The sequence below is a fragment of the Actinoplanes xinjiangensis genome, from assembly GCF_003148685.1.
Lineage (GTDB): Bacteria > Actinomycetota > Actinomycetes > Mycobacteriales > Micromonosporaceae > Actinoplanes > Actinoplanes xinjiangensis.
The window spans coordinates 113,483-170,989 of the sequence record NZ_QGGR01000019.1 but is presented as its reverse complement, the minus strand read 5'-3'; the positions used below and the strand labels follow the sequence as shown (position 1 = coordinate 170,989).

The window sequence follows — 57,507 nt, the reverse complement described above, 5'->3', positions numbered from 1 at the left end:
TCGAGCACGCTGGACAGGTGCTTGTTGATCTGATCGCGGCTGGTCAGGGCACGTTCCAGATCGAGGGAGCCGATCACGTTGCGCAGCGTGGTGACCGTGAGCTGCTCTATCGCCTGGAGGAAGTTGGAGATCTCGTAGGTGGCCAGCATCGGATCGATCGCGCGGAAGTACAGCACCGTGTCGATCGAGACGACCAGGTTGTCCGAGGTGATCACCGGCTGCGGCGGGAACGACACCACCTGCTCGCGCATGTCGACCTTGGCGCGGACCGCGTCGACGAACGGCACCAGCAGATTGAGACCGGGTGACAGGGTCCGCTTGTACTTGCCGAGCCGTTCGACCACGTCCATCCGTTGCTGAGGAACGATGCGGACGGCTTTCAATAGGGTGACTACGGTGAAAAGCAGGACAGCGGCGATGACGATGCCCAGAAAGGCGTCCATGTGAGTGATCCACCTCTGAATTATCGATTGACGGATGTCATGTGTTGGTATCGGTTATGCCGGGTAGGTCGTCGCGCCAGATCACCACGGTGCCGTCGGTGACCTCGAGAATGGTGACCCGTTCGCCGGGAGCATAGGTGCCGAAGCCTTCAAGGGAGCGCGCCTGCCACAGTTCGCCGTCGACCCGCACCATGCCGTGCTCGGTGTCCACCTGCTCCACCACGAGGGCGGAGGCTCCCTGCATCGTGGCCATCCCCATCCCGACGGGTTCGCTCCTACGCAGGTGGCGAAGCAGGACAGGGCGAAGCGCCACCAGGGTCAGTGCCGATGCGACCACGAAGACACCGCCCTGGGCCGGCACCGACGCGCCGAGCCCGGCCGCGGCGGCCGCCGCCAGTGCTCCCGCCGAGAACATGAGCAGGAAAAGGGTGGTCGTGAAGATTTCCGCCACGGCGAGTGTCACGGCGGCGATAATCCACAACAACACATCCATAGTCCGATAATGGCACGGCGCCGCGGAATCAACCACCGGAGCTTTCCCGCGCCCGGGCGGATGTGCATCCGCATTGTCACGTGATTGTCATTGTTCTGATGGAAATTCCACATGCCAGCCGCGGCCACGTCGCTTTCGCCGGCAAGATCACCAGGCAATCCGCGCCTCCCAGGACTTCCACGCCGTACGGGCCATCGGGTTCACCGATCTCCACCGGCGAGCCGCTCCAACATGTCCACGGCCGTCGCCACCCCGTTCTCGCATCGAACCTGCTCGCCCAGCCGACGAGCGGCGGTGATCATCGCCGGGTCGTCGACGGCTCGGCGGATCGCGGCCGCCAGCCTCGGCGCCGTCAGGTGCCGCTGACCGATCGGCTCCGCCGCGACACCCAACCGCTGCATCCTGGCGGCCCAGAACGGCTGGTCCCCGACGAACGGGCACACCACCTGCGGCCGGCCGGAGCGGACCGCCGCCGCGGTTGTCCCCGCTCCACCGTGGTGCACGATCACCGCCGACCGCGGGAACACCGTCTCGTGCGGCACGTCCCCGGGCAGGAACACGTCCGGCGCCGGGATCTCCTGCAGCCCACCCCAGCCGCCGGCGAGCATGCCACGTACGCCGGCCATCCGCAGCGCCCGCACCACCACCTCGGTCGCGGCCTCCGGATCCGGCCCGATCATGCTGCCGAACCCGACGAAGACCACCGGCGGGCCGTCACCGCCCGCCGGATACCGGTCCGTAACGGGAACGACGCCGCCGGCCGCCGCGGTGTCGACGAACCAGTAGCCCGTGACCTGTGCCGTAGCCGGCCAGTCAGCCGGACGGGGGATGACCGCCGGGCTCACCGCATGCAGCACCGGCGCGAGCGTCCCGTCCGGACGCCGCAACGGATCGTGCCGACCGCGTCGGCGCGGCAGACCGAGCCCGGACCGCCACCGGTCCACCGTCCGGCCGAACATCAGCGCCGGACCCTTCATCCCCGCATACGTCAGGCGATTCACCGAGGCGGGCAGCCACGACGGCAACTGCTGACCCGGCCACGCGAACTCCCGGGTGGGAACGTACATCGGCATGGGCAACGCGAGAACCGCCGGGACACCCAGCCTCTCCGCGACATGCTGACCGGCCAGGACCTGACCGTTGTGCACGATCAGGTCGGCGCCCGCGCCGGCACCGGTCGAGGCCACCTGCCAGCAGTCCTCGAGCACCCGAGTGAACATCGCCGGCATCCGCCGCATCAGTGTCAGCCTCGCACCGATGCCACCGGTCGCGACATCGCCGACCACAGTGGCGTCGTCGAACAGGCGCAGCGGACCGTCATCGAGCCCGGCGAACATCACACCGTGGCCGGCGACCAACTCGGTGAAACGGTGGGGAGCAGCCACCACCACCTCATGACCACGGCGCCGCAGATGCTGAGCCAGGGCCACGAACGGCTGTACGTCACCGCGAGTGCCCAAGGTCAGCACCAGAACCTTCATCGGGAACCTCCCGCCGGCTCCCCGAGGCGGCAGCACTGCGTGCCCGGCCGTCGGCTCATCGCACGAGAAGCACGATGCCGACGATGACGACCACGATCAGTGCGGCGACCGCGACGATCGCGTAGTACGGCACGGGCACCGCCAGGATCGAAGCGGCGAGCGCCGAACAGAGACAACCGACGGCGATGGCGACCCGGCGGCGTCGCAGAAGGAGACGAGCGGTCTGGCTCTGCTCGCTCATGACCGCAGATCCCGCCGCTGGTACCCGGCCAGGCCGGCGACCACCAGCACCGCGGCTATACCGAGCATCACCGTCGACGCCGTCCCGTCGGCGTCGACGAGCGGCACGGGCGCCAGGTGCGCGAACGGCGACAGGTCGCGAACCCACCCCGGCGCGGCGATGCTCTCGGCGATGACCAGCAGCAGGAACCCGCCGGTGGTGGGAAGCCCACCCACGACGCCCACCCAGCGGGGCGCCCAGCCGGTGACGAAGACAGCGGCGCCGAGGCTGAGCCCCACGATCGGCAGAACATTCCACACCCCGGTAAGCGCCTCGACCAGGCTGAAGTCCCCGCCCGTCACGGCGACACCGGCCCAGGTCGCCGATCCGGCTGCCGTCACCAGGACGGCGACGGCGCCGGCGGTCGCAGCGATCTCCGCGCCGATCAGCCGGACCCGGCTGATCGGGCCGGCCGCCGACATCATCAGCCGCCGGTCGGTCTCGGCGGCGACGAAGGCTCCCATCCGGACCGCGACGAATCCGCCGGCAGGCATGGCGAGGATGGCGAACAGCGTCGCGGTGACTCCGGCGATGCTGCCCATGTCGGCGAACCCGGCCTTCGCCGCCTCGTTGGCCAATGCCGGATTGTCGGCGAGGAAACCGGTCACCGACACGGCGGTCAGGCCGATGAGCAGGTAGTAGCCGCCGATCCCGATCGTCCAGCCGGCCAGTGGCCGCAGCACCCGGCGCACCGCGAACCCCTCGACGCTGCCGAGGAGCGCGAGCCGCGGGCGCCGGGCAGGCCGGGACGCGACCAGACCCGCACGAACCTCACGCCGGCCGGCAGCCGCCAGAGCACCCACCGCGGTGACGGCCGCCGCGACGAGCAGAAGCACGAGCGGAACGACACGGTCCTGGACGTACGGGCCACTGAGGCCGAGCAGGCCGAACGGTGACAGCCAGTGCAGCCAGCCGAGTTCGGTGACGCCGTCGCCGACCATGCGGGCCAGCAGGCCGACGCCGATGACCGTCACCGCGGCACCGGTCGCCGGGGTGCGCGTGGGGAAGATCTGCGCGGTCAGGGCGGCGACCGCGACGAAGAACACGCCGAGCAGAGCTGTTCCGGCACCATGGACGAGGGAACCCGACGTGGCGGTCCCGAATGCCAGCAGTACGGCGGTGACCGCTGATCCGGCGGCGACCGGCACGGCGGCGACGGCCGCCAGGTGGCGGATCAACACCGTGCGCAGGGGGACCCGTCCCGCCAGCAGCAGGTCCCACCGGCCGGAGTCCTCCTCTCCGCGGGTGATCCGGGTCGTGGCCAGAACCGACCACGCCGCCAGCATCACCGCCAGGAAGGTACCGACCCGCCACACGGTGAATCCGCCTGCGGTGTCCAATCCGACCGGCGGGCCGAACAGCATGCGGATGGCGGGATTCCCGGCGAGTGCCTGCAGACCTCCGGCCGCGGCGGGGTCGGCCATCACCTCGGCGTAGGTACCCGCGACCAGCGCCGTGATGCCACCGGTCAGCGCCACGACGATGAGCCCGCCGCGACGTACCTGCCGGACCGCCAGCCGGGTCACCGCGCGGCCAGGGGTGGACGTGGCCTGCCGGGCGGTAACGGTGGGGGAGACGGCTGCGATACTCATCGGACCGCCCCCGTCCCGTAGAAGTCCAGGAAGATCTCCTCGAGGCTCGGCTCGCGGACCGTGAGGGCGGTGACGTCCGCGGCGGCGAGCGCTCGCAGGGCGGGCGCGGGGGAGCCGGTCAGCGTGAATCGCAGTCGGCTTTCGCCGGTCGCCTCGACCGTCTCGACGCCGGGGACCGCGGACAGCCCTGGGGCGGCGCCGCGGTAGACGACCGTCACTTCGGAACGGTGCAGGCCCCGGAGCCGGTCGATGGTGGCCACCTCGACGAGCCGGCCCGTCCGCAGGATGCCGACCCGGTCGCAGACCGCCTCGACCTCGGCGAGCTGGTGCGAGCTGAGGAACACGGTCTGCCCATGGTCACGAGCCTGGCCGACGGCGGCCCGGAACTCGCGTTCCATCAGCGGGTCCAGGCCGCTGGTCGGTTCGTCGAGCACCAGCAGCGGCGCCCGTGTGGCGAACGCCGCGATCAGCGCCACCTTCTGCCGGTTGCCCGTCGAATACGTCCGGGCCGGTTTCGAGGGGTCCAGCGCGAAGCGTTCGACCAGTTCGTCCCGGTACGCCAGATCGGTGCCGGGACCGGTCTGGGCCTGTAGGTGCAGAATCTCCGCACCGGTCAGCTGCGGCCACAGCGCCACGTCGGCGGGCACGTACGCCAGCATGCGGTGTGCCCGGACGACGTCGGCCGCCTCGGTGCCGAAGATCCACGCCTGTCCCGCGGTGGGGCGGGCGAGGCCGAGCAGTAGCCGGATGGTGGTGGATTTACCGGCACCGTTCGGGCCGAGGAACCCGAACACCTCCCCGGCCGGCACGTCGAGGGTCAGGTCGTCGAGGGCGGTCAGGCGCCCATACCGTTTGGTGAGACCGGCAGCGCGCAGCGCGTATTGGCTCATCGCGGAAGTCCTTCCGGGCCGTGCGGATATGACCGCCGACCAGACTTCCCGGCACACCTACGATCGACCGTACGCCATCGCCGCACCGTTGCACAGCGTGAGTCCGCGCTCGCGGTCCGCCCCGGCGCCGGGGTCGGTGGAATTCGCTGTCAGCTCGGCATTCGACAGCGCTCACCGGAGCCCGGGGTTGGTCGGTCCGGCGTCATGGCGAGGGCGCCGGGTGGCGTAACTGCGCTGCGATGCCGTCGACGCGGTCGGCCAGGTCGGGCCGGACCGCGCGCAGGAGGCCGGTCTGCGGCCTCATCCGCAGGTGGCGCGACCAGAGCACGGCCCGCCCGTCCTCGAGCAGCCGGACGGCCTGTCCTGCTGTGTCACCGGCGGTGGCGGAGGCTGCGGCGTCCACGGCGATCGTCGGCCAGGCGGTCAGCCGGTGTTCGGCGTCGCCGCGGCTCAGACCGGTCCACGCCAGGCGTGTCATCACATCGACCGCGACGGTGTACGGATGTGTCGCCTGCTCGTGTTCACCGGCCGCGGCGAGGGCGGCGGCCCAGTCGTGGTGGATACGCAGGCGCAGGCCGTCGGACAGCCCGTCGAGCCGTGCGGCTTGCGACCACAACGCGACCGGGGTGGCCGGCTCGGTGCCGCCCTGCATCTACAACGCCCGGGCCAGCACGGCCAGGGCCGACGCCGTGTCCGTACCGGTGCGGGCCTCTTGAACGGCGGCGTGTGCCGCGGTGACGGCCATGTCGAGATGCCCGGCCGGCTCTGGTGACGCCTGGAGCAGCATGTCGGCGTACTGGGCCAGGTAGGCGGCGCGGTCCCGGTGACCGGCGGGCAGATCAGTCGCATCCCGGGCCGCGGTCACCGCCTCCGCCAGCAGCTTCGGCCGGTCGCCGGGATCGACGGCGGCCTGATCGATCAGGGCGGACGCCAGTGCCGAGGAGGTAGCGCAGAACTGGGGGTCGCGCGGCGACATCAGATCACGGCCGTGGCGGATCAGACCGGCCGCCCGGATCGCGAACCCCGGGTCGGCGGTGCGCTCGTAGGCGGCGCTGAGCGCGTTCGCGGCGTTGACGAGTACCCCGCCGGACCCGGATGCGAGGGGCAACGCGTCGAGCCGGTCGGCTACCGCGGTGGCTTCGTGGATGTCGTCACTGGCGCCGAGCACATCGAATCTGGCGACCAGCGCGCGGATGAGCATCGACAGGATTTCGGCGGATCGGCTGTCGGCCGGCGACACCTGTGCGGCAGCCCTCCGATAGAGGGTGATGGCCTCGTTGAGGCCGGCGGGGTCCCGGCGGAGCCGATGCCGGGCGAACAGGCCACCGGCGATGATCCACTCTGCCGTCCATCGATCGTCACCCGCGGGGACGAGGGCCCGCAGGCGCCGTGCGCGGGCGATGAGCTCCTCGGCGTCGGTGATCTCACCGGTCGCGTCGGGGCGGGCCTGTAGCACCACGCACAGAGTGCGCAGACCCGTCACGGACGACGGGTCGCGGTCGGTCAGTTCCACCAACGCCGCGATGGACAGATCCCGGCTGTGGACGTCGCCGGTGTCCATGAAGTGCAGGCCACCCACCTCGCCGAGTTTCTCCAGCAGCAGGTCCACCAGTTCGGTGCCGTCCGGCGCGTGGCGGCGGGCGAGCCGCGGCCCGGTCTCGTGTCGCCGTCACGGCCCGATGTGGATGAAGGGTGTCCAGACACTCGGCCGGTCGAGGTTGCGCCGCCGTAGTCTCACCACGGCGTGATGCAGCGCCGTCGCCGACCGCTGCGGCTGGACCCTGCCGTCCTGGACGATCTGCTCGTAGACCGACTCGGTCACGTCGGCCGCGCCCCGGTCCCACACCGACCACAGGGTGGCGACCACGTGGTTGTAGCCGGTGTAGTGCAGTGCGGCCGCCAAGGTGATGGCCTCGTCCGGTAGGTCGACGCCGCCGGTGGCGGTCTTACACGCCGACAGGAACGCGAAGTCGCCGTGGTACTGGCGTGCGGTGATGTCGGTGATGCTGAGCAGTCCGTCGTACAGCAGCAGGCCGCCCTGCGACGGCATGGCCAGGTTCTGGTCGCCGTGGCAGCTGAAGTGCGCCCAGCGCCGGGCCGTCATCGTCTCCAGTACGGCGGCGACGGTCGCGTCCTCGCCGGACAGCAGTTCGAGCCGGTCGGGCAGCAGCCGCTGGAGCAGCTCCACCTCACGGGTCACGTTCGGCAGGGCCGGCTGCCCCGGGGTCTCGCTGAGTGCGACCACGGCCATCGAATCGCGTACCTCGCCGGCCGGTGCCGACGTCGACCGCGATCGTGCTTCCAGCAGGGCCCGCAGCGTCGGGGTGTAGGAGGACACCACCCGGTCGATCACCGATACCCCGGGCCTGTCGTGGTGGCCGGCGGCGTGCAGCGGCAGCAGTGTCAGCGCCCCGGTCGGGCACCACCACAGCCGTGGCGGATCCTGACCGTCGGGGGTCGGTTCGTCGAGTCCGAGCGCCGTGAGGACCGGCTCGGTGATCACGTCCCACATCCAGGCGAGCAGGCCGGTGAGGTGGGCCTCGGTGGCCGCGTTCACCCGGAGGTAGGCCTGGGTCGCGGCGAGCAGCTCGGCGCGGGACAGGCGCCCGGCCAGCTCCTCGTCGGCGGCGTCCACCATCGCCACGTGTGCCGACTGGTCGTCGTCCAGGGCGGTGAGATAGGCGTTGACCCGTTCGGTGACCGCGTCCAGCGTGAGTTCGCTCAGCTCGACGCTGGTGACCTCCGTGCCGGCCCGGACGATCAGCGCGTCGCAACGCCACCGGCTGACGTTGACGATCACCACGGGACCGCCGACGGCCGCGTCCCGCAACCGCTCGATGCGCGGTGGGCGCAGGAAGTCCTCGAAACCGTCCAGGGCGCGGACCTGCTCGACGAGTTCGTCCCATTCCCGCGCCAGTCTCATCCGGCGGTCGATCTGGCGGGACAGGTCGGGTTCGGTCACGACGATCCTCTCTCCGCAGGTGGCACGGGCATCAATGCATACCGCAGATACGAGAGGGTCCGCGAGCCGCCCGGGTCCGCTTCGCCGGAACGGAGGTGAGGAAGGACCGAACGGACTCCCCATCGCGGGCGACGCCCGCGTGCTGTCGCTCGGCTAGGGTGAGCACTGTGGAACACGATCGGTACCGCGAGCGTGTCGAGTCGGTCATGACGCTGCGGTTGAGCCAGGCCGAGTGGGACCGTGTCCACCGGGAGCTCACCGCCGCCGTGACGGCGCTCGCCGCCGGCGACGAGACCGCCTTGAAAGAGCCGATGACCCTGCTGCTGACCTACGACGGTCTGCGGACACGACGCCGGGTCAACCCCGACATGGGTACGGCGCGGCTGTCCCCGATGCCGGATGCCGTTCGTGCGGTCGCCAACGACCTGGTGCACCGCCTCACGCCGGAACAGCCGGTCGAGCAGTCCCCACCGCGGACCGCCGACACCCCCGATGACGATGCCGGCACCGCCGACCGTCACTGAGCCGGCGCTGCTGGCGCACGTGTTCTTCGCCGCCGACGGCCGGGGGCCCGCGAACGGTGGCGAGGCCGGCCTGGCCGCGTTGTGGAACGCGATGGCCGCGAGCGGCCTGGACCAGGAGATCCCCGGAGTTCCCGAGGACCTCGAGCCCGTGGCGACGGGCGGTTTCACCGAACGGCTGACGGTTCTCGGCGGCCGGCAGACGGCCGACGGCGACGGTCAGCTCATCGTGTATCAGGACCACGACGTCCTCGGCGCCGGTCTGCTGCTGGCACCCGACGGGGCCGGCACCACCTGGATCGACCTGCAACGCCGATGGGAGACCGTGCTCGATGGCGCGCCCGCGGTCACCGGCAGCCTCGGATCAGCGGTCGTCTACCTGGCTCAGATCAGCGGCGACGTACCCGCACACGTGTCGATCAAGCCGCTGCTGCCGCTGCTGCCCGCCGCGGACCGGACGAATCCCGCCAAAGTCATGTTCGAGCGCGGCATCAACCTGTGGGAGCTACCGCCGACCGCGGGCGGCGCGGTCGCCCACCACCGGCGCTTCGCCGCGGTCGCCCCACTGACCGAACGGGACACCCTCGACCGCTGGCTCTGGAGCGACGACCGCCCCGGCCTGGTGCCGTTCACCCGCTACCTGCTGCACGCCGCGAAACTGCGCTACCAGCAGCTCGTCCTGGTGCGGGACCTCCCCGCCGTCCGGGACGCTGTCGCCGACGCCAGGGCACAGTGCGACGCGCTGGCTGCCCACATGCAGCGGCCCCTGCCGCCCGACCGGCTACGCGCCGTCAGCGCCCGGCTGACCGCCGCCCAATCGCGGGAACGCGGCCTGGTCGACTCGCTGAGCCGCATCCGCTCGATGACCGGAACCGTGCGCACCGCCGACCGCAACATGCGGGCGGCGCTCGGCAGGCCCGCCATCGACGAGCCGGGCGGCCCGCTCGACAACGACCGGCACATCGCCGCCTGGCTCACCGACCAACTCGGCACCGAGGAGACCTACCTCCAGGCCACGAACGAACGCGTCAGCCAGGTCACCGGCCTCGCCGCCGCCGCGGTCGAGACGGCACAGCGCACCCGGCAGGAGTCGCTCACCCTCCTGCAGACCTCGCTGCTCGGCGGCCTGGTCACCGCGCTCGCCGCGATCCAGAGCCTGGAGTACGAACTGCCGATCCGGTCGTCGCTGCACGCCCCGCTCATCGCGGCACTCACCGCGATCGCCGTGTGGCTGCCCACCGCGATCCTGCACTGGCCGCCGGGATCACGGCCCGGCCGGTGGAGGCCGTTCGACGCCGCGTTGTACGGCTTCGTCGGCGCCGGGCTCGCCTGGCTGGCGACCGGGATCGGTGGCGTGCTCATCGCCGGCACCACGCCGCACTGGCACTGGACTCTGCCGATCACCGCGGCGGCCGGGCTGTGTACCGCCGCGGTGCCCTTGCTCAGCCGGTCACGACGGCGCGAGGTGACCGCGGCCGAACAGGATCGGTGATCCCGGGGCCGGTGCCGCTGTCCAGCAGCCGGCGTACGGTCAGCAGCCGCTCGGCCAGGACCGGGTGCGCGGCTTCGATCCGGGCCAGCGGAGTGCGTGCGCGGACCAGATGCGACCAGATCACCGTGCGGCCCTGCTCCAGCAGCTCCACCGCCAGTCCGGGGCGGCCGGCGTCGACGGCGTGTCCGGCCGCCTGTCCGACCAGCAACGGCCGGTCGCGTAGACGCTGCTCCTGAACGGCGCGGTCCAAGCCGTGCCAGGCGAGTTCCGGGAGCAACCCGATCACGGTGGTCAAGGCCTCCAGCCTCTCGTCGCTGCCGGCCATGTCCGCCCAGCCGATCGCCGCTCGCATGCGATGGTCGGCGGGCCCGGTGGACCGCAACGCCGCCTCGCGAAGCAGCACCACGGCATCCGCCCGGCGCCCGGCGTCGGCGAGGACGGCGCTCAATGCCAGCATCCGGTTGCACCGTTCGACATCGCCCGGCGCCGTGGCGGCCAGTGCCGCGCGGGCGTACTCCATCGCCTGCTCCGCCGATTCCCGGAGGCGCACGCTGGTGGCCAGGTTGGTCAGGTAGATCGCCCGTTCGGGCGAGTGCGGCGACTCGCTCTCGACGGCGTCGCGTAGCACGACGATTGCCCGGTCCAGGTCGGCTTCCGTGTTGTCCCGGTCATGGCGTTCGAGCAAGGCGATACCGAGGTTGTTCAGGTGGCGAGGCCGATTGGCGTCGCCGAGGGCGGTCAGTCGCACGGCTTCCGCCGCCACCGCGACCGCCTCGTCCAGAGCGGGGGCCGCGTCAGCACGGGTGAAGTGGCGCAGGAGCATCACGGCGAGGCCCGACAGGTAGCTCGCCCGCCGGGGGTCCCGTTCGCTGAGACCCGTGACGGCGGTGCGGCAGGCACTGATCGCATCGGTCAGATCTTCCGGCCGGCCGCGAAGCTCGAAACGCTGGAACAGCGCGACCGACAACACGTTGGCGGCGATCGGATGCTCCGGCGAGGCAGCCGGTACCCGGGACGACGCGGCCCGTACCACCTTGATCGCGGTGTCCAGGTCCGCCGGCGTACCCCGCCATGCGAAGGCCCGCAGCAGTCCATGCCCGTAATTGATCAGATGGGTGGGTAGCCGCGAACCGGCGGCGACCGGATCGGCGATCGACATCCGCTGAAGGTCGAGCCCTTCGTCGAGGTCGTCGGCCACGCCGAGCCGGGTGAAGCGGTCGATCAGCGTCCCGCCGACCCGGTCGGCGATCGCCGACCACGCCGGTCCGGTCCGGTCCGCGACACTCAAGGCCCGTCGGCCGGCCTCCACCGCGCCATGTAGATCCCCGGGGTCGTTGCTGTACCGGAAACGCCGGCTCAGGCACTCGGCCATGCAGGCCAGAAGAGCGGCATTGTCCGGGTGCCCGGCCGGCGCCACCTCGAGGGCCTGCTGGTAGAGGTCGATCGCACGGTCGAGGTCGGTGACCTCCGAGTCGATCTCGAACCGGATGCGTACGGCGTCGGCGAGGTCGCCACCGTAGCGGGCCAGGTCGTGATCGCCGGTCGCCGCCACGACGAGGGCCCGCTCCAGGACGGCGATCTGATCGTCGAGGTCGCGACGGTCGTAACGGGCGGCATGGCGGGCGCCGAGCAGCAGTGCCGCGTTCGCCAGCGCCCCCGGCCGCTGGGCCGTGGTGAGGTCCCGCGCGGCGGCGGCGCCCTCGTCGAGGTCCGCGAGGTCGCCGGTGCGCTCGAAGCGGATCCAGAGCGCGACACAGAAGTTGCTGAGCACGTCGAAGCGGATCGGTGCGTCTTCTGACGCACACTTCGCGAGCTGCCGGAGGCCGTCGATGGCCGTGTCGAGCAGGTCGGCGTCGAGACGATCGACCGACGCGGTCAAGGCCTGCGCGTGGGCCGCGTTGCGCTTACTCAGGAACGCGGTGAGCGCCTCCGGATCCGGTTCCACCAGCCAGCACAGCGGCCGCGGCACCGAACCCGCGGCAACCAGCGATTCCAGGGCAAGCCGCAGGTCGTCGGCACCGCGACCGTACGGCGACAACACGTACCGGAGGTAGTGGAAGAGGCCGAGGACTCGATGATCGGCACCGGCGAGCGGCCCTCCGGCCCGGACCTGCCGTGCCTCGGCCAGCGCTTGATCGTCCAGGATCGCGGCGCGATCCCGCCGTTGCTGGAAGGCCACGATGCGCTCACGCAGATCCATCCCAGAACGCTAACCAGTCACCGGGTGCAGGGCCTACCGTGGAATGCGGCTCCAGTTCGACACACCCGTGCCCGGGCAGGCGAACAGGGCGATCTCGACGCGGTTGGAGATACCGGCGTGGACCCAGCCGGGTGGGAGCACGAGTGCCTGTCCCGGTTCAGCTCGATCCATGTCGGAGCCGACGCGGAAGGCGTATGGCTACTGTGCGTTGATGAGCTCTGAGCATTCTGTACACCGAAGTCCAGCGTGGGCACGTCGGCTTTCAGCGAGAACATCCGGCTGAGCCGGTCACGGCGCAGCCGAACGGTGGAGGACCCGGTGAGCCCGGTTCTGCTATATGTCAGGGGAGCCCGTCTCGACCGTACGGAGCCGCGGATGTCCAAGGCCGACCGTCTGATCGCCGCCATCACCCGACGGATCCACGCGTACGAGGCCGGTGACCGCGGAGCGATTCTGGCTCCGGAGATGATGGCCGACGCATGGGAGCTGCTGCAGTGCAGCGCCACCGCGCCGGGCCGCTACCCGCCGCAGGTGCTGCTCGTGCTGGCGTGGTTCCGCTGGCATCGCGCGGCCCAGTCGCCGCCGGACGAGCGGGAGGTCGATCTCCAGGAGGCGATCACTCTGTTCGCCCTGCTACCGGATGACGACCCCCGCGCCTTCCCCGAACCCGTCCGCCGCTTTCTGCACGAACGGCGGAACCCCGCGCCCGGCGACGGAGCCGAGTGGCTCGATCGCGCGGTACGCACGGCCGACCCGGCCGTGCTGGAGCAGGCGATCAGCCGCCTCACCGCCGAGGTCGCCGAATTGCCGCAGGGACCGGCCCGGGCGATGCCGCTGGCCAACCTGGGTACGGCGCTGCGGCTGCGTTTCGACCGCACGGGTGACGCCCCCCACCTGGAGGCGGCGGTGCAGGCCGGGCGCGACGCCGTACGACTGATCCCGCACGACCACGCCGGACGGCCGTTCGCGCTCGCCATGCTCGGTGAGTCACTCGGGCTGAGGTTCAAGCACCTCGGCCGCCGTCCGGATATCGACGAGGCGATCGAGTTCGCGCGGGACGCGGTGGCGGCGGCCGGCGCGGGCCGGGACCGAGACATGTCGATGAACGTGCTCGCCAAGCAGTTGCGGGCCCGGTCCGAACGCGACGGCCTGGATGCCGATCTGGACGAGGCCCTGGCTCTCCTACGGACCATGGCGGAGTCCGTGACGGCGGACCCGCACCACCAGGCCGTCGCGCTGTCCAACCTCGGCGGTGTCCTCTACTCGCGTTACGGATTACGCGGCGATCGCGCCGATCTGGACGAGGCCATCGCCGTGGGCCGCCGGACGGTCGAGATCATCACCGACGACGAGCCGCAGCGTGCGCGCCACCTGTCCAACCTGGCCAACGGGCTGAGCCGCCGCTTCGAGGCGTTCGGCGAACCTGCCGACATCGACGAGGCCATCGTCCTGTCCCGGGAGGCCGTCGCGGCCACCGATCCGGCACAGCCCGACCGGGCGACGCGGCTGTCCGACCTGGCGGCCATGCTGAGTGTCCGGTTCGACCATCGCAAGAGCCGTGCGGACCTCGACGAATCGATCGCCCTCAGTCGTGCGGCTCTGCACACGGGTGGGCTCGAACGCCCGGACCGGGGTCGGCAGCTCATGCACCTGAGCATCGCCCTGAGTAAGCGCTATCACTTCGGAGATTCCCGCGGTGATCTGGACGAGGCCATCGGGATCGGCCGGGAGGCGGCGCAGACCCTGTCGCTCGACGGCCCCCAGTTGTCGCATCTCCGCGCGAACCTCGGCACGTCGCTCATCAGCCGGTTCACTGCCACCGGGAACAGTGCCGACATCGACGAGGCGATCGCCGTCGCCCGCGCCGCCGTCGACGGCACCCCGGCCGGCCATCCGAGCCGGGCGACCTGGATGTCCAGCCTGGCACGCCTCTGGCAGCACCGATTCGATCGTTACGGGGAGGCCGCGGACCTGGAAGCCGCCGTCGAGGCGGCCCGCGCGGCGGTCGCCGGTACCGCCGCCGACGCCCCGTGGCGGCCGATCTACCTGTCGGCCCTCGCTGGTGTGCTGTCGGCGCGGTTCGAGCTGGCCGGCGACGCCGGCGACCTGGATGAAGCCGAGCGTGCGGCCCGGGAGTCGATCGCCGGGCCGCGGGTCAATCCGAAGCCCCAGGCGGGAGTGTTGCTCGGCTCCGCCGCCGTGGTGCTCGGCATCCGGTTCCGGCACGACGGCGACCCCGTCTGTCTCGATGAGGCGATCATGCTGGGCCGGCGTGCGGTGCGTGCCGGGGACCCCGCGGACGCCGGGCGCGTCGAGCATCTGAACAACCTGGGCATTCTCCTGAAGCAACGGTGGACGGCCCTGCAGCGCGACACCGATCGGGACGAGGCGCTCGACAGTTGGCGCGAAGCGGCCGGGCTCGGGTCCGCGCGAAGCGACATCCGGCTCGTGGCGGCACTCAGCCGGGCCCACCTCACGGCGGCCACCTCGGGTCCCGCAGACGCCGCCGGGGCCTACGCCGACGCCGTCGCCCTTCTTCCGCTCGCCGCCTGGCGCGGGATGGCCCGCGGTGACCGGGAGTACGCGCTGGGGTCGCAACGGAGTCTGCGGGCCGCCGACGCCGCGGCCTGTAGCACCGCGGCGGGCCACCTCGGGCCCGCGGTCGAACTGGTGGACCAGGCGCGCAACATCGGGTGGGGACAGCTGCTCGACATCCGGACCGATCTCAGCGCGTTCCAGCACGCCGCACCGGAACTGGCGGCCCGGCTCGACGCCTGTCGCATCGCCCTCGACGAACCGGCCGCCGCGATGACACCCGTTCCGGACGGCGCCACGATGGGAACGGCCGGGCTCGACGGTGCCGGCTGACCAGTGGCGCCCCGCGGCTGCGAGCCGGTCAGCCGCCCTTCGGCACGGGTTTGGCGCTGCGGAGGCGTTCGTCGGAGACCGGTGCGCCGGGGCTCACCCGGTGCTGTGCCGGGTCGGCCGGGGACGGTGCACCGCCGGGGTCCGGGCTGGTCCCCGGCCGGACGGCGAGGACGACGGCGACCGTGAGGGCGGCGACGACCGCGGCGGCGGCCAGCCAACTGAGGCGACTCATCGACGAAAACCCTCCGGAGTAGGGGCGGGACACACTCGAGTGTGCCCCGCCGCGGGGTGCGTCAGGTGGTGTAGGAGGCGACCAGGTTGTAGAGGTTCTGCACATCGGTGTCGAAATACGGGCTGTAACTCGTCTCCGGGGGCCCGTTGCTGACCACCCCGTTGACATACCCGAGAAGGCTCGAATTGTCGTAGTCGTAGAGGAACGGGCCCCCGCTGGCGCCGGCCGTCAGCAGGCAGTCGAAGCCGACCTGGTCGCTGAACCAGCGCGGGTAGATGTTGCCCTGGCAGTAGTACTGCCATTCACCGTCGAACGGGTCCTCGGCGGGGTACCCGATGACGGTCACGTAGACGTCATCGGCGAGGTTGAAGGCGAGACCGTTGCCGCCGACCCGGTCGACGAGGCGGGTGCCCGCGGTGCGCCACACGTTGACGAACGCGACGTCCCAGTCGTGGTCACCGTCGTCGAACCAGCCGTTGAACGTGGTGAGCTGAGCGGCGTACCAGGTGTCGTACGGCCGGGAGCCGTGGTCGTAGTAGGGCACGAAGACCCAGTTGTCCATCCAGTTGTCGTTGTCCGGGTCGTAGACGCAGTGCCCGGCGGTGGAGACGACGTTCTTGGAGGCGCTGTTGACGGCGGATCCCGAGCAGACGTAGTCGCTGCCGTCGCCGGGGTTGTGGTAGAAGACCTTGCCGACGGTCGGGGACGCGTTGATGGCCGCGGCACTGGCGTCCGGCCGGGCGTTGCGCCCGGCGTTCACGCCCGGCTTCTTGCTGGGCTGGGCCGGAGCGACGGTGCTCACGGGGCCGGTCGGGACGGGTGCCGGCTTCTCGGACTTGACGGGTACGTCGGGCGCGTCGACCGGAATGGCGCGGGCCATCCGTTCGGCGGTCCAGTAGGCGCCGACCGTCTTCTGGATGGTCGCGGCGTCGGTGCCGCTGGTTCCGGCGGCCCGTGCCACCGAGGACGCCCGGCTCGCGGGGTCGGTTCCGGCCAGGGCGGGTGCCGGCGCGGTGAGGACGGTGACGGCGGTCAGTGCCGCGGTGATCCCGGCGAACAATGTTCTGGTTCGCACACGTTCTCCTTCGGACAGGGCACACGAAGGAGAGCGGTCCTCCCCCATGTGGGGTGAGGTCACGCCTCACCCAGGACTCAGCCGCCCGACCATATCGATCGAAGAAGATCGATATGGTGCGGTCGGAATCTTTTGCGTCATACGGAAAGAGGGGGCGGCACCCGGCCGGATCTTCGGGTGATCGATCGCCTACCGCCTGTAGCGCGTGACCTATTTAATAGGATGAATGGAACGCTTGCGCAGGCAGCTCAGGTCGCGTGCCGCCCGGAGCCGCGGACCCGAGTGGAGGGAGGCGCCGCCGGACTACCGGCAGCGCGGCACCGCGATCGCCGGGATCCTCTCCGTCCTGTTCGTCGGGATCGGTCTGATCCTGACCAACGACTTCAACCGCGATCAGCTGGCCCAGCAGCAGAAGGCCTCGCAGGAGCAGCAGGATCTCGCGCTCAAGGGCCAGCGGGCCGACCGATTCGTACGGGCGGTGGACCAGCTCGGCCAGGAGGGCGAGGACAAACTCGGTGTCCGGCTCGGCGGGATCTACGCCCTCGAGGCGCTGATGAGGGAGTTCCAGGCCGACGAGAACATGGTGATCGAGGTGCTGTGTGCGTTCGTACGCTCGCACGCACCCTGGAACGAGGAACCGTCCATCACGCCGGCGACTCCTGACGTACGTGCCGCGATGACCGTCCTGGGCCGGCGGCCGGATCCGGACGCGCACATCGCTCTCGACTTCACCAACACCACACTGGGGTTGAAGCGCTTCAACCTTCCCGGCGCCAGCTTCCGCGGGGTGGATCTGTCGGTCGCGACCTTCTCCGACGGGGTGCTGCCCCGTGCCGACCTGCGTGCCACCGATTTCACGAACACGTACTTCATCCGGGCTGATCTCCACGGCGCCAATCTGGAGGGAGCCGTGCTGGACGGCACGAGGATGCGCGGGACGAACCTGTCGGGCGCGAACCTGCGGGACGTGGACTTCCTCGGCGCCGACTTCACCGGTGCGGATCTCACCGGCGCCGATCTCACCGGTCCCCGGGCGAGGAACCTGACCACCGCTCAGCTCGCCTGCGCCAGGGTGGACGCCGCCACCCGGCTGCCCGCCGGCGTGGCCCCACCGGCACCGGACGCCTGGCAGCGCAAGGAGTGCGCCGTGGTCGTCGACTGAGCGGGGTCTACGGCGGCGGCGGACGGCTCGATCCCGGGCCGGCGGCGAGCGGCAGGCGAACGGTGAACGTGGCGCCCCGGCCCGGGTGGCCGTCCGCGACGATCGTGCCGCCGTGGCCGGTCACCACCTCCCGCAGCAGCGCCAGGCCCAGCCCGAAGCCGCGCGCACCGCCCGGCCCGCGGTGGAACCGGTCGAAGATGCGCTCGGCGTCGGCCGGGTCGAAGCCGTCGCCGGTGTCCGCGACCACCAGTTCCGCCGTTCCCGGGGAGGTTCGTACGGTGACCGCGATTCGGCCGCCCGGGGTGTGGAGGAGCGCGTTGGCCAGTAGTTCGCTGACCACCCGGCGCAGCGCCGACTCGACCCCGACGATCGGCACCGGCCGTGGCGGCGTCGTCAGGGTGACCGAGGTCGTGCCGTTGAGTGCCCGTTCGGTCTCCTCGGCGGTGAGCCGGGCCAGGTCGACCGGCGCGTCCGGCCGGGGACCGTCCGGGTCGGCGGCGAGGCGTGCGGAGAGCAGCAGTTCGTCCACGATCTCACCGAGCCGCCGGGTGGTGTCGACGAGCCGGTCGAGGTCGCGGTGGTCCGCGCCGTGGTGTGCGGCGCGGCGGGCCAGCACCTGGGCGCGGGTGTGCACCTGGGCGATCGGGGTGCGCAGCTCGTGGCTGGCATCGGCGACGAACCGGCGTTGCCGGGTGAGTGCCTCGGCCAGCGGGGCGACCGCCCGGTGGCCGACCAGCATCGCCGCCAGCATCGCGGCGAGCAGGCCGGCCGCCGCGGCGAGCAGGAACGCGGTCAGCAGGTGCCGCCGGTCGGCGATCTGGAAGCGGGAGTCGAACACGGCCTGGACGATCACGTCGCCCCGGGTCTGGGTGCGGGTCCAGTAGGTGGTGCCGTCCCGGTCGACCTGCCGGTTCTGGGTGATCCCGGTGGCGGCCACCGTGTCGACGTCGTCGTGCAGCGGCAGGTCCGTGGGGGCGGCGCGGTCGCCTTGGGTCAGTCGGCCGTCCGGGGCGTAGAAGAAGATCCAGCTGCAGGCGGGTGGGCCGGCGATGATCCCGTTCCGGATGCCGTAGTCCAGCTCCCGGCCGATCTGTTGTTCCTGGCTGTGGCGCATCACCTCGTACGCGATCGCGCCGGCCATCGCCAGCAGCACCCCGATCGCGAGCCCGACCAGCAGCCCGATCTGCCAGCGGGCGCGGCGGACGGCCTGGAGTTCGACATTGCGGATCACAGTGCGCCCAGCCGGTAGCCGAGTCCGTGCACGGTCTGCACCACCTTGCGGCCGAGTTTGCGGCGCAGGTAGTAGACGTAGGTGTCCACGATCGACGCGGCGGCCGCCTCGTCGAAGACCCGGCTGCGCAGCAGTGCCCGCGGATGCACCGCGCTCGGGCGGGCGGCGAGGGCGCGGAGCAACTCGAATTCGCGGGCCGAGAGCGACACCCGGGTCCCGTCGGGCAGGACGGCGTCGCGGACGCCCAGATCGAGCATCCCGTCGCCGATGCGCAGCACGTCGGTGGCGTCGGACGTGCGGCGGCACAGCGCCCGGATCCGCGCGCTCAGCTCGTCCAGGTCGAACGGTTTGACCAGGTAGTCGTCGGCGCCCGCGTCCAGCCCGGCGATCCGGTCGTCGACCGTGCCGAGCGCGGTCAGCATCAGCGCGCGGGCGGCGACGGCCCGCGCGCGCAACCGGGTGATCAGGTCGAGGCCGTCGAGTGCCGGTAACCGCCGATCGATCACCAGCACGTCGTAGGGCCTGGTCAGGCTCAGGTGCAGTCCGCGTTGGCCATCCGGGGCCTGGTCGACGTGATAGCCCTCGTCGACCAGCGCCCCGGCGACCAGTTCACGGAGATCGGCGTCGTCCTCGATGACCAGTAGCCGGCGCATGACATCGAAGATCTCATATGTCTTGGCGGCACTGGTGAAGGAGTTTGATTTCTCAATCAAATTCTTAAGATACGACGAAACCCTCTTACGGTACGGCCAGCGCCGGCTCCTCGGCCGGTGCCGTCACCCGCTTCTCGCGCCGTTCCAGCCAGGTCAGCACCGGTGTCGTCATGATGGTCGTGACCAGTGCGACCAGCACCAGCACGGTGAACAGCGACGCGTTCACGATCCCCGCCTCCAGGCCCACGTTCAGCGCGATCAGCTGCATCAGCCCGCGCGCGTTCATCAGCGCACCGACCTTCAGCGCGACACCGTTCGGCTCGCCGCGCAACCGGGCGGCGGCCCAGCACGCCCCGAACTTGCCGACGATCGCCAGCGTCACGCAGGCCGCCGCGAACAACAGCACCCGCGGCTCGCCGAGCAGCCCGAACTCGGTCCGCAACCCGGAGAACGTGAAGAACAGCGGCAGGAACACCGCCGACGCGACCGGGTTGGTCACCGAGATCACGCGGTCGGTCCGCTCGTGCTGCGGCATCACCACTCCCAGCGCGAACGCCCCGAACACCGCGTACAGGCCGATCTCGTCGGTGTAGAAGGCGACCAGGAACAGCAGCGCCACCACGCCGAGCATCCGTCCCCGGTCGTCGAGCCGGTCACTTCTGATCAGCAGTCCGGTCACCCGGGGCCCGCCGAACCAGAGCGCCAGCCCGAACAGGACCGCGCCGCCGGCGGTGACGAACGCCGGCCCGGCCTCACCGGAGGCGAACGCCAGCACCACGGCCAGCATGATCCAGGCGACCAGGTCGTCGATCGCGCCGCTGGCCAGGGCGAGCGAGCCGTGCCGGGTGCCGGCGTGCCCGCGTTCGGTGATGATCCGGGCCAGCATCGGGAACGCGGTGATGGCCAGGGCCACGCCGACGAACGCCGCCGACACCCCGAGCGACACGCCGTCCGGGCGCAGCGGTACCGCGTCCGAGGTGACGACCACCAGCAGCACGCCGAGCAGCAGCGGCGCGGTGACCCCGGCGAGCGAGACCGCACCCGCGGTGCCGGCCAGCCGGGTGACCCGGTGCGACTTGAACGCGTACCCGGCCTGGAACATGAAGAACACCAGGCCGACCTGCCCGACCACGTACAGCACCGGCAGCAGCGGCGCCGGGAACAGCGCGGCCTGGACCTGCGGGAAGAACAGGCCGAGCAGCGATGGGCCGAGCAGCACCCCGGCCAGCATCTCGCTGACCACGGGTGGCTGCCCGGCCTTGCCGAGAATCCAGGACACCACTCGGCAGAAGAGCAGGATCACGGCGACCGCGATGAAGAACCGCGGCGCCAGCTCGGTCGGGGTCACGGGCGGGCCTCCTCGAAATAGGTGGCGCAGAGCTTCTGGCGGCGGGCGTCGAGCACCATCCAGGTGCCGAGCACCAGCTGTTTCACCGAGCGGCCGGCGTCGGCGACGGCATCGGCACGGCGCAACGCGAACAGACGGCCGGGCGTCGGCCCCGGCGCTCCGATCGGGGTCAGGTAGGCGGGCCCCCGGCTGGGCAGGGAACGGGTGTGCCGGACCGAGGACGCCGGCGTGAACCGGCGCAGCACCTCCCGGGTCGCGGCGCGCAGCATCACCGGCGCGGCGCCACGTGCCGGGCACGCACGGTTCGCCGTCACGCCGTACGGAATGAAATGGGCCTCCCGGGGTTTGAGGGTCCGCCAGCGCTCCGGGTCGAACGTGTCGTCGGCGGCCGGCCCGGTGCGCTGGAACGCCAGGTAGTTGAAGAGCAGCACGGATCCGGCGGGCAGCGTGACGTCGTCGACGACGATCGGCGCCGAGGTGATCCGATGGGCGATGCCGAACAGCGGATGCACCCGCAGCGTCTCGTCGATGAGCCGGTCGAGGGAGTCGTCGGACAGATCCGTCCGGTAGTCCGCGGCGCAGAGCAGGATGTGCGCCATCGCCTCGGACATCTGCACCACCGCGGTGTTGAAGAACGCGCCCTGGAGATACCAGGCCGTCTCCTGGTCGGTGAACGGCGACGGCAGCACGACCGGGCAGGTCCCCGCCCTGATCCGGTCGAGCAGGTACCGCGTCAGCCGGTCGCGGCGGCGCATGTGCCGCAGGCTCAGCCCCTTCAGCGCGGTGACCACGTCGTCGGCGTTGGCGACGATGAGTCTTCGCACCTCGGGCGGGCACCTCTCCGCGAAGACCAGTTCGTGGAAGACCTCGGCCCAGACCGGCATCATCAGGTCCCGCAGCCGGGTGAACGACGTCCGGTCCCGGGGGAGCGGATCCAGGATCCGCCGCGTCGCCGCGGTCGCCAACGCATCCGAACGTGCGTGCGGGACCGCCAGAACCCGCCGCGTGGTCCGTGCGACCGTCTGATATCGATCACCGGGCTCCAGATGTTCCTGGTGCATCTGCGGTCCGGGTGCCAGCCAGTACCAGAACAGGTCGGACAGACCCGCGCCGCGGCTGCGGCCGTCCGCGGCCGGATCGCTGTAGACCCGCTCGAAATGCTGCGCGCCGACCAGCGGCCCGGGCACCGGGATCCCCTCCGTCCCGTTGACCCGCTGGAAGATCCACTCGCGCAGTCGGACCACCGCGTTCATCCGGCCACCGCCACCAGGTCCGGGGTCAGCTCGGCCGGTCGCTTCGCTCCGGCCAGCGCCATCACGTGGTCCAGGTCCGCCGTCAGTGTCCGCAGATGATCCCGTACGCCGTCCGCGCCACCACGGGCGAGAGCGTCGAGCACCGGCCGTCCGACAAGAACCGCCGCCGCGCCGCGGGCGAGCGCGATGAGCACGTCCGTACCCCGCCGGATCCCGCCGTCGACCAGCACCGGGATCCGCCCGCCGACCGCCTCGACGACCGCCGGCAACGCGTCGATCGTGGCGATCGCCCCGTCCAGCTGCCGCCCGCCGTGGTTGGAGACGATCACCCCGTCCACGCCGTGCCCGACCGCGAGCCGGGCGTCCTGCGGATGCAGGATCCCCTTGACGAGGACCGGCAGCCCGGTGATCCCGCGCAGCCACCCGATCCGGTCCCAGCCCAGCGCCGGGTCCATCTCGATGTTCCGCACCCGCCCGGTGTCGTCCCGCATGTTCTCGCAGGCCAGCCCGTCCGGCAGGTCGGTGAAGCCGTTGCGCAGATCCCGTTCGCGGCGGCCGAACACCGGCGAGTCCACGGTGACCACCAGCGCCCGGCAGCCGGCCGCCTCGGCCCGCTTCACCAGCGCCGCGGTGAACGCCAGATCCGGCTGCGGGTAGAGCTGGAACCACAACGGGCCACCGGCCCCGGCGATCCGCTCGACCGGCTGGGTCGCCGCCATGCTCACCACCATGGCGGTTCCGGCGGCGGCCGCCCCCCGCGCGGTGGCCACCTCACCGCCCGGATGGGCCAGCAGATGGAACGCGGTCGGCGCGACCAGGACCGGGGTGGCCAGATCCGTGCCGAACAGGGTGGTCCGCAGGTCGCGGTCGCCGGTGGCGCGCAGCACCCGGGGAACGATCCGCAGCCGGTCGTACGCCGCGAGATTGCCCCGCAGCGTCCGCTCCTCACCGGCCCCACCGGCGAAGAAATCGTCGTACACCGGGTTCATGTCAGGACCCGGCGAGCCGGCGGGCCACGAACGCGGCCAGGGGTGCGACGTGCACCTCCGGCCGGTCCCACCGGTTCTCCAGGTTCTCGGCCAGGTGGTGGGTGGCCGCCAGCACGCCGTCACGGTAGTGCCGGACGATCGGATGCAGGTACGCGGCGTCGTGCGCCTGGCCGGGCGTGTCCTGCGCGATCCGGGCCACGCTGATGTCGAACGGATCGACCTTGTCGTGATCCGGGCCGTACTCCAGGGTGACCACGAACGCGTCCCGGTAGTCGTGGTCGGCGGTGGCCGGCCCGTGCCGCAGGAACCAGTCCACCGGCACTTCGTCGTGATAGCGGGCGCCCGATCCGCCGACCGTCACCACGTCGGCGAGGAACCCGAACTGCTGCCAGAGCGCCGACGTCCGGTTCACCCGGGCGATGACGGCGTCGGTGATCGCCTCCGCGGTGCCGTCCAGCTTCTCGGCCGGCCAGGGCGTGCCCTCGTACGTACGCTCCAGGATCTTGTGCAGCGCGCGCACCGCGTACCGGAAGCCGTGGATGAATCCGCTTGTGGACTTCTTGAAGTCCCGGACCTGGCTGATCGTGCCGGCGAAGAACAGGCCGGGCACGTTCACCGACTCCCACGCCTCGGTCTGTGCCGGGAAACGGTCGTCGATGGCCAGCTCGGGCCGGCACGACTCGTCGAACACGGACGCGTCGAAACGGAATCCGGTGCACGCCAGAACCCGGTCGTAGTGCAGCTCCTTGACGACCTCGTTCACCCGGGAGAAGCTGAACGTCACCTTGAATCCGTCGCCGTCGCGCTCGATGCCCCGCACCGTGCCGTCGAGGATCGCGTTCGCCGATTTCAGCTGATAGGTGTCGAGGAAGTTGTTGTTGACCGCGCGCAGGTGGCCGACGAAATGCGTGCGCCAGGCCAGCCGCACCGAGCGGGGACCGGCCACGTGGATCACCGTGGTCGTCTCCATCAGGTTGTCCGCGGTCTCGAACGCGGAATTGCCCTTCCCGATGATGAGCACCCGCTGATCAAGATAGTCCTGCGGGTCGACCGACATCGTGTCGTACCCCTCGGCCAGCTCCAACCCCGGAATGTCGGGCCGATAGGTCTGCGAGACCCCCGTCGCCACGACGACTCTCTTCGCGGTGTACGACGTGTCGCCGGCGACGACGGTGAACAGATCCCCGTCCCTGCTCACCCGCGTGACCCGCGAGTGGTAACGGACCTGGAGTTTCATCCGCTCGGCGAAGTCGCCCAGATAGCGCACCATCGTGTCGGCGTTCGGGAAGTAGCGTCCGGTGTAGCGCGTGAACAGCAGGTCCCGATCGTCGCTGAGCAGCGAGTTCCAATCCAGTCGCAGGTTCAGCTCCGGATCGTCGGTGCCGGTGTGCGGCTTGTTGATGGAGATCAGCGTCCGGTGGCGCGGATACCGCTCGAAGAAGGCGCCGGGTTTGTCCGCGGCCTCCAGCAGCAGGTAGTCACGCTTGCCGTCGGCCTCCAGCAGAGCCGCCAGCTGAAGCCCGGCCGGCCCGGCCCCGATGATCACGTAGTCAAGCGCCATGCCGCCGACCGTACGAATCAGAAATCAGAGATTTTTCAGCCGGGAGATGCCGGCCTCCCCGCCAGGCGATGGTGGCGGCGTCGCGTTCGCCGCCAGCGGGGTGAGGACGCGCTGGCGGAGCAGGCCGTGTTTGGCGCGGCCGTACATGGGGACGTTTTAGTGCTTCGATCCGGTTGACCTGCCTTCGGCGGCGCCGGAGCTGTAGGCCGGACCGTCACAACGATGATCGATGTGCGCGGACACGGCTCCGCGGGTCTCTGCGCGCATCGAGTTTCTCAATTACCCCCTGACAATACCGTTTTCGCGTCGAATTGGCATGTTCGATGGCTTTCCTTTCGCGTCCCCCCGCTGCGCGCCCGGCTTTCCCGGAGAGGGAGTTCGTCAAAACGGACGCCGAGTTCAGGCCTGCAGTCACGGCGTTGAAGGAATCATATTTCAGCCAGGCTCAACCACCTGATCGTGCACAACATCGCGGATCTCCTGCGCAGCCGGCGAGCAGCCTGTTACTCATCTTCCTGACGGCCTTTACGGGCTGACGGCGACTGGCCACGATGGCTTCGTGGGGCGTCGAATTCGGGCGACAGCGGGGTTGCCGCTGCCATCTAAATTGCACGTGACCGCCGTTTTCGAGGCGAACGTAAAGTGTCCGACAATATTGCAATCTCCATGCGTCGAAGGTAGAGAGAGGATCCTCATGTTCAGGTTGAGGCGGATGATGGCCGCAGCCGTCGGAGCGGCACTGATGCTGCCGCTGATCCCATCGGCGGCGCAGGCGCAGGACCGGTTGACGGACCCCTTCGTCACCCTCAAGGTCCTGACCTTAAAAGGCAGCGGTTGCCCGTCCGGTTCGAGCGTCGTCACCGACGTGCCGGACGAGACTGCGTTCTCCGTGAGTTTCAGCCAGTTCAAGGTGACCGGCGGCAGCTACAAGAATTGCAATCTCCAGATCAAGGTCGGCATACCTGCGGGCTGGACGTATTCGGTGTACGAGGTCGTCAATCGCGGCTACGGTGTTCTTGACAAGGGCGCGTCGGGCCGAATTCTGATGACATCGTGGTTCACCGGTTTCCGGTGGACCCTGCGCGCGGACCAAACCTTCAACGGCCCGTACGACGACTTCTGGCAGACGGACAGCACCGCAAGTGCACAGATATTCGCCCCCTGCGGCGCGTCGACGAATTTGATTCTCAACAACACGCTGCGGGTCGCCGGACCCGCGACGAGCTCGATGGAGCTGTTCGCTCAAGACGCCCGCGTGTCGACCACCTTTTTCCTGAAATGGAAGCAGTGCTAATTCCGGCACCACTACTGAGAAAAGGAGTTCCCATGTTCGGTACGAAGAAAGCGGCGGCAATCCTCGCGGGCGCACTGATCGGCCCGCTTCTCCCGACAGCGGCCCAGGCGGCGCCGGCGCCGACGATCACCCTCAAAGTCATGGGTGCCTTCGGCAGCGGCTGCCCCAAGGACACCACCGACGCGCAGCCCAACGAGGACGGCACCGCGTTCAGCCTGACCTACAGCGCGTTCCGGGTGTACGGCAACGACTACAAGAACTGCAAGATGACGATCCGGGTGGCCGCACCCCAGGGCTGGACCTACGCGGTCACCTCGGTGATCAACCGGGTGACGCCCGACCTGCAGGACAAGTCGTCAGCCAAGCTGCAGATGAACGCATGGTTCACCGGCAGCCCGTGGACCGCGTCGGCCGACAACTCGATCAGCGGCCCGAACACCAGCCTCTGGACCACGATGAGCTCCGCCGACACGTTGATCTACGCGCCGTGCAGCCAGTCGTTCAACCTGAACATCAACAACACGCTGCGGGTCAACGGCAACGCCTCGAGCTCCGCCGAGCTGCTCGACACCGATACGCAGGCGTCAACGATTTTCAACCTGTCCTGGAAGCAGTGCTGACATCCGAACGCCCACCGGCCGACGACAGGGCTCCCTGTGGCCGGCCGGTGACTTTCCGTGTTGTGGATAGTGAGCCGTCAGGCAAGCGCCAAGAACAACCAAGGGGTCCCCATGTATGGCCTGAACGCAATCGTGGCGACGCTCGTCGGCACGTCCCTGTTCGTGTCCCCGTCCACCTCGACAGATCCCCCACCGCCGCAGAAACAACCGAAGCTCACCGTGGCGATCCTGGGTGCCTTCGGCAGCGGCTGCCCCCACGACACCACCGACGCACAGCCCAACGAGGACGGCACCGCGTTCAGCCTGGCCTACAGCGCCTTCCGGGTGTCCGGCAACGACTACAAAAACTGTAGCCTCACCTTGAGAGTGAAGACCCCGGCCGGATGGACCTACCAGGTTCCCTCGGTGTCCAATCAGGCCACCGTCACCCTCAACACGGGCGCAACCGCGACCCTTTCCACCGCCATGTGGTTCACCGGCTCCGAAAGGACCGTAAGCGTCAGCAGGAAAGCGACGGGCCCGCGAACCGGCGGCTGGAAGACCAGCGCCGTACCACGCCCGGCGGTGTGGGCCCCGTGCGGCACGTCGACGAACCTGAAAATCGCCCAAACCATGCGTGTCGCTGGAAACCCCGCGAGCACCGCCAGCCTGACAGCGACGACCTTGGGCGTCCCCAAGTTGCGGCGATGCTGACCCGAAAACCAGGTTGACGCCGGAACCGGCATGTCGTCCCGGCGGGCCCGCAGCACTGACACCGGTTCATCCGGGCCCGGCCAGCGATTCGGCGATCTCGGCGGCCAGGCGGACCTCTGCTTCCAGCGGGCGGTCCGGGTCGATCGGCGCGATCGCGTCGGCCAGCGCGTCCAGAATCCGTGCGCAGGCGGGGGCGGTAGGTGTGCGTGCTCCGACGTGCGTGGCCTGGCGCAGCCCGAGCGCCAGCGAGCCGGTGATCAGGCTGAGCAGGCGGGACTGATCGAGAGCGCGCAGTGCGGACTGCGTACCCAAGGGGATTATGTCTTGGTTGTGGAGGTTCGTCGGCAGGGACTGGATGCTCGCCGGCATCGCGTCGCGGCGGATCTCGGCGATCAGGGCGGTCGAGGCCAGCTGGACGCCCTGGAGGCCGTGCTGCCGGCCGGGACCGGCGGCGAGCATCGGTGGGAGGCCGCCGTTGCGGACCGGGTCGACGAGCAGGTCCAATTGGCGTTCGGCCAGGTTGCCGAGCTGCGCGAGGACCATGGTGAGGACGTCCGCGGCGAAGGCGGCGGGCTGGCCGAAGAAGTTTCCCCCGTGGACGACCTGGTCGGTGCCCGGGAAGAACAGCGGGTTGTCGCTGACACCGGCCAGGTCGGCCGTGACGACGCCGTCGACGTAGCGCAGCGCGTCCTCGGCCGCGCCGAGCAGCTGGGGTGTGCACCGGATCGAGTACGGCTCCTGCAACGGCCGCGTTCCGGACGGCGTCACTCCGTCGAGGGCCGCGCGCATCCGGGCCGCCACCGTGATCGCGCCCGCGTGCCCGTACGCGTCGAGCAGCCCCGCGTCGAGGAACTGCGGGTCGCAGCCGAGCAGGTCGGCGAGCACGCACGTGAGCAGCTGGATCACCCGGTGCGAGGCGCGGATCCGCATCAGCGCGAGCGCGGTCGCGGCGGTGGTCAGCGACGTGCCGTTGACCAGGGCCAGCGCGTCCCGGCCGTCGAGCGGCAGCGGCTCCAGGCCGGCCAGGTGGAGGGCCTGCCCGGCGGTGAGCCTCTCGCCGTGCAGGTAGGCGTGTCCGCGCCCTCGCAGAGCCTGCGCCGCGGCGCCGAGCGGGATGAGATCGCCGCTCGCGCCGACCGAGCCCAGGCGCGGCATCGCCGGCGCGAAGGTCGTGCCCAGCGCGGCCGCGAGGGCGTCGACGACGTGCGGCGACACACCCGAGGCGCCCCGGGCCAGCGAGTGCGCGCGGACCAGCATGGTGGCGCGGGCCAGGTCCGGGTCGAGGTCGGGGCCCTGACCGGCTCCCAGGTGGGCGAGGGTGTTGTCGGCCTGGTCGCGCTGGTCGGCGCGGCCCGCGTAGCCGACGAGTGCCCCGAAACCGGTGGTGGCGCCGTAGACCGCCCGGTCGTCGCCGAGCACCTTGGCCAGGAAGACACGCCCGGCCGTCACCCGCTCGCGGACCGCCGGCCCGACCAGCACGGTGATCGGCTCGCGGGCGGCGTGCAGGTCCGCGATGCGCAGCGGGGCCGCCAGATCCACCTCGATCGTCATGGCCGCCGACGCTAGTGAGGACTTCTCAGAACCCTCTGAAATCGGATCAGTACGTTCCGGCTCATGACGCACGACTATCTCGTCATCGGGGCCGGGCCCGCCGGCTTGCAGCTCGCCTCCCTGATGGAACGCGACGGCCACGACTACGTCGTCCTGGAGGCCGGCGACGCGCCGGGCACGTTCTTCACCCGCTATCCGCGACATCGGACGCTGATCTCCATCAACAAGGTGTTCACCGGCTCCGACGACCCGGAGTTCAATCTGCGCTCGGACTGGAACTCGCTGCTCACCGACGACCCGGCTCTGCTGTTCAAGAACTACAGCCGCAGATACTTCCCGGGCGCCGACGACCTGGTGCGCTATCTGGCCGATTTCGCCCAGGGATTGAACATCGCCTTCGGTACGCGCGTGGACCGCGTGTCCCATGCGGACGGGGTGTTCACCGTCGTGGCCGGTGATCGATCGTGGCAGGCCCGCCGCGTCGTCGTCGCCACCGGCGTCTCGAAGCTCTACGTGCCGCCGATCGAGGGCGCCGAACTGTGCGAACGCTACGACACGGTCAGCGTCGACCCGGCCCACTTCGAGAACCAGCGGGTCCTGATCGTCGGCAAGGGGAACTCCGCCTTCGAGACCGCGGACGCCCTGATCGAAACGGCCTCGACCATTCACGTGGCCGGGCCGCATTCGATCCGGCTGGCCTGGCAGACCCACTACGTCGGGCACCTGCGGGCGGTCAACAACAACTTCCTCGACACGTACCAGCTGAAGTCGCAGAACGCGGTGCTGGACGGCACCGTGGAGCAGATCACCCGGCGCGACGACGGCGGCTTCCGGATCGTCTTCCGGTACGCCCGGACCAGCGAACGCCTGCGCGAGATCGACTACGACCGGATCATCCTGGCCACCGGCTTCCAGTTCGACGCGTCCCTCTTCGACGAGTCGGCCCGGCCCGAACTGGTGATCGACGACCGGTTCCCGGCGCAGACCCCGGCATTCGAGTCGGTCAACGTCCCCGGTCTCTATTTCGCCGGCACGCTGTCACAGCAGCGTGATTTCAAGAAGTCCACCAACGGCTTCATCCACGGTTTCCGGTACGCCGTCCGCGCCCTGTACCGGATTCTGCGCAGCCGCCACCACGACATCCCGTGGCCGTCCACGCCGGTCGACGCCACCCCGGAGGCGATCACCGACGCGATCATCGCCCGGATCAACGTCACGTCCGCGCTGTGGCAGCAGTTCGCCGTGCTGGCCGACGTGGTCACCGTGGCCGACGGGCGGGCCGCCTACCACGAGGAGATCCCGGTCGCCTACCTGCGGCCCGAGCCGTTGGCGTTCGTGGTCACCCTCGAATACGGGCCCGGCCACGACCTGGTCGACCCGTTCGACATCACCGTCCCGCGGATCGCCGAGAACGACGCCGCCACCGCCCACCGGGCCAGTTATCTGCACCCGGTGGTGCGGGCGCGCCGCGACGGCGAGGTGGTGGCCGAGCACCATCTGGCCGAGAACCTGGAGAACCACTGGAACATCCCCTCCGTGCATCAGGAGCCGCTGGCCCGGTTCATCAAGGGCATCCTCTGATCATGTGGCCCGGTCCGGTACTGGATCTGCTCGCCACCGGCGGTGACCGCCCGGTCTTCGAGGACGGCGACCGGGTGGTGACGGCGGCGCAGATGTACACGCTGATCCGGCGGATCGCGACCGGCCTGCGGCGCCGGGATCTCGGGCCGGGCCGGGGTGTCGCGCTGCGGCTCGGGATCAACGCCGAGGCCTTCGCGGCGACGATCGCCGCGTTCGCGGTCGGCGCGCGGGTCTGCGGTATCCCGTCGGGTCTCGCTCCGGGCCGGCTGGAGTATCTGCTGGAGCGCGACGACGCCGTCCTGATCGAGGATGCGACCGTTGCCGGCCTGCTGAACTCCCCGCCGTCTCCCGTCACCGCGGCCGGCCGGGCTTCGGACGTCGCGCGGATCATCTACACGAGCGGGAGCACCGGTCACCCCAAGGGCTGTGCCCAGACGTACGCGGCGATGTCCGCCGCCTGGGCGCCCCACCCGGACCGCTGGCCGCCGGCGATCGCGGAGCTGGCCACCCGACTGGACCGGTACCTGGTCTTCGGGTCGCTGAACAGCCAGGTCATGCTGGAATACGGCATTCTCGCGCTCACCGCGGGCGGCACCCTGGTGGCCGCCCACCCGCCGGCGTTCCCGGACGCGTTCGTCCGGCACCGGGCCACCGCCAGTGTCATCACGGTCGGGAAGTTGCACCAGCTGGTCCGCTCCCAGCGCGCCGACCCGGTCGACCTGAGCAACCTGAAAGCCCTGATGGTCTCCGGCTCTCCTCTGGAGCCGGGCCGCCTGCGGGAGGCGCTCGACGTCCTCGGCCCGGTCGTCTTCCACGGATACGGCCAGACCGAGACCGGCATGATCTCGATGGCGTCGCCGGGGGAGAGACCCGACACGGTCGGCCGGCCCCCATCGGTCATCGACCTCAAATTCTGCGACGGCGAGCTGTACGTGCGAACGCCCGCGCAAGCCGGCTCCTACTGGCGGGACCCCTCGGAGAGTGCCCGGGTCTTCGTCGACGGCTGGATCCGTACCCGCGACCTGGCCGCACTCGACGACGACGGCTACCTGCACCTGCTCGGCCGGGCCCGAGACGTGATCATCGTCCAGGCCACCCTGGTCTACGCGGGCCCGATCGAACGCCTGCTCGCCACCGACCCGGCAGTGGCCGAGGCGTATGTCATCGGCCGCCCCGACGACGAGACGGGCGAGGCCGTCCACGCCTTCGTGGTTCCCGCCACCGGCGCGACCCCGAACCCGGCCCAGCTGCGTGAGCTGGTCGAGGCGAACCTCGGCCGGTCCCACATGCCCCGGACGGTGACGGTGATCGACCAGGTCCCCCTGTCGCCGGCCGGCAAACCCGACAAAGCCGCACTGGCATCCACGTCCCCCCATCCGCGCCTTTAGCGTCGCCTTAGCCGGGCGTTGACCCGGCCCGGCACGACGCCTACATCATCGACAACCAGCGCCAATCCGCCACCATCACCATCAGATAGGCATCACCTCCCGGAGCGGGCGATCCTCTGATCGCCCGCTCCGGGATCGCGGCTCGGCATCGGTCTGCGCCGGCGATCGGGCGCCCGCGGCCACCTCAGGAACAGATCGGTACGCCATCAGGCACGGCGCCCGAAGGCAGACAGGCGGGAATGGGGACGTCCGTTCGGATGATCGGTTCCGCGTCCAGCGACTTCCCGTTCCAGGTGTAGGTCTGGGAGATCCTGGTGAGGTCCCCATCGACGTTGAAGGCGAAGGTCCACCCTTGCACCGTGATGGTGCTGTCGGTGACGGTCACGGTCACCGGCGGTCCCATCTCGGTGTCCGCCGTGGTGCCGAGCAGTTTGCGCAACGACGTCGGCTTCTTCGGATCACCTGCCCCGTCGAAGGCCTGTGTCTCCTGTGAGGTCCGGCCGGCGTCCTGTTCGCAGCTGGCGACGACGACGGCGTCGGCGACCTCATCGCCGGTGAAGTCGGCTCGTACGACGTCGTCGATCGAGCGGCCGAAACCCTGATCCTCGAAGGGGCACGCCTGCGGGTAGGCCTTCTTCCAGTTCGTGTCCTTCAGCGGGTCGGCGATCCGGTGCCGGACGGTCACGTCGACCCGGCCACCCCACGACCGCAGACCGGCCAGGCCCGCGTCGAAGACCGTGCGCAGGACGCCGACCACGGAGCCGACGGTGTCCAGTACGTCCAGGTATCCGGAGACGGCGGTGTTCTGCAGCGTGGACGTGCAGTCACGCAGGAAATCGAAGACGGTGACCATGAATGCGGGCAGGCTGCGCTCCTCGCTCGAGGTCACCTCGGTCACGGCAGTGGTCACGCACTCCGCAAGGGCCAGGAAACTCTCCGCCTGCTTGACGGCTGACGGCTTGTCGACCGTCTCGACCGACGACTCCCGTACGACGGTCTCGATCCGGTCGTAGGCGACGGACAGGCTGCCGGCGGAGTCCTTCACCACCCGCAGTTGTTCGAGCACGGTGGTGTCTTCCAGGACGACCAGCCATGACTTGGCGCCGGGCAGCAGTTCCAGCAGCGAGAGCACCGTGGTGAGGGCGAGCCCGAGTTTGTCCGGCTCCATCCGTAGCGCGGTGGTGTCGTCGAGTGGGGTGGTTCCCTTCGGCAGCATCACCTGGCCGCGGCCGAGTGCGTCGACGTAGCCGTGCCCGGTGGACCGGTCGAGGAACGACACCAGGCGTCCCACCGGATCCAGGTCGTCCCAATAGGGATTCTCGGCGACCGATGCACCAGCCGGCACGGTGACGACCTGAGGGAAGTTGAGGGTGGAGCGGAGTTGGACCGCCTCCCGCCCGTCATCGGGAAGCTCGACGCAGCCGGTGTTCTCGTCGACGGTGGCCGTCACCGTCCATGACAGTCTGCTGTTCGGGCATGCGATGTCCTGTTGCTCGCCGGTCAGTCTCTCGCGGAGGTTCTTGGCGACCTCGCTGAACAGGCCGGTGGCGAATTTCTGCAGCGAGCTCAGGCCCTTCTTCGCCGCGTTCGAAACCTTGTCGAGCAGCTCAGTGGGCAGCTTGATGTTCGGCAGGCCGGGCCGGAAGCGCGAGAAGTGCGGTGCGGGCGCCACCACCTGACCCGCCGCGGTGTCGAACGTGGTGGGCAGCGGCACCCAGGCGTCGATTCCGGGCTCGTAGACGAAGATCAGAACGTCGTTCGCCGTGGAGCCGTGGGCGGTGATGGTCGCCAGATCGTCCTCGGTCAGCGGTATCCGAACGCTGGCACCAGGCAGCGGGGCAGCCGGTGTGATGTCGGCGCCGGTACCGAGCGGTATCGCGGTGGCATCCCGGGTCCACGCCGGATCCGGCGTGTCCGCGGCGATCGTCACCTCGGTGGATTCCTCGACCGCGCCGACGGGGACTTCGAGTTGCGCGGGGCCGTCGGCCGGTCCGATGCGCCCACCGGAGGAGCCGACGGAAACCGCGGAGGATCCGAACCACTGTCGGTACGCGACGACGCTGACGCCGATACCGGCCACGAGCAGCAGGACCATGACCACGGCCGTCCGCCGTCGAATCCTCATGGGAGCCAATCTTTCGTGCCGCTGACACTCGCGCTACCAGCCACGCTGGCACAGGAAACCACCGTCTGTCGTGCTTGTCGCACATTCGGATGATGCCCGGGTGCTTTCAGTCGTAGAAGGACAACCGCCGGCCCGATGCATACCGGAAGCGCTGATCGCCGCGCGAGCCGGGCGGGAGACCGTACATCATCGCTGGTGAAGAGGGCGAAGTCCTCGCAGGAGCAGGCGGCCGGGCGGACGAGTGAGAAGGCCGCTGCCGGGTGTGGCGGCGAGCACGCCGAGCAGTCCCAGTCCGGCGACCGGCCCGAGTACCGCCAGCGGAGCTCGTTCCAGGTAGGTGACGGCGGCGGCGAGTTGGGCGCCCCACTCGGGGGAGTCGTGGCCGGCGCCGAGGCCGAGGAAACCGAGGCCGGCGATGGTGAGTGCGGTGGCCGGGACCCGGGCGAGGGCGTGCAGCACGACCGGCCCGGCGACGGCGGGCAGCAGGTGCCGGCGCAGGAGGCGCCCGGGTCCGGCGCCGCAGAGTTCGGCGGCGCGGTAGTAGCCGCTGGCGCGGACCTCCTCGGCGAGGCTGCGGGTGTGCACGGCCAGGGGCACCCAGGCGACCAGGGCGGCGGCGAGGGCTGCGGCGGTCAGTCCGGGACCGGCCAGCGCGGCGATGACCAGGCCGACGAACACGGGCGGCAAGGCGTTGAGCACGTCGGCGGTCCCGGTGCGGGCGGTGCCGCCTCGCAGCCCGGCGGCGAGCCCGACGAGCAGGGACAGGACGGTGACGACAGCGGCGGTGCCCACGGTGAGAATCGCGCCGTGCGCGAGTTGGGCCAGTACGTCGCGGCCGACCGGGTCGGTGCCGAGCGGGTGATCCCACGACGGTGAGCCCAGCCGCTGGTCGAGTCGTACGCGTTCGGCGTCGCGTAGCAGCCCGACGCCGACGACCGTGGTGAGCAGCAGCGCCGCGGTCAGGGGCACCGCGTAGGGGCTGTGCCGGTGTTCCGGCACAGCCGGGATGAGGCCGGCGGCCTGCCCGGCGGGCCCGATCAGCAGCCGGTGTGCGGTGATGCCCAGGCCGCCGACCAGCACGCCCGTGACGACCAGGAACAGCACGCAGCCCTGAACCAGAGGCAGGTCCTGGGCCAGGCTGGCGTGCAGGGCGATACGGCCGAGCCCGGGGATGGCGAACAGCTGCTCGACGGCGACCGCGCCGCCGAGCACCCCTACGAACAGCACCGCCACCTGGGGGACGACGGCGGTGATCGCGCGGCGCAGCAGGGCGGTGGCGAGTTCACGGCGGCCGCTGCCGGCGGCGCGCCAGGTGTGTACCCACGGTTCGGCGGCGGTGGCCTCGACGGCGGTGGTGAGCAGCCGGGCGAGCAGTCCTCCGGTGGGGATGCCGAGCGACAGGGCCGGCAGTACGAGGTGGGTGGGGCCGAACCAGCCGGCGGTCGGGGCGAGCCGCCAGTTGACCGCGACGACGGTGATCAGTACGGCGGCGAGCACGAACTCGGGCAGGGCGGCGAGGGCGGCCGCGGCGTATCCCGCGCGTGGCCGGCGGCGGCCTGCCGCGGCCCAGGCGGCGGGTACGGCCAGGAGCACGCCGACGATCGCCGCGATCGTGGCGGCGGTGCCGGAGAGCAGTGCGGACACTCCGGCCGCGTTCGTGAGGGTGTCGGCCACGGAGGCGCCGTCGACCCAGGACCGGCCGAGGTCGCCGGTGACCGCGCGCGACAGCCACTGTCCGGCGCCCTGTAGCGGGTCGGCGGGCAGGTCGAGGTCGGAGCGGACGGCGGCCAGCGCGGCCGGGTCGGGTTCGCGTTCGCCGAGACGGGCGCGCAGTACGGAGCGGGCCGGGTCGTCGCCGCGCAGCCAGGGCAGCGCGGCGACGAGCACCGCCAGCCCGCTGGCGGTTGCGGTGAGGGCGGCCCACCGGCGGGTGGCGGTGAGGGCTCTCATCGCAGTGTGGTGCCCGCGGTGACGAGGGTTCGCTCGTAGGGGTCCTCGGTGATGCCGGTGACGTTGTCGGCGGTGCCGATGCGGGCTCGTTCGTGGCCGATCGGCACGGTGATCGCGTGGCCGGTCAGGTCAGCTTCGATCTGCAGGGCGGCGGTCTGCCGGGCGGTGATGTCGGTGAGGGCGTCGGCGGTGTCCAGTCGGGTGTCGACGGCCGGGTCGCAGAAGCGGGCCAGGTTGTAGCTGCCGTCGCAGGAGAAGTCGGAGCGCAGGTAGCCGATCGGGTCGGCGGAGTCCAGCAGGTAGGAGCGGGTGCCGAGGACGGCGTCGAACGTTCCGGTGAGCAGGTCGGGTTCCAGGACGGTGTACTCGCGGACCACGGTCTCCACCTCGAAGCCGCGGGCCTTCCACGCGGCGGCGATCGCGGTGGCGACTTCGGGCAGCTCCGGCCGGTCGGTGTAGGTGGCCAGGGTGATCTTGCGGCCGGCCGGGTCGGCGGCGGCGGCCGGGGTCACGGCCGGTACGGCGGCGCGACCGGCGGTGGCCCAGGCCGAGGCGGGACCGAACAGGCCGGCCGGGGCGTCGGCGCGATTCTCGTAGACGGTTGCGGTGATGGCGGCCGGGTCGATGGCGGTTTTCGCGGCGGCGCGCAGCCCGGCGTCGGCGAAGGTCTTGCCCTCGGTGCTGACCAGATGCAGTCCGATGGTGCGCGGTAGCGGGATCTCGATGACCCGCCGGCCGGTGATGTTGGGCAGCTGGGCCACCGGGAGGGCGTTGACGACGTCGACTTCGCCGGCGCGCAGTGCTCCGGCGCGGGCGGCGCCGTCGGGCAGGAACCGTACGTCCAGGCCGGTCAGTTGTGGGCGGCCACCCCAGTACGTGTCGAAGCGTTCCAGGGTGGCGGCGGAGGAGCCCTGGACCGTGGTGAACCGGAACGGGCCGGTGCCGTGGCCGACGGGGTCGGGGCTGCCGGCGTTCTTCTGGTAGGCCTTCGGCGCGAGGATCACCAGTTGTGGGCTGGCCAGCCGGTTGAGCAGCACCGGGTCCGGCTGTGCGGCGCGTACCTCGACGGTCGTGTCGTCGACGGCGGTGGCGGTGAGCTTGACGGCGGCGATGGCGCGGGGCACCGGCTTGGCGGCGGTCGCGTTCGTCAGCGCGTCCGCGGCGGCCTGAGCGGTCAAGGCCGTGCCGTCGTGGAAGGTGACGCCGTCGCGCAGCGTGAGCCGTACCGTCCTGGCGTCGGGCCGGGTCCAGCTCGCGGCGAGTGCCGGTTCGGCCTGGCCGTCGGCTTTGAGCCGGACCAGCGGTTCGGCGGCGCCGAGCTGGGTGATCAGGGTGGCGTCGTCGGTGTAGGGCGACAGTTGCCCGTCGGGGGCGAAGGCCATGCCGACACGTAGCCGTGTCCGGTCTGCGCCCGTGGCGGGGGCGGCCTGTTCGGCGAAGCAGCCGGCGGTGCCGGCCAGGGTGGCCGCGGCCGTGGCGGCCAGCAGGATCCGTCGTTTCACGGTCTACCTTTCATGCCGACGGCGCGGGCTCGCGCACGGCCGTCGTGGGGGTGATCAGCCAGAGCGCGGCGGCGCTCAGCAGAGGTACGGCGGCGAGTGCCGCCCAGGGCAGTGGCGACGACGGCGGCGCCACATCCATGAGGGCTCCGGTGGCGGTGCTGCCCGCGAGGACGGCCAGCCCGCCGGCGGCGGAGACGACGCCGAAGTGGGCGCCCAGGCGCCGTTCTCCGGCGAGCCGTGCGGTGACATCGCCGGCCATCGGGTTCACCAGCATCTGCCCGGCGGTGAGCAGGACGACCAGGGTCACCGCCGGCAGCACGGAGGAGGTCAGCGGGACCAGGACGGCGACCGTCGTGAACGCGCCGGCGATGATCAGGAACCCGAGGACGAGGGCCCGGCGCGGGCCGAGCACGTCCCGGGCGTACCGGGCGATCGGCATCTGCCCGGCGACCACCATGATGGACGCGAGGGCGAACAGCCACCCGAGGGCGCCGTCGCCGTCGATGCGCCTCAGTTCCAGGGGCAGGGCCAGGTAGAGCTGGTTGTAGGCGAACAGGTTGGCGCTGTTCGCCGCGGCGAAGGCCAGGAAGCGGCGATTGCCGAACACCTCGCGCAGCGCGGGGCCGGCCGGCTCGCCGGCGTGGGCGCCGGGGCCGGCGGGTAGCCACCGCCAGTGCATGGCGAGGATCGCCACGAACACGACCGCGGCCGCGATGCCGGTGACCTGGAATCCGACGGAGAGCAGCAGGACGCCGAGCAGCGGGCCGGTGACCGCGCCGGCCTCACCGGCGACGGCGAACATCGCGAACAGTTCGGTACGCGGGAGCTGTCCCGACTGCTCGAGCCGGGCCCCTTCGCGGGCCAGGGCGGATTCGACGGCGGGGGAGAACAGTGCGGCGGCGACACCGGTGAGCATGGCGCCGGCCAGCACACCCGGCAGGCTGCCGGCGAAGGCGAGCACCAGGAATCCGGCGACCCGGATCGCGCAGCCGGTGAGCACCACGGGCCGGACCCCGAACTTGTCGGCCAGCACGCCGCCGAGCAGGAACAGCCCCTGCTGGCTGAAGGTGCGCAGGCCGAGCACCAGACCCACGGTGGCGGCGGCCAGGCCGAGGTCGTCGGCCAGATGGCCGGCCAGGAACGGCAGCACCAGGTAGAAGCCGATGTTGAAGGCGAGCTGGGTCAGAACCAGCAGTCGCGGTACGGCGGGCAGGTGCACGATCTCAGCGAGCACCAGCCACCGGCGCGGACTCCGCATCATGCCGGCACCGAGGGCAGCCGGGGCACGGCGGCCAACAGGTCCCGGGTCGCCTGGCTGCCGGGCCGTCCGAGAACGTCCTCGACGCCGCCGGACTCGGCGATCCGCCCCTGGTGCAGGACCGCGACGCTGGTGCAGATCCGGCGTACCGCGGCGACGTCGTGCGACACCATGACCAGCGCGGCCCCGGCCCGCTCGGACGCTTCGCGCAGCAGGTCCAGGACGGTGACCCGGACGGTCGCGTCCAGCGCGCTGACCGGCTCGTCGGCGATCAGGAGTTGCGGTTCGGGGGCGAGCGCGCGGGCCACCGCGACCCGCTGCCGCTGCCCACCGGACAGGGCGGCCGGCCGGCGTCCGGCCAGGGCGGGATCGAGGTCGACGGCGGCAAGCAGTTCACGGACCCGGGCCGTGTGGTCGCCCGGCACACGTAGGCAGACCAGCGGTTCCGCGATGATCTCGGCGACCGTCATGCGCGGACTCAGGGAGCCGTACGGGTCCTGGGGTACGAGTTGCACCGCGCGGCGGAACCAGGCCAGCGTGCCGGGGCGTCCCGGTCGTACCGGCTGGTCGCGGAAGTGGATCTCACCGCGGTCCGGTGCCTCGACCGCCAGAAGCAGCCGCAGCAGCGTCGATTTGCCGGCCCCGGAGGCGCCCAGGATGCCGAGTCGGTCACCGGGATGCACGGTGAGGCCGACGCCGTCCAGAACCGGATGTGAGCGGTAGGACTTCATGAGGCCGGTGGCGGTGAGCAGGGCGGTCATGCGGCCAGCGCCCGGGCCGAGGCCACCAGCGCCCGGGTGTACGGGTGAGACGGCGCCGCGATCAGTTCGGCGGTGTCGCCCTGCTCGACCAGGCAGCCGTCGTGCATCACGGCGATCCGGTCGCAGAGCCGGGCGACGACGGCGAGGTCGTGGCTGATCAGCAACAGCGCCGTCGGTCTGCCGTCGGCGGCCGGCGGTAGAGCGCGCAGCAGGTCGAGGATGCCGGCCTGATTCGGTGGATCGAGCGCGCTGGTCGGCTCGTCGGCGATCAGCAGACCCGGACGGCCGGCCACGGCCAGCGCGATCGCGGCGCGCTGCCGTTGCCCACCGGACAGCTGTGCCGGGTATGCCCGGACGGTGTCGGCCGCCAGCCCGACCCGCTCGAGCAGGTCACCGGCGGCGCGGGCGGCCTCGCGGCGGTTCAGGCCGCGGTGGCGGCGCAGCGGGATGCACAGGTGGCGGCCGATCGTGGCGAGGGGGTTGAGTGCGGCGAGGGCGTCCTGTCCGACGAACCCGATCCGGCAGCCGCGTACCTGTCGCAGCCGCCGCTCGGGAGCACCGCACAGCTCGATGCCGCCGAGTCCGATGTGGCCCTCGGCGTGCGCGGCGCCGGGCAACAGGCCGAGCACGCCGAGGGCGGTGAGGGTCTTGCCTGATCCGGAGCCGCCGATGAGGCCGACGGTCTGTCCCGGCTCGACGGTGAGGTTCACGTCGTCGACCACCAGCCGGCCGCCGAGACGTATCGACAGGCCCGACAGCTTCAACATGGTGAAGATGATAACCGTTGTCATTCCCGGCAGCGTGGAGGGCTCCGGGTTCGCGATCACACCGACCGGGCTCTGTCCACCTCGCCCTGAGGCTGCCCGGTCGCCTCCGAGTGGGCCGGCCCTGCTGCGCCACCGTCCCGCGCCGCCTCCGCCTGGGCCCGGCGCCATGCGCCGGACGTGAGCAGGCGCAGGCCGTTGAGGCCGACGATGACCGTGGACCCCTCGTGCCCGGCGACGCCGAGCGGCAGCGGGAGGTGGCCGAACAGGTCCCAGCAGACCAGCACGGTGATGAAGGTGCCCGCGATGATCAGGTTGACCTGTACGAGCCGGCGGGCACGCCGGGCCAGGGCGATGACGGCGGGCAGAGCGGCCAGATCATCGCGGACCAGAACCGCGTCGGCGGTCTCCAGCGCCAGGTCGGAGCCCCGGCGGCCCATGGCCACGCCCAGATCGGCGGTCGCCATGGCGGGTGCGTCGTTGACGCCGTCGCCGGCCAGCAGCACCCGGCCGGCGCGTGACTGCAACGCCCGTACCCGCTCGACCTTGTCCTCAGGCAGCAGCCCGGCGTGCACCTCGCTGATGCCGGCCTGCGCCGCGAGATGGCCGGCGGCGCCGGCGTTGTCACCGGTGAGCAGGACGGGGGTGGTGCCGGTGAGCTGTCGCAGGGCGGTGACCGCGCCGGCGGTGGCGGACCGGATGCGATCGGTGAGCACGAGCACTCCGGCCGGTTCGTCGTCGACCAGCACGACCAGGGCGGTGTGGCCGGCGGCTTCGGCCTCGGTCGCGGCAGCGGGTGGACTGTCCATCAGCGCGGGGCTGCCGACGGCGACCGTCCGGCCGTCGACCAGCGCTCGCACGCCGCGGCCCGGGGTGGACGTGAACTCGGTGGGCTCCGGCACGTCCAGTCCGCGGGCGCGGGCCTCCGCCACGACGGCGGCGGCCACCGGGTGCTCGCTGCGCCGTTCGGTGGCGGCGGCCAGGCGCAGCAGTTCCTCGACGGTGTGACCGGGTGCCGGGTGGACGGCCGCGACGCGCGGCGTTCCGTCGGTCAGGGTGCCGGTCTTGTCGAAGGCGACCACATCGACGTCGGCCAGCCGTTCCATCACCACGGCGGACTTGACCAGCACGCCGTGCCGGCCGGCCAGGGCGATGGCCGACAGCAGCGGCGGCATGGTCGCGAGCACCACCGCGCAGGGTGACGCCACGATCATGAAGGTCATGGCGCGCAGCAGCGTGGACTCGAGGTCCGCACCGAACACCAGCGGGATGGTGAACAGGGCGAGGGTCGCGACGACGACGCCGATGGAGTAGCGCTGTTCGATCTTCTCGATGAACAGCTGGGTGCGGGCCTTGGTGGCGGAGGCCTGTTCGACCATGGTGACGATCCGGGCGATCACCGACTCGCCGGCTTCCCGGTGCACCCGGGCGAGCAGGGTGCCGGTGCCGTTGAGGGTGCCGGCGAACACCTCGTCACCGGCCAGTTTCGCCACCGGGAGCGGTTCGCCGGTGATCGAGGCCTGGTCGACCTCACTGGTTCCGTCCACGACGATCGCGTCGGCGCCGACCCGCTCCCCGGGGCGGATCCGGATGAGGTCGCCCCTCTGCAGGTCGGTGGTGGCGATCCGGTCCTCGATGCCGTCGGTGCCGACGCGGGTGGCCTGTTGTGGCGTGACGTCGAGCAGGGCGCGCACCGAGTCGGCGGTGCGGGCGGTCGCGAAGGCCTCCAGCGCCCCGGAGGTGGCGAAGATGACGATCAGCAGCGCTCCGTCGAAGACCTGGCCGATGGCGGCGGCGCCGATGGCGGCGACGATCATCAGCAGGTCCACGTCGAGGGTGCGCTCACGCAGCGCCCGCATTCCGGACAGGGCCGGCTCCCAGCCGCCGGTGACGTAACAGCTCAGATACAGAGCCCACCACACCGGTGCGGGCGCGCCGAGCAGTTGAGCGGCGGCCCCTCCGGCGAAGAGGACGGTGGCCAGCGACGCCCAGCGTCCTTCCGGAAGTCGCCACAGCCGGTGGGCGAGTCCGGCCGGCGGAGGAACGCGGCCGGGGGTGGCCGACACGGGCGGAGCAGAAGTCATCGTCACGAGCTGCAACACTACATGCGTAGTCATGCAGATACGTAGGCAGATGGATGAGCAGGTTCGTGGGAATCGTTATGGTGGAGTCGTGCACACCTCTCTGCCCGACTTCCGGATGCCCGACGACGAGCAGGTGCTGGCCGCCGCGGAGGGGTTCCGGCTGCTCGCCGACCCCACCCGGATCAAGATCCTGTGGGCGCTGCTCCAGGGCGAGACCTCGGTGGCGTGTCTGGCCGAGCTGGTCGGCGCGGCTCCCACCGCCGTCAGCCAGCACCTGGCGAAACTACGTCTGGCCGGCCTGGTCCGCGGCCGCCGCGAGGGCACCTTCGTGCACTACTCGGCGGCCGACCCGCACGTGCGCGCCCTGCTGAGCGAAGCCCTGTTCCACGCCGGCACGACCGATCACACCTCGGTCGCCGCCGAGGCGGGATAGGCGCGCCGGAACGGGTCCGGCAACTGCCGCCAGTGCTGTTCTCCGCGGGACAGCTCGTCGTCGGTGAGCAGGCAGCGGGTCAGGGTGCGGTGAATGCGGACCGGGTCCAGGTCGATGCCGGTGAAAGAGAGCTGGTGGTGCCGGTCGTCGTAGTACGGGTCCCAGTCCAGGGCGGCGGCGAGGCGGCGTTCAGCGTCCACCTCGGCCCAGTGTTCGTCGGGGAGCCCGGCCAGCCAGCCACTGTGCGGGCCCAGCGTGAGACCGCCGGCGGACTCCCACGTCATGATCAGGTCGGGGCGACTGGCGAGCCAGAAGTAGCCGCGGGAACGCAGCACATGCTCGGTGACCCGGTCGAGGGCGTCGTGCAGCCGGACCGGATGGAACGGGCGCCGGGCGCGGAAGATGCAGGCGGACACCCCGTGATCGGGTACCGGTTCGTGCACTCCCACGGCGTGTCCGCGCAGACCGCGAGTGGCGGCTGCGACCGGTTCGGCTCGGCCGCGGACCGAGGTCAGCGCATCACCCGGGCGTAGGTGGCCGGCCCACGGTGCGAGCCTGCGCAGCAGCACCCGCAGTTGCCCGGTCTCCCATTCGTCGTCCAGCTCCCCGGTCAGCAGGACGGCGTCGGCCTGCTCGATCTGCCGGGCCACCAGATCGCCGACGCCGCGTTCGTCGCGGTCGTCGCGGTGCAGGCCCACCTCACGCAACGGCCGCTCGTCGGTCAGCCCGTCGAGCAGCAGATCGGCGGGCACGACCGTGACGACGGCTGGAGCCGACCGGCCGGAGACCCGGCTCTCGTCCGGCTCCACCGTCTCCGGCAGCACGTCGAGACCACCGGCGACCTCGCTCAGCGCATGCCGCCAGAAGCCGCACAGAAGGACGTCGGTACTGGTGGACATGAAGTCTCCTCTCCTTACCGGACCCATCTTGTTGGAAACGGTTTTCATTGTAAAGTCGGGGATGCATCGGATGGGCCGCGCCCGGCCTCAACCGACGACAGCGGGCCACCGGGCGCGTGCACGCCCGTGGCCCGGCGGACAACGGCGTCCGCCGGGCCACGCCCGCAACGACGCCGGAGGAGATGACGCATGCCCGCACCGGTCACACCACGCACGCCGGAGGTCACCGTCCTGTTCTGCGACGGACACCGGTGCGCCGCCCTACGCCACCGCACCGACACCGGCAGCGCCGGCGGAGAGGCGGCCACCCTGCTCGGGGCCCTCCGGGAGGCGGTCCGCGGCACCCGGCACGCGGTGCTGATCCGCAGCGAGTGCCTGCGCGTCTGCACGCGAGCCCCGGCCGTGGCCGTCATCCGGCCGGACGTCGTGCCGGGTGAAGCACGCCGGGGCAGCCTCTTCGGTCCTGTCGAGAACCCCGCACAGGTGCGCCACCTGCTGGACTCCGTGTCCCGGGCCGACGGCTCCCGGTGAATCCGTGGCTGTGGCGGGGGCAGCCGATCCGAGTCGGCCACCCCCGCCACGTCATCAGATGGCGGTCAGGGTGAGGGTTCCGGTGTAGGTGCCGGCCGCGGTGTCGGTCGGCACGCTGAGCCGCAACTCGGCGTCGAGCCGTGCGGTGCCGCGCCCGGAGCCGCCGGGCGCCGTCGCGAGCGGAGCGCCGGTGCCGAGACCGACGCCGGGTGCGGTGGCCCGGCCGGCCACCACGCCCTGCCCGTCGCTCTGCTGGACGACTGTCGGGGTCCAGCCGAGATGGGCACCGGTGAAGGTTCCGCCGTCGGGGCTGCGGAACCCGTCGGGGACCTGGCCCGAGGCGGCCCACCCGGGGCGGCCTGCGCGCGTGTCGGTGACGGTGACCGGCTTCAGAGCGCCGGTGCTCTCCCACCTGTCGCCAGCACCGTTCAGCACCGCCGCAGGCAGGGTGATGTCCCGGTCGGCGGGGTCGACGCTGATGACGAGGGCTCCGTCGGACTCGCTGATCGTCGCGGTCACCGACTTCGACGCCGCGCTGCCCGGCGTTGCGGGGGCGACCTTGACCGTGACCGGTTCGCTGACGGCCTTCACGGTCTGGCCGTCGTACAGTTTGACCAGGTACTGGGTGTCGTTGAGCTCGCGGGTGGCGGTGAAGCCGTAGGAGGCTGCGGTCTCGCCTTCGATGGGCGCGAACCCGGAGTCACCGGTGCGCTTGGCGAACCACTGGTACGCGGCCAGCGGGCCCTGTGGCGACTGGACGGCCTGCAGCGTGACGGCGTCGCCGGGCTGGTACTCGCCGTCGGACATGCCCGACACCGACAGCGCCAGCTCGCCGGGTCCACCGCTGCCGTCGATGTGCAGGGTCACCGGCGCCGACTCGACATACCTACGGCCGTCGTCGAAGGTGAGCCGGGCCACGACAGCGGCGCCGTCGTGCTCCGCGGCGGCGGCGAGCGAAAGCCCCGGGCCGTTCTGACCGGCCACGAGCTGCCCGTTCAGATACCACTCCCACCGCGCCAGCACCGACGCCGGCGTCACCGAGGCGGACAGTTTCACCTCGTCACCGACGCGGTAGCTGTCGGCGAGGCCGTCGAGGGTGACCTTCTCCCGTGGTGCCGCACCGTGGTCGTCCACGTGGATGGTCGCCGGTTCGCTGGTGGACAGCAGCGTGCCGCCCGCCGAGTACAGTTCGGCCCTGACCAGCGTGCCGTCCAGGGCCTGCTCGGCGCGGACCTCGTGACTCGCCGTGGTGACCTTGTCCATGACGACGAAGTCCGCCTGGTCGGGGCGTTTCCACAACCACCGGTACGTGTCGGTGTCGCTCGCCACCGGGTCGGCGAAGGCGTGGAGCCGGATCGGGTACCCCTGGTGATAATGGCCGGCCAGTGACTCGAGGAACAGCAGCTGCTCGCCGGGAGCGGCGTCGGTGACCCGCAGCTCCTGCTGGGCGCCGGCGACGTGGAAGCCGGTCGCGGCGTCGGTGACGCTCAGGTACAGGCTCTTGCCGTCCAGATCCGAGGTGACCGGCAGCTCGATCGAGGGGGAATCGGCACCGGGAATCGGGGTCCACTCGCCGGACGCGATGCCCCACTCGTAGGCGACGCCGTCGCGTACGGGATAGAGCCCGGATGTGGCAGCCAGCGTGTCACCGGCCCGGTAGACGGTGCGGACGCCGGAGAGCAGCAGCTCCCGATTGGTGACTTCCGCGGTGACAGCGACGGAGCGGCCCACGACCGTGCCGTCGGCGGTGACGATCTCGTACGCCCACTCGTTCTGATTGAGCCACAGGGTGTCGATCAGGTATGCGTTCGGGCCGCTCGGATCCAGTTTGGGCAGCGCCCACTCGCCGACCTCCTCCCACGCGGTGCCACCCGGCACGGACCGGATCAACCACCGGCCCCGTTCACCGTCGGCCAGGGCGCGATGCCCGACGGAGACCCGCGCCGGGTCTCCCACGTGGTAGCTGTCGCGCAGTCCGGTGAGCGTGATGGACTCGCCCACGCCGATGTCGGGACCGTCCACCTTCAGGGTGCGGTAGCCGGTCTCCTGCACGACCTTGTCGCCCGCGAGGATCTGCACCTTCATCTGCGCGCCGTCGAGGGAGACGGTGGCGTCCCGGGTGTACCGCTCGCCGGCCACCGAGTAGTAGTCGGTGCTCTGCCCGGCGGGGCGGACGAGCCAGTACGCCTGGTGGCCGTCGCCCAGGGTGACGCCGGTGAATCGCAGGTCGATCTGCTCGCCGGCCTGGTAGCGGTCGGCGAGGCCGGTGATGGCGAAGACGTCGCCGCCGGCCTGCTCGGTGACCGTGACGGTCACCGGTGCCGACGTCGAGCGCCCGAACTCGTTGAGCAGGTGCGGCACGTACCGCGCGGTCAGCGACCGGCTCCCCAGTGGCAGGGTCGTGACGTCGAAGGAGGCACGGCCTGCGGAGACTGCCGTATGGCCGAGGACGGTGTCGCCGTCGAGGAACTCGACGTATCCGGTGGCGTCCGCCGGAGTGACGGTCGCGTCGAGGCGCACGTTGTCGCCCGTGACGACGCTGGTGGCGCTTGCGGTCAGACTCGTGGCGGTGCCCGTCGCGGCCGGCAGCCCGCCGACGACGAACGTGTAGGTGGCGTCGGCTGTCTGTTGCTGACCGGCGACGGTGACCGCGGCCCGCACGCTGATGTGGTAACTGCCGGGAGCGGTGAAGGCCCAGTTGGCGTGCATGTGGGTGCGGCCGATGGTGAAGGCGGTGAAGGCGTCGTCGTCCGAAGACCACAGCCGCCTGCTGCCACCGAACCCGGCAGCGGTGAACAGTTCGAGGCTGCCGGGCCCCTCGAAGCCGGTGAGGGTGAGGGTCGTCTGGTTGCCCTCGATCGCGCCGGCCGGCACCGATTCGGTGGAGAAACCGGGCCACAGCCGGCCCGCTCCCGGGTTCGACTCGGGTGCGATCCACACCTCGCGGCCGGCCGGGGCGATGAAGTCGTAGCCCGCCGGCACGGTCGCCTTGGCGTCGTCGGCCAGGTGGAACCGGACGTCCTCGGCGACGAACCGAGTCCCGTTACCCTCCGCGACGTCGGCCTTCGACGCCAGCGTCAGACGCCCGTCGTCGAGGAACGTGGATACCGCGTCGGTGTGCACGCCGGCGATGATCCGGTGCTCGCGCGGGGGCGGAGCCGGCCCGTCGGCGGCGGTCGCGGTCGACGCCGGGGCCAGGACGACGGCGGTCGCGGCGGTGAGTACCGCCAGGACCGCGGCCCTCCGGCGGGGCCGTGATCGTATGCGCATGGGGCTGTTCCCTTTCGGATGCGGGCATGGTGACGGCGCGCCCGGCCGTGACCGGGCGCGTAGGCGGGCAGCGAGGCGTCAGGCGGCCAGCCGGGCGATCAGCCCGTGACGTGGCGCCGCCAGGTGGGCGACCAGGAAGGCGCCGGTGAGGGTGAGCACGATGGTGCCGCCGACCGGCAGGTCCCAGGACCAGGACAGGTAGAGGCCGATCAGGGCACAGCCCGCGCCGATCGCCGGTGCGAGCGCCATCATCACGGCGAGGCGGTCGGTGAGCAGCCGGGCGGTCGCCGCCGGGGTGATCAGCAGGGCCAGGACGAGGATGTTGCCGATGGTCTGGACGGCCATCACCACGGCCAGGGTGACCAGCACATAGAGCATGAGGTCGAGCCAGAACGTGCGCAGGCCCAGCGCGCGGGCCATCTCCCGGTCTAGGGTGACCGCGACGAACTCCTTGTGCAGCAGGAACACCGCCAGGAGCACGGCGATGGTGGTGCCACCGACGACGTAGAGGTCGCGGTCGGGGATGCCGGTGATCGAGCCGAACAGGAACTGTTGCAGCGATCCGGCGTAGCCCGGTGCCCGGGAGATGATCACGATGCCGAGGGCGAACGCGGCCACGAAGAAGATCCCGATGACGGAGTCCTCCTTCAGCCGCCGGTTCTGGGCGAACACCGTCACCAGCAGGGCGGTGACGACTCCGGCGATCGTGCCGCCGAGGACCAGGCTGCCGGAGAACAGGAACGCGATCGCCAGGCCGGGGAACACGGCATGGGCGACGGCGTCGCCGATGAACGCCATGCCGCGCAGCACCACGTAGCAGCCGACGACCCCGCACATGATCGCCGACAGCACGGCGATGGTCAGGGCCTTGGGCAGGAATGCCAGGTCGGGGTTGGTCAGGTCGGCGAGGAACTGCCACGGGGACACGTCAGGCTCCCACGAGGTCGAGGGCTTTGAGCAGGTGGCTGCCGGGTCCGACGTCGAAGGTCCGCATCCAGAGCTCCGGGTCCTTCAGGTCCGCGGCCGGGCCGGAGGCGATCACGGTGCGGTTGAGCAGGATCAGACGATCACAGGTGTACGCCGCCGCGGTCAGATCGTGGGTGGCCATCAGCACGGCCCGTTCCCGGGCGATCTCGGTGAACAGGTCGGTCAGTGTCTCCTGGGCCGGCATGTCGAGCCCGGTGAACGGCTCGTCGAGCAGCAGCACCGACGGCTCCAGCACCAGCGCACGGGCCACCAGCACCCGCTGCCGCTGCCCGCCGGACAGCTCGCCGACCGGACGCTTACGCAGGTCGGCCAGGCGGACCCGGTCGAGGGCGTCCCAGGCGGCCCGCCAGTGCGCGACCGTGGGCCGGCGGAACAGGCCGATCCGGCGGACCAGGCCGCTGAGTACCGCGTCCTGCACCGAGGCCGGGAAGTCCCAGGTGAACTCGTGGCGCTGCGGCACGTATCCGGCGGTACCGGTGCGGACCGTGCCGGCGCGCAGCGGGATCAGTCCGAGCGCGGCCCGCATCAGGGTGGTCTTGCCGGCGCCGTTGGGACCCAGCAGGGCGGTGAAGTCACCGGCGTCCAGGCGTACGTCGACGTCGCGCAGCACCGGACGGCCACCCAGGTCGGCGGCCACGCCGATCATCTCCAGAGCCGCGCTCACCGGAAGTTCTCCCGTTCGGCGCGGCGGCGCACGGTCGCCTGCCAGGCCACCAGTGCCACGATGATCAGGACCGCGAGGAGGCCGGCGCCGATCAGGGTGGGCGTCTGCCACGTACCCGATGAGGTGTCGGGCTCGGCGGCGGCCGCGGCGGGGGCGGACGCCGAACCGGCCGCCAGGGGCGCGGTGAAGGCGGTGTCGTAGTCCGGCTCGGTGGCGTCACCGACCGCGACGCGCAGCACGGTGCTCGCCGTGGCGGTGGTGCCGTCGGCGAGGTCGGCGCTGATGTCGACGGCGAGCTGGTAGGCGCCGGGCCTGCCGAACACCCAGTTGGCGTGGGTGTGGGTGTTGGTCTCCACCCACATCGGTTGCGGCAGTGGCTTCGCGCTGCTCCACAGCACCTGAGGGGCGCCGAGATTGCCGGACTGGAGGAAGACCGTGACACCGCCGGGGCCCTGCACGCCGCGCAGCGTCATGGTGACGCCCCGGTCGATCGCGCCGATCACGCCCGGATCCTGGGTGTTCCAGCCGATCCAGACGACTCCCTGCTTCTCGGTCTGCGGCACCACGTGCACCTGCGTGCCCGGCGGCTCACCGAGGAACGCGTAGGCCGGGTCGTCGGGTATCTGCAGACGGGCGGCGTCGCGGACCCGCAGGACGGTGTCGGCGGGTTCGCGCCACACCGAAGGGACGGCGTGGTCGTCGTGGATCTGGATGGTCCACCTGCCGTCCCGCAGGCGGGGGCCGATGTCGACATGGCCGGTCTCCAGCACTGCCCGGCCGGTGGCCTGGGCCTGGCCGGGGTCGAGGGACTGGTCCAGGCCGGGAGTCGGGCTGGGAGCCGCCGCGAGCAGCACGGCGAGCAGGGACTTGATCAAGGCTGGTCCTCGGGTGGTTCAGGAGAGGCAGGAGCGGAGGGAGTCGGCGTTGAACCGCATCATCGACACGTAGTCGGTGACCCGGTCGTCGAAGGCGTCGCCGTAGATGTCGCAGACCTTGACGTTCTGATCTCTGGCGACCTCGACGAGGGTGGAGGAGCGGGCGCGCAGGTTCGGTTCCAGGAAGACCGCGCGGATGTGCAGGTTGCGCAGCGTCTCGGTGAGGCGGCGCCGGTCGGCGAGACTCGGTTCGACGGCCGGGTTCGGGGTGACGAAACCGGCGACCGGGATGCCGTAGGCCTTGGCCAGATAGGCGAAGGCGTCGTGGGTGGTCACCAGATGGCGGTTCGCCGCCGGGATGGCGTCGATCTGTTCCCGGAGGTACGCGTCGAGCCTGCTCAATTCGGTCAGATACCGGTCGGTGTTGGCCCGGTAGGCGGCGGTGCCGGCCGGGTCGGCGGTGATCAGCGTGTCCCGGATCAGCTCGACGTAGGACTGTGCGTTGCCGGCGTCCTGCCACAGGTGCGGATCGATCTCGCCGTGCACGTGCCGGCCGAGCACCGCCTGCGGGAGCTGGTGGATCTGGGTGCCGGGCCGTCCGAGGAACCGGAGACCCGGCCCGGCGGGCACCTCCTTGAGCGCCTTGGCCGGAACCTCGATCACGGTACGGCCGGGATCGAGGCGTACCTGCTCGGTGCCGCCGTGGCCGTCGCCCCACAGGTAGAGCTCACCGGTGTCGATGTCAGCCGTGACGTCGGTGTGCCCGTCGTGCAGGACGAGCGCCCCGTCCATGCCGGGCACGGTGTGCGGGTCCACGCCGACGGCGAAGGTGAAGGTCTGCTCGCCCATCGGCAACGGCTTGCTGTCGGCGGACACCGCGAGCTCCGCGCGCAGCGTGAGCCGGTAGATACCCGGTTCGGTGAACGCCCAGCTCATATGGGTATGGGCGTCCGGCGGCAGGTTCATGGTGTCGTCGCGGTAGCCGTTGGCGGGGTCGAAACCGTCGCCGGAGTCGAAGGCGATGTCGGGATTGCCGAACGACTCGGTCAGGTAGGCGGACAGCCGGCCGGGACCGTCGACGCGGGTCGCCGAGAGCCGGACGTCGGAGGAGCGGGTGACCCCGTGCACCGCGCCGGAACCCCGGGCGCGCAGGCCGAGCCAGATGGTGTCCAGAGAGACGTCCTCGACGAGCGGGATGATCTCGGCGGCGTATTTGGTGGCGCCTTCGGCGAGGGAGATCTGCTCGACGCCGTCGGGCAGGTTGGCGTCCAGCGTCTTGATCACGCTCTGCGCCTCGAGCAGCAGGTAGTTGCTGAACGCCACGTCGGCGTAGACGACGTTGCGCACGTCGCGCAGCGTCGGTTCGTAGGCGTGGGCGTCGGCGTTGTCCGGAACGATCGAGTCGACCAGGACGCGGTCGCCGCCGACGTTGCGGACCAGGTCGGCCAGGATGCCGGTGGTGGTGACGACCTGGACGCGCCCGTCGGTGTCGGACAGGGCGGGCGGCGGCGCGCAGCCGGCCACGGCGCCGAGCAGCAGGGTGGCGGCGAGCAGGCGTTTCATCGTTCTCCGGGTACGGTGGGCGGCGGGTCCGCTCCAATTCCGGTGGAGCGGACCCGCCTGGATCACGGCAGGACGGTGAAGGTGAACGCCTTCACACCGGTGGTGACGGTCGCGCCGGTGGACAGCAGCCTGCCGGTCACCTCGAAGTCGAGGGTGTAGGTGCCGGCCGCGGTGAAGCCCCAGTTGGCGTGGGTGTGCGCGTTGTAGGTGACGGTCCGCGTGTCGGGCAGGCCGTTGGAGGAGTCGAACAGCCTGGTCGGGGTGCCGGCCGAGACGGTGTAGACGCTGACGTGGCCGGGCCCGGTGAAGCTGTTGAGCCGGAACGTCACCGAGTTGCTCTGGAAGACGCCGGACGGGACCTCGGCGGTGTTCCAGCCGGCCCAGAGCAGGCCGCTGGTGTTGCCCTGGGGCAGGACCCATGCGGTGCTTCCGGCCGTGCCGAGGAACGACCACGCGCTTCCCGACGGCACGGTGATCTTCGCGGCGGCCGGGACCTGGAAGACCACGTCGGCCGGGTTGCGCTCGGTCACGTCGTCGTTGACGTTCAGGACCAGGGCGCCGGCGGTGTAGTCGACGTCGAGGACGTCGACATGGCCGCTGGTGAGAGTGACGGTGGCGGCCTGGGCCGGCACGGCGGCGGCGACCACGAGGCTCAGGGCGGCGGCTACGACCGCGGCGGCCCTCACGGCTGGACCACGAACTTGTAGACGGCCGGCTCCGAGGTGACGGTCTGACCGGTGGCGGCCAGCTTCGCGGTCGCCCGGACCTTGATGAGGTAGACGCCGGCCTTCTGGAACGCCCAGCTGGTGTGCTGGTGCGTGCCGGTCGTGAGCGGCAGCGCGTCGGGCAGGCCGTCACCGCTGTCGACCAGCACGTTCGGGGAACCGACCGCGTTCTCGGTGAAGATGGCGAACCGGCCGGAGCCGGTGACCTTCTCGAACTTCAGCGTGACCGTGTCGGCGGTGAAGACGCCGTTCTCGATCTCCTCGGTGGCGATGCCGGGCCAGATCAGCTCCTCGTTCTGGATCTCGGGCAGGATCCAGACCGGCTTGCCGGTGGCGCCGAGGAAGCCGAACGAGGGGTCGTCCGGGACCGTGGTCTTCGCGGCGTTCCTGACCAGGAAGATCACGTCGTCGACCTCGCGTTCGACGTCCGGTTCGACGGTCTCGTCGTGGACGCCGATCTCGAGGACACCGTCCTCATAGGCGAGGTCGACCACGTCGACGTGGCCGGCGCTCAGGACCACGGTCCCGGCGGCTTGGGCGGGAACCGCGGTGCCGAGCAGGGCGGCGGCGAGGATGCCGCTGCCCAGGAGCAGGCGGAGGGGTTTACGCAAGGTCTTCTCCTAGGGATGGATCCGGCGTCGGATGCCGGATCACGCTAAATCCTAATGGTTTTCATTTTCATTAGGAAGGGTCGGGAGTGGACACGTGACCGTGCTCGCTTCGCCGCCGCCGGGCGAGCACGACGACGGCCGTGCCGGTGATGAGCAGCAGTGCTCCGCCGCCGGCGATCGAGGCGATGTCCGTGCCGGTCTCGGCGAGGCCCCCGCCGCCGGTGTCGTCGTCGGTGGCCGATCCACCACCGTTACCCGGGTCCGGGGCGTCACCACCGTCGGTGCTCGTCGAGTTCCCGACGGCGACGGTCAGGGTCCTGGTGTCCGACACGCTCCTGCCGGCGGTGGTGGTGGCGGTCATGTCGACGGTGAGCTGGTAGACCCCGGGCTTGGTGAAGGCCCAGTTGCCGTGCGCGTGGGTGTTGGGCGCTATGCCCAGCCGCTGAGGCAGCGACTTCGCCGAGTCGAAGATGACCTCGGGGGTGCCGAACGAGCCGGTGAGGAACAGCGTGAACCGACCCGGGCCGCGCACCTGCTTGAGGCGCCAGGTGACGGTGCCTTTGGTGCCCTTGACCACGGATTCGTGCTGGGTGTTCCAGCCGGGCCAGACGATGCCGGGCTGCTGCGACTGGGGCAGCAGGTGGACCTTGTCGCCGGCCTTGCCGAGGAACGCGTACCCGGCACCCGACGGTACGTCGATCCGAGCCTTGTCGGTCACCTTGAGCATGACGTCGGCGGGTTCACGCCAGGTCGGGGGAGTGGTGCTGTCGTCCTTCAGCCGGATCCGCAGCGTGCCGCCGTCGAGTACCGGCCCCATGTCGACGTGCCCGTCGGCGATCACCTTCCTGCCGGTGGCGGTGGGAGCCGAGGTCCCGGCAGCCACGGCCTTGTTCGCCGTGGCGGACCCGGCGGCCGTCGTGGTGGCCGGGTCGGCCTTCTGCACCGGGGGTGCCTGCGCCGCCGGGACGGCCTCGGCTCCGGCCGGTACCGACACGGTGTAGACCGCCTCGTCCTGAAGCGTCCGCGCACCGGTACGCGAGGTCGCCCGCAGCGTCACCCGGTACTCCCCGACGGCGTCGAACAACCACACCACGCCGCCCACCCGGCGCCCGGCCGGCAGCCGGGTGCTGCGCCGGCCGTCACTGTCGAGCAGCAGGGTGGGCCGGCCCCACTCCGACAGCGTGTAGGCGGCGAAGGCGCCGAGGCCCTCGACCGCGGCGAGTTCCAGCGTCACCTCGCCCCTGGTGATCGCGGTGGTGTCGAACGTGGAGAACGGCGAGCCGTCCTGCAACGACCACACCGGTGCGCCGGGGCGGCCGAGGAACGAGAACGCGGGATCGTCGGGGATCACGCCGACCGGTGCTCCCGAGGCGGTGAACCGGACCGACTGCGGATCGGTGCCGGTTCGTCCGTCGCCGCGAAAGCTCAGTCGCAGTTCGCCGGACTCGACGGAGAGCGCGACCAGGTCGGCGCCGTCGGCGGGTGTGGTCGCGACCGCCGGCAGGCCGGCGCTCAACACCACCGTCAACGACGTGGCGGCGACGACGACGGTCTTCCGCAGGCGGTTGGTTCTCCGGCCGGTCATCGGATTCCTTCCTTCTCGAGGGTTGCGGTCGCCTGCTCGCGCCCACGTTTCTCGGCGGCGGCGAGAGCTGCCCGCATGCGGGCCTTGCGTCGGCGGCGGGCGGAGAGCCCGGTGACGAGCAGGGCGGCGGTGAGGGCGATGAGAGCGAGTTGCGGCCACGGGACCAGCCAGAGGGTGTGCTCGAGGACCGCGCGGGCCGGCGCTGGATCGATGGTGCGGCCGTCGGCGGGCGCGGGCAGGATGTCGAGTGTCAACTGTTCCCGGAACAGCGGCGGCACCGAGTCCAGCGTGACGGCGCCGGTCAGCGAGCCGCCGGGCAGGATCTCCGGGATCGCGGTAGCCGTGGTGGTCCGGGTGCCGAGCCCGAACGGTCCCTCGATCCGCCCCGTGGGGGTGCCGCCGAGGCGTACGTTGCCGGTGTTGGCGACGGTGAAGGTGGCGGTGACGCGCGGCAGGCGCAGGGGATTCCAGGACGTCACGGCCTGGATCTCGACGTCGGTCACGGTGAGTGAGGGTTGCAACGGCCCGGTGACGCGCAGGTAGACACGGCTGCCGACCCGGTGATCGACGGAGACCCGGTTGCCGGCGGCGTCGGTGGTGTCGGCGACCAGGGAGGCGACGACACCGGCCGCGTGATCGCCCGGTGTGGCGTCGGCCGGAACGGTGAGGGTGAACGGCACGACGACCCGCGACGATGCCGGCAGTGTGAGCTGCTGCCGGCCGAGTCGGATCCACCGTCCCGCGTCGGTGGGCGTGGCGTTGCCGGCCCGCAGATCGAAGCCGCCACCGGCGGTGGTGAAGGCGTCGTGGGCGTAGAGGCGCAGGGTCAGCGGCTGCTTCGAGTGGTTGGTGACGGCGACGTGATCGGTCACGGTGGCGCCGGGGTCCAGTTTGTAGTCCAGCGCGGCTCGTCCGTTCGGTCCTTTCGGGCCCGAGGGCGACACCGACCAGGTCAGCGAGCCGTCTCCCGGCGCGGCCTGGGCGGGCGCGGGCACGGCGAGGGCGGCCAGAGCCAGAACGGCTGCGGCGATGCGGGTACGCATGAGGGGGGTCTTTCGTTGGACCGGGGTCGCGGGGCGGCCTGGACCGGGGGGTCACAGCGGGCCGCCCCGCGACGTCTTCAGATGGCGGTCAGGGTCAGGGTGCCGGCATAGGTGCCGGCCGCCGTGTCGGTCGGAACGCTGAGCTTCAGCTGCGCGTCGAGCTGGGCGGTGCCCAGGCCCTCGCCGTTCGGGGCGGAGGCCAGCACGGCGCTGCCGCCGAGGCCGGTGTGCGGCTGAACGGTGCCGTACGGATGGGCGACCGGCCCGGCCACCACGCCCTGCCCGCTGCCCTGCGCGGTGATGCTGGGCGTCCAGCCGAGGTGGCCGCCGGTGAAGGTCTTGCCGTCCTCGGTCTTGAACCCGTCGGCCACCTGCCCGGATGCGGTCCAGCCGGGCTCGGCCGCCCGGGTGTCGGTGACGGTGACCGGCTTGAGCGCACCGGTGCTCTCCCACCGGTCGCCGGCCGCGGACAGCACGGCCGCCGGCAGGGTGACGGCACGGTTCTCGGGATCGACGCTGATCACGAGCGCGCCGTCGGCGGCGTTGATGGTGGCGGTCACCGACTTGGCCGCGCTGCTGCCCTCCGGCGGGAAGGCGACCCACAGCCAGGCCTCGGCGCTGGTGGCCACGGCCTTGTCGCCGTCGTACAGCTTGACGACGTACTGGGTGCCGTTGAGTGCCCGCGTCGCGGTGAAGCCGTACGACGCGCCGGTCTCGCCCTCGATCGGCGTGAACTCGTCCTCAGTCGGTTTCTTGCTGAACCACCGGTACTTCGTCAGTGGCCCCTGCGGGGACTGCACGGCCTGCAGTGTGACGGTGTCGCCGGGCTGGTACTCGCCCTCGGACATGCCGGAGATGCTGAGGCTCAGGTCACCGCCACCGGCTTGGAGGTCACCGACGACGAACCTGTAGTCGACCGGTCCGGTGGTCAGCGTGGTCCCGTCGGCCAGGGTGGCGTCGGCCTGGAACTTCAGCGTGTACGTGCCGGTCGCGGAGAACACCCACCCCGCGTGGGCGTGGGTGTGCACCGGGACGTCGAGCCGGTCGGGCAGCCCGTCGTCGCTGCGGAACTTGATGTTCGGGGTGCCGAGGGAGTTGGTGTCGAACAGGGTCACGTCACCGGGGCCGTCCACCCCGACGAGGCTGATGCCGATCCTGTCGCCGGCGAAGACACCGGAGTTCAGGGTGGTGGTGTTCCAGCCGGGCCAGAGCAGCGCCGGGTCCTGGACCTGCGGCAGCATCCAGATCCTGCTCCCGGGTGCGCCGAGGAACGAGAACGCCGGCAGGTCCGGCACGACGGTCTCGGCCGCGGGCAGCACCTGGAACGTGACGTCGGCCGGGTCGCGCACCACCGCAGGACTCACCGTGTCGTCCTTGACCTTCAGGCTCAGCTCGCCACCGTCATAACGCACGTCGACGGCGTCGGTGTGCCCTTTGGACAGCACCACCGGGTCGGCGGCGAGTGCGGGAGTGGCGCCGAACAGGACGGCTGCCGCAAGGGTGAGACCGGCGATGCTGGACGCGACCCCTGTGGAGGGTCTCTTCACGCACGTCTCCTTCCAGTTAATGAAAACGAATCTCGTTTTCGACGGGACAGTAGCAGGGACCGGTGGTGGGTGGCACCCCGGTGCTGCCCACCACCGGTCACTTGGCTTTGCGGGCGTACTTGGCGCGGAACTTCTCCACCCGGCCGGCGGTGTCGAGAACCCGTTGCCGGCCGGTCCAGAACGGGTGGCTGGCCGCGGAGATCTGCACGTCGATCACCGGGTAGGTGTTGCCGTCCTCCCAGTCGATGGTCTTGTCGCTGGTGGCGGTGGATCGGGTGAGGAAGGCGAAATCGGCGCTGCGGTCGCGGTAGACCACAGGGTGGTAGCCGGGATGGATGCCGGGTTTCACGGTCGGTTCTCCTCGGTGGTGATGGCGTCGGTCAGCGGGAAGCAGCCGGCGAACGGGTCGGGCAGGTGGGGCCAGGCGTCGAAGCCGTCGGCGAGTTCGGCGTCGGTGAGCAGGCAGTCGTTCAGCAG

General features: G+C 71.0%; 49 protein-coding genes and 2 pseudogenes (1 of these 51 running past the window's edge). 11 read left to right on the top strand and 40 right to left on the bottom strand.

Going from position 1 to position 57,507, the window contains the following annotated elements:
- From BC793_RS33760 to BC793_RS33720, 9 genes are all read right to left on the bottom strand, one after another.
- On the bottom strand, positions 1-443 hold a 443-nt coding region (locus tag BC793_RS33760; protein WP_146246557.1), incomplete at its 3' end, for an SPFH domain-containing protein.
- 37 nt (positions 444-480) lie between these two features.
- A complete protein-coding gene (locus tag BC793_RS33755; RefSeq protein WP_109599938.1) occupies positions 481-936 on the bottom strand; it encodes an NfeD family protein in 456 nt (151 codons plus the stop codon).
- 200 nt (positions 937-1,136) lie between these two features.
- A complete protein-coding gene (locus BC793_RS33750) occupies positions 1,137-2,417 on the bottom strand; it encodes a glycosyltransferase (protein WP_109599936.1) in 1,281 nt (426 codons plus the stop codon).
- A 55-nt stretch (positions 2,418-2,472) separates the two neighbouring features.
- Positions 2,473-2,658, bottom strand: coding sequence for a hypothetical protein (locus tag BC793_RS33745; protein WP_109599934.1), 186 nt, complete (start codon positions 2,656-2,658; stop codon positions 2,473-2,475).
- Positions 2,655-4,289, bottom strand: a complete 1,635-nt coding sequence (locus tag BC793_RS33740) for an ABC transporter permease (RefSeq protein ID WP_146246556.1) — start codon at positions 4,287-4,289, stop codon at positions 2,655-2,657. Before BC793_RS33740 ends, BC793_RS33745 begins: the two co-directional genes overlap by 4 nt.
- The gene (locus BC793_RS33735; RefSeq protein WP_170167306.1) at positions 4,286-5,179 is read right to left on the bottom strand and encodes an ABC transporter ATP-binding protein; all 894 of its coding nucleotides are present in this window, start codon (positions 5,177-5,179) and stop codon (positions 4,286-4,288) included. The genes BC793_RS33740 and BC793_RS33735 overlap by 4 nt, the downstream gene beginning before the upstream one ends.
- A gap of 202 nt (positions 5,180-5,381) precedes the next feature.
- On the bottom strand, positions 5,382-5,831 hold the full coding sequence (locus BC793_RS33730; protein ID WP_109599930.1) for a hypothetical protein: 450 nt from the start codon (positions 5,829-5,831) through the stop codon (positions 5,382-5,384).
- A complete protein-coding gene (locus BC793_RS33725; protein ID WP_109599928.1) occupies positions 5,832-6,788 on the bottom strand; it encodes a hypothetical protein in 957 nt (318 codons plus the stop codon).
- 60 nt (positions 6,789-6,848) lie between these two features.
- A complete protein-coding gene (locus tag BC793_RS33720) occupies positions 6,849-8,141 on the bottom strand; it encodes a CHAT domain-containing protein (protein ID WP_109599926.1) in 1,293 nt (430 codons plus the stop codon).
- 167 nt (positions 8,142-8,308) lie between these two features.
- On the opposite strand from BC793_RS33720, the gene BC793_RS33715 reads away from it, so the two are divergent.
- Together BC793_RS33715 and BC793_RS33710 are read left to right on the top strand one after the other, a co-directional pair.
- Positions 8,309-8,665 (top strand): CATRA system-associated protein, encoded by a 357-nt coding sequence (locus BC793_RS33715; RefSeq protein WP_109599924.1) that lies wholly within the window; start codon positions 8,309-8,311, stop codon positions 8,663-8,665.
- Positions 8,634-10,154: a CATRA conflict system CASPASE/TPR repeat-associated protein gene (locus BC793_RS33710; protein ID WP_146246555.1), complete on the top strand. Its 1,521-nt coding sequence runs from the start codon at positions 8,634-8,636 to the stop codon at positions 10,152-10,154. Before BC793_RS33715 ends, BC793_RS33710 begins: the two co-directional genes overlap by 32 nt.
- On the opposite strand, the gene BC793_RS33705 is transcribed toward BC793_RS33710, so the two are convergent.
- Positions 10,105-12,354 (bottom strand): hypothetical protein, encoded by a 2,250-nt coding sequence (locus BC793_RS33705; protein ID WP_109599921.1) that lies wholly within the window; start codon positions 12,352-12,354, stop codon positions 10,105-10,107. The genes BC793_RS33710 and BC793_RS33705 overlap by 50 nt on opposite strands.
- Before the next feature lie 375 nt (positions 12,355-12,729).
- On the opposite strand from BC793_RS33705, the gene BC793_RS33700 reads away from it, so the two are divergent.
- Positions 12,730-15,222, top strand: a complete 2,493-nt coding sequence (locus tag BC793_RS33700; RefSeq protein WP_146246554.1) for a tetratricopeptide repeat protein — start codon at positions 12,730-12,732, stop codon at positions 15,220-15,222.
- Between the two features lie 28 nt (positions 15,223-15,250).
- Here BC793_RS33700 and BC793_RS33695 read toward each other — a convergent pair whose 3' ends face one another.
- Positions 15,251-15,454, bottom strand: coding sequence for a hypothetical protein (locus tag BC793_RS33695; protein ID WP_109599917.1), 204 nt, complete (start codon positions 15,452-15,454; stop codon positions 15,251-15,253).
- 61 nt (positions 15,455-15,515) lie between these two features.
- The gene (locus BC793_RS33690; protein WP_158319435.1) at positions 15,516-16,529 is read right to left on the bottom strand and encodes a trypsin-like serine peptidase; all 1,014 of its coding nucleotides are present in this window, start codon (positions 16,527-16,529) and stop codon (positions 15,516-15,518) included.
- 226 nt (positions 16,530-16,755) lie between these two features.
- Here BC793_RS33690 and BC793_RS52450 point away from each other — a divergent pair, with 226 nt between their 5' ends.
- Entirely contained in the window at positions 16,756-17,691 is a 936-nt protein-coding gene (locus BC793_RS52450) for a pentapeptide repeat-containing protein (RefSeq protein ID WP_275416267.1), read from the top strand.
- 7 nt (positions 17,692-17,698) lie between these two features.
- Here the strand turns inward: BC793_RS52450 and BC793_RS33680 are convergent, their stop codons facing one another.
- From BC793_RS33680 to BC793_RS33655, 6 genes are read right to left on the bottom strand one after another with little or no spacing between them, the layout of a single operon-like run.
- On the bottom strand, positions 17,699-18,922 hold the full coding sequence (locus tag BC793_RS33680; RefSeq protein ID WP_109599913.1) for a sensor histidine kinase: 1,224 nt from the start codon (positions 18,920-18,922) through the stop codon (positions 17,699-17,701).
- Positions 18,919-19,635: a response regulator transcription factor gene (locus tag BC793_RS33675; protein ID WP_239170419.1), complete on the bottom strand. Its 717-nt coding sequence runs from the start codon at positions 19,633-19,635 to the stop codon at positions 18,919-18,921. The genes BC793_RS33680 and BC793_RS33675 overlap by 4 nt, the downstream gene beginning before the upstream one ends.
- Before the next feature lie 25 nt (positions 19,636-19,660).
- Entirely contained in the window at positions 19,661-20,923 is a 1,263-nt protein-coding gene (locus BC793_RS33670; protein WP_109599909.1) for a cation:proton antiporter, read from the bottom strand.
- Positions 20,920-22,176, bottom strand: a complete 1,257-nt coding sequence (locus tag BC793_RS33665) for a cytochrome P450 (RefSeq protein WP_109599907.1) — start codon at positions 22,174-22,176, stop codon at positions 20,920-20,922. Before BC793_RS33665 ends, BC793_RS33670 begins: the two co-directional genes overlap by 4 nt.
- Positions 22,173-23,165 (bottom strand): alpha-hydroxy acid oxidase, encoded by a 993-nt coding sequence (locus BC793_RS33660; RefSeq protein WP_109599905.1) that lies wholly within the window; start codon positions 23,163-23,165, stop codon positions 22,173-22,175. The genes BC793_RS33665 and BC793_RS33660 overlap by 4 nt, the downstream gene beginning before the upstream one ends.
- Position 23,166: 1 nt before the next feature.
- On the bottom strand, positions 23,167-24,726 hold the full coding sequence (locus BC793_RS33655) for an NAD(P)-binding domain-containing protein (RefSeq protein WP_109599903.1): 1,560 nt from the start codon (positions 24,724-24,726) through the stop codon (positions 23,167-23,169).
- A 712-nt stretch (positions 24,727-25,438) separates the two neighbouring features.
- On the opposite strand from BC793_RS33655, the gene BC793_RS33650 reads away from it, so the two are divergent.
- The 3 genes from BC793_RS33650 to BC793_RS33640 all read left to right on the top strand — a co-directional run bounded on the left by BC793_RS33650 (position 25,439) and on the right by BC793_RS33640 (position 27,333).
- A complete protein-coding gene (locus BC793_RS33650) occupies positions 25,439-26,020 on the top strand; it encodes a DUF4360 domain-containing protein (protein WP_158319434.1) in 582 nt (193 codons plus the stop codon).
- 32 nt (positions 26,021-26,052) lie between these two features.
- A complete protein-coding gene (locus BC793_RS33645) occupies positions 26,053-26,640 on the top strand; it encodes a DUF4360 domain-containing protein (protein ID WP_158319433.1) in 588 nt (195 codons plus the stop codon).
- 111 nt (positions 26,641-26,751) lie between these two features.
- A complete protein-coding gene (locus tag BC793_RS33640) occupies positions 26,752-27,333 on the top strand; it encodes a DUF4360 domain-containing protein (RefSeq protein ID WP_109599897.1) in 582 nt (193 codons plus the stop codon).
- Positions 27,334-27,399: 66 nt separating this feature from the next.
- Here the strand turns inward: BC793_RS33640 and BC793_RS33635 are convergent, their stop codons facing one another.
- Entirely contained in the window at positions 27,400-28,884 is a 1,485-nt protein-coding gene (locus BC793_RS33635; RefSeq protein ID WP_109599895.1) for an aromatic amino acid ammonia-lyase, read from the bottom strand.
- 63 nt (positions 28,885-28,947) lie between these two features.
- Here BC793_RS33635 and BC793_RS33630 point away from each other — a divergent pair, with 63 nt between their 5' ends.
- Together BC793_RS33630 and BC793_RS33625 are read left to right on the top strand one after the other, a co-directional pair.
- The gene (locus tag BC793_RS33630) at positions 28,948-30,465 is read left to right on the top strand and encodes an NAD(P)-binding domain-containing protein (RefSeq protein ID WP_109599893.1); all 1,518 of its coding nucleotides are present in this window, start codon (positions 28,948-28,950) and stop codon (positions 30,463-30,465) included.
- A 2-nt stretch (positions 30,466-30,467) separates the two neighbouring features.
- A complete protein-coding gene (locus tag BC793_RS33625; RefSeq protein ID WP_109599891.1) occupies positions 30,468-31,853 on the top strand; it encodes a class I adenylate-forming enzyme family protein in 1,386 nt (461 codons plus the stop codon).
- Positions 31,854-32,037: 184 nt separating this feature from the next.
- Here BC793_RS33625 and BC793_RS33620 read toward each other — a convergent pair whose 3' ends face one another.
- The 7 genes from BC793_RS33620 to BC793_RS33590 all read right to left on the bottom strand — a co-directional run bounded on the left by BC793_RS33620 (position 32,038) and on the right by BC793_RS33590 (position 42,297).
- A complete protein-coding gene (locus BC793_RS33620; protein WP_146246553.1) occupies positions 32,038-33,978 on the bottom strand; it encodes a hypothetical protein in 1,941 nt (646 codons plus the stop codon).
- Positions 33,979-34,164: 186 nt separating this feature from the next.
- Positions 34,165-35,928, bottom strand: coding sequence for an ABC transporter permease subunit (locus tag BC793_RS33615; RefSeq protein WP_109599887.1), 1,764 nt, complete (start codon positions 35,926-35,928; stop codon positions 34,165-34,167).
- Positions 35,925-37,430, bottom strand: coding sequence for an ABC transporter substrate-binding protein (locus BC793_RS33610; protein ID WP_109599885.1), 1,506 nt, complete (start codon positions 37,428-37,430; stop codon positions 35,925-35,927). The genes BC793_RS33615 and BC793_RS33610 overlap by 4 nt, the downstream gene beginning before the upstream one ends.
- 10 nt (positions 37,431-37,440) lie before the next feature.
- Positions 37,441-38,691: an MFS transporter gene (locus BC793_RS33605; protein WP_109599883.1), complete on the bottom strand. Its 1,251-nt coding sequence runs from the start codon at positions 38,689-38,691 to the stop codon at positions 37,441-37,443.
- Positions 38,688-39,449, bottom strand: a complete 762-nt coding sequence (locus BC793_RS33600) for an ABC transporter ATP-binding protein (RefSeq protein ID WP_109599881.1) — start codon at positions 39,447-39,449, stop codon at positions 38,688-38,690. Before BC793_RS33600 ends, BC793_RS33605 begins: the two co-directional genes overlap by 4 nt.
- Positions 39,446-40,216, bottom strand: a complete 771-nt coding sequence (locus BC793_RS33595; protein ID WP_109599973.1) for an ATP-binding cassette domain-containing protein — start codon at positions 40,214-40,216, stop codon at positions 39,446-39,448. Before BC793_RS33595 ends, BC793_RS33600 begins: the two co-directional genes overlap by 4 nt.
- A gap of 56 nt (positions 40,217-40,272) precedes the next feature.
- On the bottom strand, positions 40,273-42,297 hold the full coding sequence (locus tag BC793_RS33590; RefSeq protein WP_109599971.1) for a heavy metal translocating P-type ATPase: 2,025 nt from the start codon (positions 42,295-42,297) through the stop codon (positions 40,273-40,275).
- A gap of 88 nt (positions 42,298-42,385) precedes the next feature.
- On the opposite strand from BC793_RS33590, the gene BC793_RS33585 reads away from it, so the two are divergent.
- Complete coding sequence (locus BC793_RS33585; protein WP_109599879.1) at positions 42,386-42,730, top strand: ArsR/SmtB family transcription factor; 345 nt, start codon at positions 42,386-42,388, stop codon at positions 42,728-42,730.
- Here the strand turns inward: BC793_RS33585 and BC793_RS33580 are convergent.
- Positions 42,700-43,629: a GTP-binding protein gene (locus BC793_RS33580; protein WP_158319432.1), complete on the bottom strand. Its 930-nt coding sequence runs from the start codon at positions 43,627-43,629 to the stop codon at positions 42,700-42,702. The two genes, BC793_RS33585 and BC793_RS33580, sit on opposite strands and share 31 nt — an antisense overlap.
- Positions 43,630-43,818: 189 nt before the next feature.
- Here BC793_RS33580 and BC793_RS33575 point away from each other — a divergent pair, with 189 nt between their 5' ends.
- Positions 43,819-44,160 carry a hypothetical protein gene (locus BC793_RS33575; RefSeq protein WP_109599875.1) on the top strand — a complete coding sequence of 114 codons (342 nt, stop codon included), beginning with the start codon at positions 43,819-43,821 and terminating at the stop codon, positions 44,158-44,160.
- A gap of 54 nt (positions 44,161-44,214) precedes the next feature.
- On the opposite strand, the pseudogene BC793_RS51755 reads toward BC793_RS33575, so the two are convergent.
- From BC793_RS51755 to BC793_RS33515, 13 genes and pseudogenes are all read right to left on the bottom strand, one after another.
- Positions 44,215-45,003: pseudogene (locus BC793_RS51755) on the bottom strand (choice-of-anchor M domain-containing protein); the annotation flags it as partial.
- 1,467 nt (positions 45,004-46,470) lie between these two features.
- Positions 46,471-47,430: pseudogene (locus BC793_RS51750) on the bottom strand (choice-of-anchor M domain-containing protein); the annotation flags it as partial.
- A gap of 78 nt (positions 47,431-47,508) precedes the next feature.
- Positions 47,509-48,357 (bottom strand): anchored repeat-type ABC transporter permease subunit, encoded by an 849-nt coding sequence (locus BC793_RS33565; RefSeq protein WP_109599871.1) that lies wholly within the window; start codon positions 48,355-48,357, stop codon positions 47,509-47,511.
- 1 nt (position 48,358) lies between these two features.
- Complete coding sequence (locus tag BC793_RS33560; RefSeq protein ID WP_109599969.1) at positions 48,359-49,063, bottom strand: anchored repeat-type ABC transporter ATP-binding subunit; 705 nt, start codon at positions 49,061-49,063, stop codon at positions 48,359-48,361.
- Positions 49,064-49,077: 14 nt separating this feature from the next.
- Positions 49,078-49,956, bottom strand: a complete 879-nt coding sequence (locus BC793_RS33555) for a choice-of-anchor M domain-containing protein (RefSeq protein WP_239170420.1) — start codon at positions 49,954-49,956, stop codon at positions 49,078-49,080.
- 18 nt (positions 49,957-49,974) lie between these two features.
- Positions 49,975-51,519: an anchored repeat ABC transporter, substrate-binding protein gene (locus BC793_RS33550; protein ID WP_109599870.1), complete on the bottom strand. Its 1,545-nt coding sequence runs from the start codon at positions 51,517-51,519 to the stop codon at positions 49,975-49,977.
- A 62-nt stretch (positions 51,520-51,581) separates the two neighbouring features.
- A complete protein-coding gene (locus tag BC793_RS33545; RefSeq protein WP_109599868.1) occupies positions 51,582-52,205 on the bottom strand; it encodes a choice-of-anchor M domain-containing protein in 624 nt (207 codons plus the stop codon).
- A complete protein-coding gene (locus BC793_RS33540; RefSeq protein ID WP_109599866.1) occupies positions 52,202-52,855 on the bottom strand; it encodes a choice-of-anchor M domain-containing protein in 654 nt (217 codons plus the stop codon). The genes BC793_RS33545 and BC793_RS33540 overlap by 4 nt, the downstream gene beginning before the upstream one ends.
- A gap of 70 nt (positions 52,856-52,925) precedes the next feature.
- Entirely contained in the window at positions 52,926-54,440 is a 1,515-nt protein-coding gene (locus BC793_RS33535; protein WP_109599864.1) for a TIGR03773 family transporter-associated surface protein, read from the bottom strand.
- The gene (locus BC793_RS33530) at positions 54,437-55,483 is read right to left on the bottom strand and encodes a WxL protein peptidoglycan domain-containing protein (protein ID WP_109599862.1); all 1,047 of its coding nucleotides are present in this window, start codon (positions 55,481-55,483) and stop codon (positions 54,437-54,439) included. The genes BC793_RS33535 and BC793_RS33530 overlap by 4 nt, the downstream gene beginning before the upstream one ends.
- Positions 55,484-55,560: 77 nt before the next feature.
- Complete coding sequence (locus tag BC793_RS33525) at positions 55,561-57,030, bottom strand: choice-of-anchor M domain-containing protein (RefSeq protein ID WP_203896429.1); 1,470 nt, start codon at positions 57,028-57,030, stop codon at positions 55,561-55,563.
- A gap of 97 nt (positions 57,031-57,127) precedes the next feature.
- On the bottom strand, positions 57,128-57,379 hold the full coding sequence (locus BC793_RS33520; RefSeq protein WP_109599860.1) for a type B 50S ribosomal protein L31: 252 nt from the start codon (positions 57,377-57,379) through the stop codon (positions 57,128-57,130).
- Positions 57,376-57,507, bottom strand: the end of a protein-coding gene (locus tag BC793_RS33515; RefSeq protein ID WP_109599858.1) for a CobW family GTP-binding protein. 1,143 nt of this gene lie beyond the right edge of the window; 132 of the gene's 1,275 nt are visible here — the last part of the coding sequence; the start codon falls outside the window, past its right edge; the stop codon is at positions 57,376-57,378. Before BC793_RS33515 ends, BC793_RS33520 begins: the two co-directional genes overlap by 4 nt.

Excerpts from the sequence above, each read along its gene's own strand:
- BC793_RS33755 (WP_109599938.1), bottom strand. The coding sequence starts at position 936 with ATGGATGTGTTGTTGTGGATTATCGCCGCCGTGACACTCGCCGTGGCG.
- BC793_RS33750 (WP_109599936.1), bottom strand. The coding sequence starts at position 2,417 with ATGAAGGTTCTGGTGCTGACCTTGGGCACTCGCGGTGACGTACAGCCG.
- BC793_RS33745 (WP_109599934.1), bottom strand. The coding sequence starts at position 2,658 with ATGAGCGAGCAGAGCCAGACCGCTCGTCTCCTTCTGCGACGCCGCCGG.
- BC793_RS33740 (WP_146246556.1), bottom strand. The coding sequence starts at position 4,289 with ATGAGTATCGCAGCCGTCTCCCCCACCGTTACCGCCCGGCAGGCCACG.
- BC793_RS33735 (WP_170167306.1), bottom strand. The coding sequence starts at position 5,179 with ATGAGCCAATACGCGCTGCGCGCTGCCGGTCTCACCAAACGGTATGGG.
- BC793_RS33730 (WP_109599930.1), bottom strand. The coding sequence starts at position 5,831 with ATGCAGGGCGGCACCGAGCCGGCCACCCCGGTCGCGTTGTGGTCGCAA.
- BC793_RS33710 (WP_146246555.1), top strand. The coding sequence starts at position 8,634 with ATGACGATGCCGGCACCGCCGACCGTCACTGAGCCGGCGCTGCTGGCG.
- BC793_RS33705 (WP_109599921.1), bottom strand. The coding sequence starts at position 12,354 with ATGGATCTGCGTGAGCGCATCGTGGCCTTCCAGCAACGGCGGGATCGC.
- BC793_RS33700 (WP_146246554.1), top strand. The coding sequence starts at position 12,730 with ATGTCCAAGGCCGACCGTCTGATCGCCGCCATCACCCGACGGATCCAC.
- BC793_RS33695 (WP_109599917.1), bottom strand. The coding sequence starts at position 15,454 with ATGAGTCGCCTCAGTTGGCTGGCCGCCGCCGCGGTCGTCGCCGCCCTC.
- BC793_RS52450 (WP_275416267.1), top strand. The coding sequence starts at position 16,756 with ATGGAACGCTTGCGCAGGCAGCTCAGGTCGCGTGCCGCCCGGAGCCGC.
- BC793_RS33665 (WP_109599907.1), bottom strand. The coding sequence starts at position 22,176 with ATGAACGCGGTGGTCCGACTGCGCGAGTGGATCTTCCAGCGGGTCAAC.
- BC793_RS33660 (WP_109599905.1), bottom strand. The coding sequence starts at position 23,165 with ATGAACCCGGTGTACGACGATTTCTTCGCCGGTGGGGCCGGTGAGGAG.
- BC793_RS33655 (WP_109599903.1), bottom strand. The coding sequence starts at position 24,726 with ATGGCGCTTGACTACGTGATCATCGGGGCCGGGCCGGCCGGGCTTCAG.
- BC793_RS33650 (WP_158319434.1), top strand. The coding sequence starts at position 25,439 with ATGATGGCCGCAGCCGTCGGAGCGGCACTGATGCTGCCGCTGATCCCA.
- BC793_RS33645 (WP_158319433.1), top strand. The coding sequence starts at position 26,053 with ATGTTCGGTACGAAGAAAGCGGCGGCAATCCTCGCGGGCGCACTGATC.
- BC793_RS33640 (WP_109599897.1), top strand. The coding sequence starts at position 26,752 with ATGTATGGCCTGAACGCAATCGTGGCGACGCTCGTCGGCACGTCCCTG.
- BC793_RS33635 (WP_109599895.1), bottom strand. The coding sequence starts at position 28,884 with ATGACGATCGAGGTGGATCTGGCGGCCCCGCTGCGCATCGCGGACCTG.
- BC793_RS33630 (WP_109599893.1), top strand. The coding sequence starts at position 28,948 with ATGACGCACGACTATCTCGTCATCGGGGCCGGGCCCGCCGGCTTGCAG.
- BC793_RS33625 (WP_109599891.1), top strand. The coding sequence starts at position 30,468 with ATGTGGCCCGGTCCGGTACTGGATCTGCTCGCCACCGGCGGTGACCGC.
- BC793_RS33620 (WP_146246553.1), bottom strand. The coding sequence starts at position 33,978 with ATGAGGATTCGACGGCGGACGGCCGTGGTCATGGTCCTGCTGCTCGTG.
- BC793_RS33615 (WP_109599887.1), bottom strand. The coding sequence starts at position 35,928 with ATGAGAGCCCTCACCGCCACCCGCCGGTGGGCCGCCCTCACCGCAACC.
- BC793_RS33605 (WP_109599883.1), bottom strand. The coding sequence starts at position 38,691 with ATGATGCGGAGTCCGCGCCGGTGGCTGGTGCTCGCTGAGATCGTGCAC.
- BC793_RS33600 (WP_109599881.1), bottom strand. The coding sequence starts at position 39,449 with ATGACCGCCCTGCTCACCGCCACCGGCCTCATGAAGTCCTACCGCTCA.
- BC793_RS33595 (WP_109599973.1), bottom strand. The coding sequence starts at position 40,216 with ATGTTGAAGCTGTCGGGCCTGTCGATACGTCTCGGCGGCCGGCTGGTG.
- BC793_RS33590 (WP_109599971.1), bottom strand. The coding sequence starts at position 42,297 with ATGACTTCTGCTCCGCCCGTGTCGGCCACCCCCGGCCGCGTTCCTCCG.
- BC793_RS33580 (WP_158319432.1), bottom strand. The coding sequence starts at position 43,629 with ATGTCCACCAGTACCGACGTCCTTCTGTGCGGCTTCTGGCGGCATGCG.
- BC793_RS33575 (WP_109599875.1), top strand. The coding sequence starts at position 43,819 with ATGCCCGCACCGGTCACACCACGCACGCCGGAGGTCACCGTCCTGTTC.
- BC793_RS33560 (WP_109599969.1), bottom strand. The coding sequence starts at position 49,063 with ATGATCGGCGTGGCCGCCGACCTGGGTGGCCGTCCGGTGCTGCGCGAC.
- BC793_RS33550 (WP_109599870.1), bottom strand. The coding sequence starts at position 51,519 with ATGAAACGCCTGCTCGCCGCCACCCTGCTGCTCGGCGCCGTGGCCGGC.
- BC793_RS33535 (WP_109599864.1), bottom strand. The coding sequence starts at position 54,440 with ATGACCGGCCGGAGAACCAACCGCCTGCGGAAGACCGTCGTCGTCGCC.
- BC793_RS33530 (WP_109599862.1), bottom strand. The coding sequence starts at position 55,483 with ATGCGTACCCGCATCGCCGCAGCCGTTCTGGCTCTGGCCGCCCTCGCC.